Source organism: uncultured Metabacillus sp. (assembly GCF_947503125.1).
Lineage (GTDB): Bacteria > Bacillota > Bacilli > Bacillales > Bacillaceae > Metabacillus.
On record NZ_CANNCR010000031.1, the window covers coordinates 1 to 49385 of the forward strand.

General features: G+C 38.2%; 39 protein-coding genes and 2 pseudogenes. 27 read left to right on the plus strand and 14 right to left on the minus strand.

Translation table 11 applies throughout. The features are described 5' to 3' along the window. Nucleotides 1–316: 316 nt before the first annotated feature. Complete coding sequence (locus Q1B07_RS17440) at nt 317–1801, minus strand: aldehyde dehydrogenase family protein (protein ID WP_299092595.1); 1485 nt, start codon at nt 1799–1801, stop codon at nt 317–319. 400 nt (nt 1802–2201) lie between these two features. On the opposite strand from Q1B07_RS17440, the gene Q1B07_RS17445 reads away from it, so the two are divergent. Together Q1B07_RS17445 and tcuA are read left to right on the plus strand one after the other, a co-directional pair. Further along, nucleotides 2202–3089 carry an AraC family transcriptional regulator gene (locus tag Q1B07_RS17445; RefSeq protein ID WP_299092596.1) on the plus strand — a complete coding sequence of 296 codons (888 nt, stop codon included), beginning with the start codon at nt 2202–2204 and terminating at the stop codon, nt 3087–3089. Between the two features lie 131 nt (nt 3090–3220). Next, the gene (gene tcuA, locus Q1B07_RS17450; RefSeq protein ID WP_299092597.1) at nt 3221–4732 is read left to right on the plus strand and encodes an FAD-dependent tricarballylate dehydrogenase TcuA; all 1512 of its coding nucleotides are present in this window, start codon (nt 3221–3223) and stop codon (nt 4730–4732) included. Between the two features lie 61 nt (nt 4733–4793). On the opposite strand, the gene Q1B07_RS17455 is transcribed toward tcuA, so the two are convergent. Continuing rightward, the gene (locus Q1B07_RS17455; RefSeq protein WP_299092599.1) at nt 4794–5657 is read right to left on the minus strand and encodes a LysR family transcriptional regulator; all 864 of its coding nucleotides are present in this window, start codon (nt 5655–5657) and stop codon (nt 4794–4796) included. 155 nt (nt 5658–5812) lie between these two features. Between Q1B07_RS17455 and Q1B07_RS17460 the strand changes: the two genes are divergently transcribed. Both Q1B07_RS17460 and yyaC read left to right on the plus strand, forming a co-directional pair. Next, complete coding sequence (locus Q1B07_RS17460) at nt 5813–6949, plus strand: AbrB family transcriptional regulator (protein WP_299092601.1); 1137 nt, start codon at nt 5813–5815, stop codon at nt 6947–6949. Between the two features lie 92 nt (nt 6950–7041). Next, nucleotides 7042–7650, plus strand: coding sequence for a spore protease YyaC (gene yyaC, locus Q1B07_RS17465; RefSeq protein ID WP_299092602.1), 609 nt, complete (start codon nt 7042–7044; stop codon nt 7648–7650). Between the two features lie 76 nt (nt 7651–7726). Here the strand turns inward: yyaC and Q1B07_RS17470 are convergent, their stop codons facing one another. Both Q1B07_RS17470 and Q1B07_RS17475 read right to left on the minus strand, forming a co-directional pair. After that, nucleotides 7727–9037, minus strand: a complete 1311-nt coding sequence (locus Q1B07_RS17470) for a citrate:proton symporter (protein WP_299092637.1) — start codon at nt 9035–9037, stop codon at nt 7727–7729. A gap of 200 nt (nt 9038–9237) precedes the next feature. Then, nucleotides 9238–10101 (minus strand): LysR family transcriptional regulator, encoded by an 864-nt coding sequence (locus Q1B07_RS17475; protein WP_299092603.1) that lies wholly within the window; start codon nt 10099–10101, stop codon nt 9238–9240. Between the two features lie 147 nt (nt 10102–10248). On the opposite strand from Q1B07_RS17475, the gene Q1B07_RS17480 reads away from it, so the two are divergent. Then, complete coding sequence (locus tag Q1B07_RS17480; protein ID WP_299092604.1) at nt 10249–11376, plus strand: PrpF domain-containing protein; 1128 nt, start codon at nt 10249–10251, stop codon at nt 11374–11376. A gap of 73 nt (nt 11377–11449) precedes the next feature. After that, on the plus strand, nt 11450–11596 hold the full coding sequence (locus Q1B07_RS17485; protein ID WP_299092605.1) for a hypothetical protein: 147 nt from the start codon (nt 11450–11452) through the stop codon (nt 11594–11596). A gap of 120 nt (nt 11597–11716) precedes the next feature. Here Q1B07_RS17485 and Q1B07_RS17490 read toward each other — a convergent pair whose 3' ends face one another. Next, the gene (locus Q1B07_RS17490; RefSeq protein WP_299092606.1) at nt 11717–13042 is read right to left on the minus strand and encodes an alpha-glucosidase/alpha-galactosidase; all 1326 of its coding nucleotides are present in this window, start codon (nt 13040–13042) and stop codon (nt 11717–11719) included. A gap of 179 nt (nt 13043–13221) precedes the next feature. On the opposite strand from Q1B07_RS17490, the gene Q1B07_RS17495 reads away from it, so the two are divergent. Continuing rightward, nucleotides 13222–14127: an AraC family transcriptional regulator gene (locus Q1B07_RS17495; protein WP_299092607.1), complete on the plus strand. Its 906-nt coding sequence runs from the start codon at nt 13222–13224 to the stop codon at nt 14125–14127. Between the two features lie 16 nt (nt 14128–14143). On the opposite strand, the gene Q1B07_RS17500 is transcribed toward Q1B07_RS17495, so the two are convergent. Further along, a complete protein-coding gene (locus Q1B07_RS17500; protein WP_299092608.1) occupies nt 14144–15067 on the minus strand; it encodes a response regulator in 924 nt (307 codons plus the stop codon). Beyond that, the gene (locus Q1B07_RS17505; RefSeq protein WP_299092609.1) at nt 15064–16338 is read right to left on the minus strand and encodes a sensor histidine kinase; all 1275 of its coding nucleotides are present in this window, start codon (nt 16336–16338) and stop codon (nt 15064–15066) included. The genes Q1B07_RS17500 and Q1B07_RS17505 overlap by 4 nt, the downstream gene beginning before the upstream one ends. Before the next feature lie 211 nt (nt 16339–16549). On the opposite strand from Q1B07_RS17505, the gene Q1B07_RS17510 reads away from it, so the two are divergent. The 4 genes from Q1B07_RS17510 to Q1B07_RS17525 all read left to right on the plus strand — a co-directional run bounded on the left by Q1B07_RS17510 (nt 16550) and on the right by Q1B07_RS17525 (nt 23242). After that, a complete protein-coding gene (locus tag Q1B07_RS17510) occupies nt 16550–17821 on the plus strand; it encodes a cation:dicarboxylase symporter family transporter (RefSeq protein WP_299092610.1) in 1272 nt (423 codons plus the stop codon). Between the two features lie 60 nt (nt 17822–17881). After that, a complete protein-coding gene (gene aspA / locus Q1B07_RS17515) occupies nt 17882–19315 on the plus strand; it encodes an aspartate ammonia-lyase (protein ID WP_299092638.1) in 1434 nt (477 codons plus the stop codon). Between the two features lie 85 nt (nt 19316–19400). Then, a complete protein-coding gene (locus Q1B07_RS17520; RefSeq protein WP_299092612.1) occupies nt 19401–21119 on the plus strand; it encodes an NAD-dependent malic enzyme in 1719 nt (572 codons plus the stop codon). Between the two features lie 932 nt (nt 21120–22051). Next, nucleotides 22052–23242, plus strand: coding sequence for an MFS transporter (locus tag Q1B07_RS17525; RefSeq protein WP_299092639.1), 1191 nt, complete (start codon nt 22052–22054; stop codon nt 23240–23242). On the opposite strand, the gene Q1B07_RS17530 is transcribed toward Q1B07_RS17525, so the two are convergent. Then, a complete protein-coding gene (locus Q1B07_RS17530; RefSeq protein WP_299833174.1) occupies nt 23187–23480 on the minus strand; it encodes a hypothetical protein in 294 nt (97 codons plus the stop codon). The genes Q1B07_RS17525 and Q1B07_RS17530 overlap by 56 nt on opposite strands. A gap of 606 nt (nt 23481–24086) precedes the next feature. Here Q1B07_RS17530 and glpK point away from each other — a divergent pair. Then, complete coding sequence (gene glpK / locus Q1B07_RS17535; protein ID WP_299092614.1) at nt 24087–25592, plus strand: glycerol kinase GlpK; 1506 nt, start codon at nt 24087–24089, stop codon at nt 25590–25592. 135 nt (nt 25593–25727) lie between these two features. Here glpK and Q1B07_RS17540 read toward each other — a convergent pair whose 3' ends face one another. Then, nucleotides 25728–26048 (minus strand): thioredoxin family protein, encoded by a 321-nt coding sequence (locus Q1B07_RS17540; protein WP_299092616.1) that lies wholly within the window; start codon nt 26046–26048, stop codon nt 25728–25730. 291 nt (nt 26049–26339) lie between these two features. Between Q1B07_RS17540 and Q1B07_RS17545 the strand changes: the two genes are divergently transcribed. The 5 genes from Q1B07_RS17545 to Q1B07_RS17565 all read left to right on the plus strand — a co-directional run bounded on the left by Q1B07_RS17545 (nt 26340) and on the right by Q1B07_RS17565 (nt 34449). Beyond that, nucleotides 26340–27047 (plus strand): GTP cyclohydrolase II, encoded by a 708-nt coding sequence (locus tag Q1B07_RS17545; RefSeq protein WP_299092641.1) that lies wholly within the window; start codon nt 26340–26342, stop codon nt 27045–27047. Then, on the plus strand, nt 27040–28131 hold the full coding sequence (gene ribD, locus Q1B07_RS17550; protein ID WP_299092618.1) for a bifunctional diaminohydroxyphosphoribosylaminopyrimidine deaminase/5-amino-6-(5-phosphoribosylamino)uracil reductase RibD: 1092 nt from the start codon (nt 27040–27042) through the stop codon (nt 28129–28131). The genes Q1B07_RS17545 and ribD overlap by 8 nt, the downstream gene beginning before the upstream one ends. Before the next feature lie 167 nt (nt 28132–28298). Further along, nucleotides 28299–29084 carry an alpha/beta fold hydrolase gene (locus Q1B07_RS17555; RefSeq protein ID WP_299092619.1) on the plus strand — a complete coding sequence of 262 codons (786 nt, stop codon included), beginning with the start codon at nt 28299–28301 and terminating at the stop codon, nt 29082–29084. A gap of 544 nt (nt 29085–29628) precedes the next feature. Continuing rightward, on the plus strand, nt 29629–32358 hold the full coding sequence (locus Q1B07_RS17560) for a glycoside hydrolase family 3 protein (RefSeq protein ID WP_299092620.1): 2730 nt from the start codon (nt 29629–29631) through the stop codon (nt 32356–32358). 432 nt (nt 32359–32790) lie between these two features. Next, nucleotides 32791–34449, plus strand: a complete 1659-nt coding sequence (locus Q1B07_RS17565) for an ABC transporter substrate-binding protein (protein ID WP_299092621.1) — start codon at nt 32791–32793, stop codon at nt 34447–34449. Between the two features lie 229 nt (nt 34450–34678). On the opposite strand, the gene Q1B07_RS17570 is transcribed toward Q1B07_RS17565, so the two are convergent. After that, the gene (locus Q1B07_RS17570; protein ID WP_299092622.1) at nt 34679–35662 is read right to left on the minus strand and encodes a multidrug resistance efflux transporter family protein; all 984 of its coding nucleotides are present in this window, start codon (nt 35660–35662) and stop codon (nt 34679–34681) included. A 188-nt stretch (nt 35663–35850) separates the two neighbouring features. Between Q1B07_RS17570 and Q1B07_RS17575 the strand changes: the two genes are divergently transcribed. Both Q1B07_RS17575 and Q1B07_RS17580 read left to right on the plus strand, forming a co-directional pair. Then, nucleotides 35851–36372, plus strand: a complete 522-nt coding sequence (locus tag Q1B07_RS17575; protein ID WP_299092623.1) for a YfiT family bacillithiol transferase — start codon at nt 35851–35853, stop codon at nt 36370–36372. A 22-nt stretch (nt 36373–36394) separates the two neighbouring features. Next, nucleotides 36395–36870 (plus strand): annotated as a pseudogene (locus Q1B07_RS17580) (LysE family transporter); the annotation flags it as partial. 67 nt (nt 36871–36937) lie between these two features. On the opposite strand, the gene Q1B07_RS17585 reads toward Q1B07_RS17580, so the two are convergent. Together Q1B07_RS17585 and Q1B07_RS17590 are read right to left on the minus strand one after the other, a co-directional pair. Continuing rightward, nucleotides 36938–37399, minus strand: coding sequence for a divergent PAP2 family protein (locus tag Q1B07_RS17585; RefSeq protein ID WP_299092624.1), 462 nt, complete (start codon nt 37397–37399; stop codon nt 36938–36940). A gap of 144 nt (nt 37400–37543) precedes the next feature. Beyond that, nucleotides 37544–38125 (minus strand): TIGR00730 family Rossman fold protein, encoded by a 582-nt coding sequence (locus Q1B07_RS17590; RefSeq protein WP_299092625.1) that lies wholly within the window; start codon nt 38123–38125, stop codon nt 37544–37546. Nucleotides 38126–38308: 183 nt separating this feature from the next. Between Q1B07_RS17590 and Q1B07_RS17595 the strand changes: the two genes are divergently transcribed. Continuing rightward, entirely contained in the window at nt 38309–38863 is a 555-nt protein-coding gene (locus Q1B07_RS17595) for a peptidoglycan-binding domain-containing protein (protein WP_299092626.1), read from the plus strand. A 121-nt stretch (nt 38864–38984) separates the two neighbouring features. On the opposite strand, the gene Q1B07_RS17600 is transcribed toward Q1B07_RS17595, so the two are convergent. Next, on the minus strand, nt 38985–39851 hold the full coding sequence (locus tag Q1B07_RS17600) for a hypothetical protein (protein WP_299092627.1): 867 nt from the start codon (nt 39849–39851) through the stop codon (nt 38985–38987). Then, entirely contained in the window at nt 39851–40372 is a 522-nt protein-coding gene (locus Q1B07_RS17605) for a sigma-70 family RNA polymerase sigma factor (protein ID WP_299092629.1), read from the minus strand. Before Q1B07_RS17605 ends, Q1B07_RS17600 begins: the two co-directional genes overlap by 1 nt. Before the next feature lie 215 nt (nt 40373–40587). Between Q1B07_RS17605 and Q1B07_RS17610 the strand changes: the two genes are divergently transcribed. The 7 genes and pseudogenes from Q1B07_RS17610 (at nt 40588) to Q1B07_RS17640 (ending at nt 49037) form a co-directional block, all read left to right on the plus strand. Then, entirely contained in the window at nt 40588–41310 is a 723-nt protein-coding gene (locus tag Q1B07_RS17610) for a hypothetical protein (RefSeq protein WP_299092630.1), read from the plus strand. 198 nt (nt 41311–41508) lie between these two features. Further along, nucleotides 41509–42591: a D-alanine--D-alanine ligase gene (locus Q1B07_RS17615; protein ID WP_299092631.1), complete on the plus strand. Its 1083-nt coding sequence runs from the start codon at nt 41509–41511 to the stop codon at nt 42589–42591. A gap of 107 nt (nt 42592–42698) precedes the next feature. Then, nucleotides 42699–44063, plus strand: a complete 1365-nt coding sequence (murF, locus tag Q1B07_RS17620; RefSeq protein ID WP_299092632.1) for a UDP-N-acetylmuramoyl-tripeptide--D-alanyl-D-alanine ligase — start codon at nt 42699–42701, stop codon at nt 44061–44063. Between the two features lie 204 nt (nt 44064–44267). Further along, a pseudogene (locus Q1B07_RS17625) lies at nt 44268–44990 on the plus strand (alpha/beta fold hydrolase). 344 nt (nt 44991–45334) lie between these two features. Further along, nucleotides 45335–46822, plus strand: coding sequence for a DEAD/DEAH box helicase (locus Q1B07_RS17630; RefSeq protein ID WP_299092633.1), 1488 nt, complete (start codon nt 45335–45337; stop codon nt 46820–46822). A gap of 315 nt (nt 46823–47137) precedes the next feature. Beyond that, nucleotides 47138–47617, plus strand: a complete 480-nt coding sequence (locus Q1B07_RS17635; RefSeq protein WP_299092634.1) for a PH domain-containing protein — start codon at nt 47138–47140, stop codon at nt 47615–47617. Further along, entirely contained in the window at nt 47604–49037 is a 1434-nt protein-coding gene (locus Q1B07_RS17640; protein WP_299833184.1) for a PH domain-containing protein, read from the plus strand. The genes Q1B07_RS17635 and Q1B07_RS17640 overlap by 14 nt, the downstream gene beginning before the upstream one ends. Nucleotides 49038–49385: the final 348 nt, after the last annotated feature.

A 49385-nucleotide genomic window follows, 5' to 3' on the forward strand; every position in this document is an offset into this window, starting at 1 on the left:
ATATATGGACATTATAATCGTCTAATTCTGGACAGGCAATACCGTCAACTTTTGGTCATTTTGGGATGGCAATAACAATTTATCTTCCTACTTTTATATTGAAAGGAATAGTAAATAACTATTTTTTTGAAAGGCCGCATTTTTTAGTAGAAAAAATGCGGCCTTATACTATTAAAAGTAAAGAACTTTATTATTATTGAACATTATAATCGATGAAAAACAAACAAAAGCCAAACCCTTAAGAATCAAATGGGTTTGGCTTTTTTGGAAGCTTCTTAAAATTACAATCTATTTTGGATATAGGGATATTAAAATTTTAATTCATTGAGATCCAGACACTCTTCACTTCTGTGTAGTTATTAAGTGCATAGGAGCCCATTTCACGACCGATACCCGATTGTTTATATCCGCCGAACGGAGATGCAGCATCAAAAGCATTGTAGCAGTTAACCCAAACAGTTCCTGCACGAAGCTTGTTGGCGATATAGTGTGCTTTGGCCACATCCTGTGTCCACACACCAGCTGCAAGTCCATATTCACTATTGTTAGCACGATCAATTAATTCATCTAAATCCTCATATGGCATAGCTGATATTACCGGTCCAAAGATTTCTTCCTTTGCAATGGTCATTTCATCTCTCACATCTGCGAAGATCGTAGGGGAGACGAAGTAACCTTGTTCTTGCGGCTTATTTCCCCCTGCTACAAGTTGGGCACCTTCATTTAATCCTTTCTCAATATAGCCAAGTACACGATTTTGCTGTTCAGCAGAAACAAGTGGACCAATTTCTGTATCAGCATGGATTCCGGCACCTTGTTTAATTTTATTTGCATGGGAAGCCATATCAGCTACTACATTATCAAATTGCTTCTTCTGAATAAATACACGGGAACCTGCACAACAAACCTGACCTTGATTGAACATAACACCGTTAAGTGCACCTGGGATCGCTTTAGTTAAATCGGCATCAGGCAGAATGATGTTCGGTGACTTGCCGCCAAGTTCAAGTGTAACCCGCTTCAGTGTTTTGGAAGCATTAGACATGATTTGCTTCCCTACTTCAGTGGAACCAGTGAAAGCAATCTTATCAACTAATGGGTGGTCAACTAGCGGCTGACCTGCTGTTTCTCCAAACCCAGGCACAATATTTACCACACCAGGCGGGAAACCTGCTTCTTCTAGTAATTCAGCTAAATATAAAGCTGATAAAGGTGTTTGTTCAGCTGGTTTTAGTACAACTGTACAGCCAGTTGCCAGAGCAGCTCCAAGCTTCCACATTGCCATAAGTAAAGGGAAGTTCCAAGGGATAATTTGTCCAACTACTCCTACAGCCTCATGGCGTGTATAGTTAAAGAATGGTCCATTAACAGGTATAGTTTGTCCAACAATCTTGGTAGACCAGCCTGCATAATAACGCATATGTTCAATTGCCAAAGGAATGTCTGCATTGGTCGTTTCACGAATTGGCTTACCATTATCTAACGTTTCTAACTGAGCAAGTTCCTGACTGTTTTCTTCCATTAGATCAGCAAGCTTATACATAAGACGGCTTCGATCAGAAGCACTCATTTTGGACCATGGTCCTTCATCAAAGGCTTTACGGGCAGCTTTTACAGCCAGATCAATATCTTCTACACCTGATTCATACACACTGGCTAATACTTCTCCAGTAGCCGGATTGTAAGTATCAAAAGTTTTTTGCGATTTGCTTTCTACAAATTCACCATTAATATAAAGCTTTTTCTTTCCGCTCAAAAACCTATCTACCTTTTCATTTAGACCTGCTGTTATTTGACTCATAAAACCCTCCTCAAAAATAGTAATCTATGTATTTCGTGATGTTTGAAAACGATTAATGCGCTTACATAAATATATTAACATTATAAAAAATGGAAAATCAAATAGAAACCTAAATAATCTTCTGACAAAATAAGACATAAATCTTCATTATCTTTATCTAACCGTTTTAAAGCAGATAGAAAGTAATTATAAAATGATTAGGAGAAACATTGTTTATCAGTGCATTCTTTAGAGACATTTCTAGCAAATTATTAAAAGTTTCTAAATGACATCAACTGTAAACAAAATTGAGCCATCTCTCTTTTGCTGTTACTTATTTTCGCTAAAAGGTAAAAAAGCAATATATGTCAAAAAAGGCAATGTAAACTTTTGATATCTTACTTATAAGGAGGTACAAGAAATGAGCTACAGTCCCATTATTCAAAAGACGATTGAGTATATAGAGGAGAATTTACATGAAGAGCTATCTTTAGAAAGCATTGCTCAGTTTGCTGGCTTTTCAAAGTATCATTATCATCGGATTTTTCAAAAAGAGGTTGGCGTCACAGCTTCTGAATATATCCGATACAGAAGAATTGCGAATTCAGCTAACATGCTCCTTTATACAGATGAAAAGATAATTGATATTGCCATCTATTATCGCTTTGAAACACAAGAATCATTTACTCGCTCATTTAAAAAATATTATCAATTACCGCCAGGAAAATACCGCAAAATCATGGGGAGATTAACATTCCAAAGGGAGGAAATCATAATGAAAAATGAACAGTTATTAAAAGGGTGGAAACTAAGTGGAAGTCATCCATTTAACTATCAGATGGGTATTGATCGCGAAATTTTCCATAAAGGAAAAGCATCTGGATTCTTAAATTCTGTTACTGTCCAATCTCATGGCGAATTTGCAACAATGATGCAGGAGTTTAAAGCAGATAAGTACCTGGGCAAAAGATTAAAGCTTTCTGGATTTTTGAAATCGGAAAATGTGAATGGTTTTTGTGGATTTTGGATGCGGGTAGATGACGCCCTTCATGATGTGCTGCAATTTGATAATATGGGTGACCGCCCGATTGTAGGAAGTACAGAGTGGAATCATTATCACATTGTTTTAGATGTACCTGAAAATAGTGCGGTCATTGCGTTTGGCGTTTTGCTATCAGGTAATGGGCAAGTATGGATTGATGAACTAAAATTTGAGGAAGTAGATAAGCAAACACCAACAACGAATATTGATATCTCGGGAGATTTATTAGATGAGCCTACAAATTTATCTTTTGAAGAGTGGGAGTAGTACTTCCATATTGAGTACACTTTAGCCATAAAGTATGGTTATGAAATATAATAAAAGATCAATATTTTATTAATTCCTCTTGTTCCCTTACTATGAATGTAATGAAACAAAAATTTCATAGGAGGGGTAACATGTTTGGACAAAATTATGATGTTGTAGTGGTTGGGGCAGGAAATGCTGCTTTATGTGCGGCGATTGCGGCAAGGGAAAAGGGTGCTAAGGTTCTTGTTTTAGAGCGGGGGCCTATTGAAAAACGTGGGGGAAATTCATTTTTTACAGACGGAGCGATTCGGGTCGCCTACAATAATTTGGATGAAATTCGAAAGATCATCCCTGACATCACAGAAGGAGAAGCAGAGAGAATTGTGATGCCTGAATATACACAAGCTGATTTTTATGATGACCTCATGCGGGTAACGGAAGGAAAAAGTGATTCTAAATTAGCGAATCAGCTGATTACAAAATCGTATGAAACGATTATATGGATGCGTGATCAAGGTATTGAATTTGAATTGAATGTTGAAAATCAATCCTTTGAGCAAGCCGGTAAACGTCATTTTTGGGGCGGACTCCCAATTAAAACAAAAGACAAGGGTGTTGGTTTGATAAAAAGTCTTTTTAAAAGAGCGGAAGATATCGGTGTCGACATCTGGTATGATTCACGTGCCATTGAGTTAGTTATGGATCAGGATTATATTAACGGCATTAAAGTGGAAAAGGATCAAAAATTAATAACGATCCATACAACAAGTGTCATTTTAGCATGCGGAAGCTTTGAAGCGAACAAGAAAATGCGAAGTGAGCATCTTGGAGAAGAATGGGAAGCGGCGATTGTAAGGGGGACAGAATTCAATACTGGAGACGGAATTACAATGGCTTTAGCAGTCGGCACACAAAAATATGGTGAGTTTGGATGGACTGGTTGTCATTCCATCGGTACAGATTATAACGCTCCTAAGTTTGGTGACTTTAACAAGCCTGGTGATATCTTTAAAAAATCCTCATTTCCACTTGGTCTTTTGATTAACAAGGATGGAAACCGGTTTGTTGATGAAGGGGCTGACTTTCGGAATTACACTTATGCCAAATATGGCCGTGAAATTTTAAAACAGCCGGGTCAGATTGCTTTTCAGCTCTTTGACGCTCAAGTACGCCCTATGCTGCGAAAAGAATACAATCTTGAGGAAGCTACTTATTATAAAGCGAATAGCCTTGAAGAGCTAGCCGAATTGATGGCAGTAGATAAAGCTCAATTTTTAAAAACGATATCAGAATATAATGCTGCTGTTCAAGAAGGTGAGTATAACCCAACAGTGAAGGACGGAAAGGGTACAGTTGGTATTACTCCTCCTAAGACAAACTGGGCATTGCGAATCGACCAAGCTCCTTATTATGCCTACCCGGTAACCTGTGGTATTACCTTTGCTTTTGGCGGATTACAGGTTAATCCAGAAGGAGCCGTTTTAAACAAAGAAGCAAATCCGATTGCCGGGCTTTATGCTGCAGGTGAAATGGTTGGAGGGATCTTCTACAAAAATTACCCAGGCGGTTCTGGGTTAATGTCAGGAGCGGTTTTTGGAAAATTAGCAGGAACAGCTGCGGCACAATACACACTAGAGAAAATGGGGCCTTCAAAACTCTAAAACGAAAGAGGCAGTTTCAAAGCAATGGGTCAGACCCTATTGAAACTGCCTCTTAACCTTGCTATCCGTTAAATTCATGTTCAACAAAATCAACAAATGCCTTGACGATGTTTAATTTCAATGAATCCTTATGGTAATACATCCATGTTTTACGGGCGATCGGTTTTCCGTCAACCGTTTTAATATCGGTGCGGTAAACATCCTGGCGATCATTTAAAATCATGCTTGGGAGGATGCCATAGCCTAGTCCGTTGATCACCATCTTTTTGCAGGTGTCTGCTTTATCGACTTCGATGCTGATAAGGGGTGGCTGGGTAAAATGCTCAGACCACCAATGATCAATCAAATTCTTTAACAATGGGTCAGTATGGTAAACGATTCGTGGCAGATTTGGAAGGTTTTGTATATCGATCTTATGCTTCGAAGCAATGCAAATGGTCTCTTCAAATAATAAATGCCGTTGATCCTTCCAACTAAAGTCCCCTTTAATAATGCCAATATGAACATCTTGATTGTGAATTAAATGAGCAATATCACTGCTAAACCCTGTTGTAACTTTAAATTCAATATCAGGGTACTTTTCTTTAAAAAGCTTTAAAAGGTTGGGAAGCATGTAATCAGTAAAAAAGTTAGATACGCCCAATCGTAATGTGCCAGTTATATTATTTTCCATATTTAGGACGTTTTCCTTTATTTTTTGGATGTTTAATAGCATTTCATGTGCACTTTTTGCTAAATACTCCCCTTGGGGTGTAAATTGTACTCCACGTCTTCCCCTATTTACGATTTTTACACCAAATTCCTTTTCTAATTGTTGTAAACGATTTGTCAATGCCGGCTGAGAAATATACAAATGCTGAGCAGCCTTTGTAATGTTTTTTTCGTTATAGAGGGTTTGCAAAACCAGCCAGTCTCGTTCATCCAACAGAAAAACCTCCCCTTTAGCTATCAAGATTGTTTATGGATAACGATAATTATTTAATATTTTATTTATCTCTGAAATTATACTATATTTGAGATAACGAATAAAGATTCTTATTGAATGAGCTGTTGATAAGTAAATAGAAAGAAGGATCTAAGATGAAAAAAATAATGGAGTTTTTTCCATATGTATGGTTTGTAATACTGAGTGGAGCAGGGGGATTTTTGCTCTCTTTAACAGGCCTCCCGATTGGATGGATGATTGGAACACTCCTTACAGCAGCTTTTCTATCAATTCTGCATCCAAAGGTTTTGCATGTACCTGCAAATGAGAAAGGTATTCAAAAACAATGGTTATATATTGGGCAGTGTATGTTAGGAATCGAGTTAGGTCAGAAAGTAAATCGTTCGGTTGTAAGCATTTTTTATGAGAATTGGTCAATTATTACGATTATGCTTATACTATCTGTCGTTTTTTCTTTACTCTCGGGACTTATTTTATGGAAGTGGAGCAAGTTAGATATGTTAACTAGCTTTTTTGCTACTGCACCTGGAGGTCTTTCTTCCATACCTGGGATTGCGGAAGAGGTTGGAGCTAACACAGGCATTGTGAGTATCATTCAGGCTATGCGTGTATTCCTGATAATCATAACGGTCCCTGTTATGATGTCCTTTTTGTATGACCATTCTGAGATTCATGTATTTACCGATACGGCTGCTGCTGAACTAACAAAATTTGAATTAAACCAGCTTGCTATTACAAGCTTGTTTGTGTTTGCAGCTTGGATTGGTCATTATATAGGAAAGCTTCTAAAATTTCCGGCACCTTGGCTAATTGGAAGTATGATTGGTGTTGCTGCGGTCAATTTCATTAGCACTTTATTGACAAATAGTAATTTAGTAGCCTGGTGGCCACAAAGCCTCATTATCTTATCACAAATATTTATCGGAGCTAGCATCGGGTCTCGTTTTCATAAAAAAATGTTTATCGGAATAAATAGAACATTGATTATTTCAACATTAAGTACAATAAGTTTAATTATGTCTATGTTTCTATGTGCCTATTTTGTTTCGTTGGTAACCAATCTATCATTCCTTACTGCAGGATTGGCATTTGCACCTGGTGGCATTGCGGAGATGACGACTACTGCTTTTGTTTTGAAGGGTGACTTCACATTTGTCGTAACCGTACAAGTGCTTAGAATAGTCGCTGTTTGTTTAATTCTCCCTCCTTTCTTCAGATTTTTAAACTACATGGAGTTGAAAAAGAAGGCTCATTCGTATCAATCAGCATAGTTTTGTGGTTTTCAATTCTTCATAAAAAAATTATAATGATTTAAATATTGATTTTTATAGATGGCGGGAAAATAAAACTAAGGGTGATCACCGTGTGCGCTTTTTACCATGATAAAGAAAAAAAGACGCAAAAAACATATTCCTATCAGATAAAATCCAATGATAGGACAGAGGAAAAAGATATCGCAAGATTAGCACTTAAAATCAAAGAAATTATCGAAGATTCCTCATGTGATGAAAAAGATGTGGTTTTTTTATGTATAGGATCTGATCGTTATGTGGGCGACTCTTTAGGTCCCTTAGTAGGGACAATGCTTAAAGAAAACCAAGTTCCTTTTCGTGTTTACGGAACGCTAGAAGAACCCGTACATGCATTTAATTTAAAAGGGATCGTAAAAGAGATTAAGAAGCAATTTAAAAAGTCGCTTATTTTTAGCATTGATGCCGCGATTGGCAAGGAAAATCATGTAGGTTATGTCCTATTTAAAGAAGGGCCATTACTTCCAGGAAAAGCAGTCGAAAAGATGCTTCCTGAGGTAGGGGATTATCATTTCGTAGGGATTGTTAATTATATAGATCCTTTACCAACTTCTCAATTTTTAAATGATACCCGTTTGTTTACCGTCATGAATCTCGCAAAAACAATTGTGAAGGTCATTGTAGAGGTTAGTGACCATTTATCAAAGGATAAAGAGAGCTAAACTATTTATATAGGGCTGTCTTAAAACCAGAGAATCAGCGATGGTTTCTAGACAGCCCTTGAAATTTTATTTGGTATTAGCTAATAGCACTTGTTACAAAAGCTACAGCAATGATGACCAATGAACAGAGAAGAGTCCATTTAAACGCATATCGTTGGAATTCGCCGATATCTGTTTTAACCATTCCTACTAGTAAAAGAGTGGAAGCAACAAGCGGACTTAAAAAATGCACAGGCTGCCCTAATACAGATGCTCTGGCAATTTCTAAGGGGCTTACCCCATAAGCTGCTCCTGCTTCAGCTAGAATAGGCAGCACACCAAAGTAATAAGCGTCATTGGATAAAACAAACGTAAATGGCATGCTTGTTAAGGCAACAACTAAAGGGAAGAAGGAACCTACCGACTCTGGGATGATCGACACCAAGGCATTTGAAATAGCGTCGACCATTTTTGTTCCAGAAAAAATCCCTGAGAAAATACCAGCAGCAAACACTAGGATAACAACAGTTAGTGCATTCGGTGCGTGTGCTAAAATCCGTTCTTTTTGTTGTTCTAAATTTGGATAGTTAATCATGGCGGCGATTACAAATCCAATTAGAAAGAGGACCGGAGCAGATATTAATCCCATCACTAATACAACCATAACAGCTACAGTTAACAAGAGATTTACCCATCTTAGTTTTGGGCGTTTTGTATCTTCTTGAAGTGAATAGGCTGCAGCAGCTTCGCTTAGCTCTAGCGATTGTGGTGAAATATCTTCAACATTGATCACACCAATCCGTGCTCTTTCTTTTTTACCAAGAACAAAGGCGATAAACAGAATACAGCCCATCCCTGATAGCATTGTAGGTAATAGCGGGGGGAAAAACTCATTCGCATCAAGACCTAAAGAAGCAATCGCTCTTGTTGCCGGTCCTCCCCACGGTGTCATCCCGCTCATAATGCTGACAGACAGCAAAGAAATCGTTGCGAGAATAAGCGGATTCATACCAATTCGAAGATAAAGAGCAAGCATAGCAGAAATCGTGATCATATGTGTTGTCGTACCATCACCATCTAATGCAACAGTCATGGCGATGAGCGCTGTTCCAATTGCAATTTTAAGAGGATCACCTTTTACAAACTTCATCATTTGATTAATTAATGGATCGAATAAGCCTGCATCAATTAAAATGCCAAAAAACATAATTGCAAACAATAGTAAGGCGGCTGAAGGAGCAACTTCCTTTAGTCCATCTAGCATCATTTTCCCTAGCTCTAAGCCAAACCCGCCAATAATGGCAAAGACGATTGGCACAATAACAAGTGCTGTAACAGGTGATAATTTTTTAGCCATAATCAAATACGTAAAAACGACAACCATTGAAATTCCTAAAAAAGTAAGAATATAAATCCCCTCCTAACAAAGAAATCGCTTTCATAAATAGTTGTTTTACAAATCCCATCAACATGTATTTAACAATATTTCGTGTTTTTAGAATATTACAAACAAAAAGATAAGTAAAATATATATTTTTTAACGGATTTCTAAAAAAAAAATTATAATCACTATGTTAAGAAGAGGAATATTTGTCATTCCTCTATTCTTTAAATATTGGGATGTTCATTTAAAAAATCGATGAAGTTTTTAACCGTTGATAGTTTTAATGAATCTTGATTATACATTAACCATGTAGATCTAAATACTGGTTCCCCATTGTTATAAAATAATTCTTTGATTTGCAGGTTATCTGAAGGTTGTAAACAAATTTGAGGCACAATGGCGATCCCTAAATCATTTTTCACCATTTCTTTACAGGTTTCTAATCGATCTGTTTCCATCATGATGAAGGGGGGCTCAGAAAATCTGTCATGCCACCATCCGTTAATAAGCGCTTTTAACGTGTTATCTGTTTTGTAATTAATAAATGGGAGGGCAGGTAAATTTCCTATATCAATTTCTTTTTTTGAAATTAAACATAGTTTCTCCTTGTGCAATAACGTTCTTTTTCTATACCATTCGTAATTTCCGCGCAGGATGCCTAATTGTACCGTATCGGTGGTAAGAAGATTTAAAATATCCGTACTCCAGCCTGTATTTATATTAAACTGTACATTTGGAAACTTCGTTGAAAAACTTTTCAAGATCTTTGGCAGCTTATATTGTGCAAAGTTACTTGAAACGCCTAACCTTAATGTTCCTCTAACCTCATTTTGCATATTAACCATAAAATCTTTTGTTTTTTGCAATTTTTTGATCATTTCTTCTGAATACTCAACTAAATGTAAGCCTTCTGAAGTAAATTCAATGCCCCCTTTAATTTTAAAAAACAGTTTTGTGCCAAACTCCTTTTCTAAATTTTTTAGACGGTATGTTAATGCCGGCTGAGAAATATATAATCGTTCTGACGCACGGCTAATATTTTTCTCTTGATATAAAATTCGGATTGCATTCCAGTCTTTCTCATCCATCAGGCTCAGCTCCTGTCTACTAATTATAAATATTTTTTTGTGTTTTTCTAATAAAATATCTATTTTACTTATGATCATTCCTATCATACTATATTTTTAAAAGCACCGGTACTTTTAAAAAGTGAATCAGAAAAGGTGGTTAAGAAGATGAGAGTGCCTGTTGTTGTTATGCGTGGTGGAACGAGCAAGGCTGTGTTTCTTAATTTTGATGATATGCCATCAGACCGTCTACTTTGGGAAGAATTTTTGTTGGATATTATGGGAAGTCCTGATCAAAGACAAATTGACGGGCTTGGTGGAGCAAATTCATTAACAAGTAAAGCAGCCATTATCAAAAAATCTGATCTGGAAGAGATCGATGTAGAATATACATTTGCCCAAGTAAGCATCGAAAATCAATTAGTAGATTTTAAAGGAAACTGTGGAAATATTTCCTCTGCTGTTGGCCCTTATGCTATTGAACAGGGCATGGTTCCCGCGATTGAGCCTATTACAAGAGTGAGAATATTTAATACCAATACACAAAAGGTGATTATTGCTGAGGTAGAGGTAGAAAATGGCCAAGTGAAAACGGAGGGTATGTGTTCAATTCCTGGTGTTCCTGGTACTGGTTCCCCTATTTATCTTTCATTCACAAGAGCAGAAGGGGCAGTAACGGGAAAACTATTTCCTACTGGTAATCCTATTGATGTCATTCAATCTCCTAAAGGACCTATCAATATTTCGATTATTGACGTGGCTAACCCGCTCGTTTTTGTTCATGCTCATAATGTTGGTTTAACAGGTACTGAGCAGCCCCATGAACTGACAACAGAGAAGTTAAATGAACTGGAGGAAATCAGGTCTATAGCAGCCGAGATGTGTCAATTTTCTACCAAGGATGAGGCAACACAAAAATCACCCGCTGTCCCGAAGATGACCATTATCGCTCCTCCTCAAGATTTTATCGATGTGACAGGTGTTGAAAGAAAGGCTGCAGATATGGACAGTACGATCAGAATGATATCTATGCAAAAACCTCATCAAGCATTAGCGATAACCGGCGCCATTTGTACAACAGCAGGAGCATTTTTAAAAGAGACAATCGTATCTGACATAATCAGTGTAAAGAAAGAAGTGGTCCGTTTAGCACATCCTGCTGGGATCATGGAAACTAAGGTTGATTTAATCGCAGGAAATATTAGCGCAATCAAGGTCGTGCGTACAGCACGGATGATTTTAGAAGGCTATGTCTATACGAAGAAAAATTACGATTTTACTTCAAAGTTAGCTTGAGTCATATTTTTCTAGAAAGAAAGATAAACATTTAGAATAAAACTAAGGTGAGGATAAGTTGGGAGGAGCTATCATGTGGGTCATTACAACCTTTTTCAATAAAAAGATGACAATGTACGAATTTGATACGGAAAAAGAAGCCAAGGAGGCTTTTTGTAAGATAAAAGGTGATAAATTTCTTTCGGAGATTGTTTATTTTAATGATTATGGGGCTGTCTAAAAAGTCCATTTTAATGTAATATAACCCAAGATTTAAAACCCAAGAATGTTGATATAACAGCATTCTTGGGTTTTCTTTTTTCAAGATTGGGTTGAAAATTTACTTTTCGGACAGTCCCTATTACGAAAAAGAAACGGTTTTACGTTCTTCGAATTTTGGAATCCAGTCACCGTGTGCTTCAATTAATTCATCGCACAATGCAACGATGTCGTCGAGCGATAATTCAGCCGCTGTATGAGGGTCAAGCATCGCTGCTTGATAGATGTGTTCCCTCTTTTTTGTTACCGCTGCTTCAATAGTTAGAAGCTGTGTATTAATATTTGTTCTGTTAAGTGCTGCTAATTGCTCTGGTAGATCTCCTACATAGCATGGTGTGATGCCGCTGCGATCAGCAACACAGGACACTTCCACAACTGCTTTTTCCGGTAAGTTGCTAATTAATCGTCCTGTATTAAGAATATTTCCGCCGAATTTAAATGGAACATTTGTCTCAATCGCTTCAATGATTCGGGATCCATATTCATGTGAACGTTGATGAGTAAGCTGTGCATTGTTAACAATCTCGTCACGCATTTTTTCCCAGCGTTCAATTTGGTCAACGCAACGGCGCGGGTACTCATCAAGAGGGATATTGTATTTCTCTATGAGCTCCGGATAATGACGTTTAATGAAGTATGGATGATATTCCGCATTATGCTCAGATGACTCGGTTACATAATAACCGAACTTATCCATTAGTTCAAAGCGGACCATATCATCATGCTTAGTTAGTTGTTTTTCTCTTGCACGACGTTTAATTTCCGGATATAAATCTTTACCGTCACGCTTGATTTCAAGGAGCCAGGCCATATGATTAATACCAGCGATTTTTTCTTCGATACCTTCATGATCCATACCTAAAGACTTGAGCAGGTGCTCGCTGCAAACCTGTACACTGTGGCATAATCCAACTGTTTTGACATTTGTATAGCGCAGCATTGCTCCTGTTAATGTGGCCATTGGATTTGTATAGTTTAATAACAGAGCATCTGGACAAACCTCTTCGATATCTTTGGCAAAATCCCACATAACCGGAATGGTGCGAAGTGAACGGAAAATGCCGCCGATTCCAATTGTGTCGGCAATTGTTTGGCGGAGCCCGTATTTTTTAGGGATTTCAAAGTCGATTACTGTACTTGGTTTATAGCCTCCGACTTGAATGGCATTAATCACATATTTTGCTTCTCTTAAGGCTTCCTTACGATCTGTATAGGCTTTAACAACTACATTTGCCTTTAAGCTTTGCTTTAAGTTATTTAGCATGCTTTCGGAATCCTTTAAGCGTTGCTCATCAATATCAAATAAAGCGAATTCGAACCCGGCTAAAGCTGGGACAAACATACAATCACCTAGAACATTTTTGGCAAAAACTGTGCTTCCAGCTCCGATAAACGTAATTTTTGACATAAAAGTACCTCCCAATAAAGTGAAACAGAGACTGTCTATTTTAAACAAAGGATAAAAAATTGCTTTGGAAAATAGAGTGGCATCTCTTATTCAACTTTGTATTTTTTATTGTTATAATTATGGTAAAACGTTTACAATCTAACTTCAATGGTAAGTTAGTGTGATTTGGGGGTAGAATATTGTCTTTTTCTAATCGTAAAACAAAAGGGAATGATTATGGAACATACGGTTTTCGCTTTCATGAAGCACTTCCTAATGATGTGGCAAATATTTCGGTAATCGGCCGGGAAAAGAGAATGTTTGGTGAGGTTTATGATTGGCACGGATTAAAGCGCAAAGATATTGGTACATATGTGTTTCAATATACGCTGTCAGGAGTGGGCAGGCTCGATAAAAATGGGAAAAGCTATTCGTTAGAAGCTGGGGAAGCATTCATCGTCGAGATTCCTAGTGATCATCGCTATTATTTGCCAACGGATAGTGAAGAGTGGGAATTTGTCTTTATCACACTTGTGGGAAACGAAGCTGCCGCTTGTTGGCGGTTTATAAACGAACAGAGCGGCCCGGTTTTGAAAATTCCTCCAGATTCCAAGCTGATTCAGCTGTTGCTGAGAAACTATCATGACACATATGAGCAAAAGATTACAGACGCATACGTTGCTTCAGCAAAAGCATATGAGTTTATTATGGAGTGTTACCGTTTTACAAGGAATATTGAAAAAACAGCACAAGAGTTTTCGCTTCAAATTACGAAAGCTTTATCCTTTATCCAAACACATTATCATGAACCGATTACGCTTGATGAAATCGCTGCTATATCCGGCTATTCAAGGTATTACTTTATCAAACAGTTTCAACAGCAGCTGAATATGACACCTGTTCAATACCTGACAAAAGTCAGAATTCAAAAGGCTGCGGAGCTGCTTCGCTCAACAAGCCTCACGGTTACAGACATTGCTGCCCAAGTTGGCTATGCAAATGCCAACTATTTCAACAAAGTGTTCCGCAAAGTAGTCGGTGTCTCTGCCGGCACATTTCGAGACAGCAAGGACTTTGTCGAGATCGATCATTTGATTATTGATTAAGTTTGTGAAGATGGCATCATGAATCGGTCAGCTTTGTTGCTTCCATGAACAATGCTTGGATAAACTTTTTCATATTAATGCGGCTCTGGCTGTTTGCTGTTTTACTTTTGTCTTCTAGTTCGAGCATTTTTTTTCGCACTTCTGAGAAATCAAAAAAGGTAGAAGCATAGGCTTCAAATTTAGGATTCGTATAGTCTGTTAATCCCAATGAAGCAATATGGATAAGCGCCTGGTAAAGAGCACGGCGGACACGCTGCTCAGAGGCTTTCATTTCTTTCAGGATTTCAGCTTCTTTCGCTTGAGCTCCCAGCTTTTTCGCAGCAATACTAGCAAAAATGTCCTTTAAAGATGGAAAGGCATAGGCAGAACCGAGTCTTTCTTTTTCCTTTTGGAGAAATGTAATGATTTTAAGCAAATCCTCGCTGCCGCCTTCACCAATCATCCCTAGATCGGTAATTAAGGAACGTCCCGCTTCCATGATACTTTTTGAATGAGGGAAGGGGATGAACGCGGACTGAGGGTGGCCTGTAAATAAGCTTAACGACTCTTGTATACCTCGTATCGATTGTTCTAACAGCACCCGCTCGTTTACTTTTTTTAATATGCTTGTAATTTCACGATGGTTTAGAGGTTTTGTAATGTAATATTCCGCCCCCAAACTATAAGCTTCGCCAATCAATTCCTTTGCTTCGATTTGCGAAATCATCACAAATTTCCCTTGAAACCCATCAGCAAGAGCTTGGATTGTTTCAATTCCATCTCGTATTGGCATAAGCAAATCAATTAAAACTACATTCACTTTTTTTAATGTTAGCAAGCCATTGTCTACTAATGATCCGTCCTCAGCTTCACCTACCACAGTCCCTAAATCTTCGTCTTCAATGATTTCTGTCAGCATCGCTCGAATGGCGGGGTCGTCATCGATAATAAAGTAATTCATCTTATACATCCTTTCTCTATCAACGCACATATTGGAAGCTCAATGATAAAGGTGGTTTCTTTTTCGCTTAGCATAAGCCTAATTTGGCCACCCCATTTTTCGACTGTTTGTTTCACATAGGATAAACCAATCCCTGTTGAAGAGTTTCCAATTGAATCAAACTTTGTTGTAAATCCTTCTGTAAAAATGACTTCCTTAAGCTTAGGTGCAATGCCAGGTCCATTGTCACTGACAGAAAATTCCACATATTGATCCTTTCTTTTCACAACCAATGATACGTAACCCTCTTCTTTAATGGCTTCCACAGAATTGGCCAATAAATTATTGATTAATGATAAAACCATAAATACATGATAAGGAGAGTGATCGCCATCTATATGCAAGGAAAAAGAAACATCTTTGCCAAGGGACTCTGCATAGCGTCTATTGGACACAATCATGATGTTACTTAGTTGTTCGATTTCCATATAATCCTGGAGGCTTTCAGATGACATCAGTTCTGATAATCCTGCATAAATCCGCTGATTATCTTTTTTAATCTCATGCACAAGACCGGCAATCTGCAGCGCTGTTTGCGCCTCTTTTCCGTTTGCTTCCTGTGATTTTAACCGCCGATAAAAATCATAACACATGCCAGTGATTTCTTCCGCGTTTTGCATCGTTTTTTTCAATTGGACCGATTCTTCATACAAGTTTGAAATAAAAAGCAGCATTTTTTCCGTTTGACGGCGCTGCTCTTCCTCTGCTAATTTTGCTTCCCTCAGCTTGAAAATATTAAAAAAACCAAGAACAAAAAAGCTTCGGATAAAGGCAATGATCACAAGCTGCCGGGTCTCAAGCAAAGATATGTCCTCATTATAGACCAGGGAGGAACGTAGCAACATCTCCGATAAGCTTGCCATTATCTCAATAGCTACCCCTAAGATTCCAATCATAAATGGTTGATCATGCCGTTCGTTCATCTTCCACCAATGAAAAAGGACCGCGTAAATGACGTAATAGGAAAAGGCGGGGAGATGAAGATACAACGCTTCTTCAAGTGATATGTCTCTTAAACCAACGGCTAGAAAAAATCGAAGAGCAAACACGCTCGTTCCTGTTAAAATGCCTGCAAGAATCGCGTGCACTCTCTTTCCCCATAATAAAAACAAGAAAAAGACTGGTGTCCCCAAACTAACTCTGAATGTATCATCAAATGGATAAAACTTAAATTCACCGGCTAAAGGCACCGTGATCATCATTAATAATAAAAACCATGTACGTTCTTTCAAGACGGTCCCTCCCGAATGACTAAATAAAAACATTACACATTGTACTGAAATAGCTAAAAAGTGAAAAGGGTTTTCATAGAGATATTTTATTTTCCTATTTGTTCTTGTAGGTTTTCGTAGGTTTCAGTAGGTTTCCGTAGGGCGGAATATAAACTAATAATAATCACGAGTTTGAAAGCGTTAACAAATAAAGATACGAGGAGGAATTTTATTGAAAAAGTTTGGGTTAGCCACACAAATATTTGTTGCACTTATATTAGGTATTGCAGTCGGGGCTGTCTTTCATGGTAATGAAACAGCTATGGCCATTATGGTACCGATTGGCGACATTTTTATTCATTTAATTAAGATGATTGTAGTACCAATCGTCATTGCTGCATTAGTCGTTTCAATAGCAGGAGTTGGCGATATTAAAAAGCTAGGAAAACTGGGAGGGAAGACGCTTCTCTATTTTGAGATTGTCACCACGATCGCCATTGCGATTGGCTTGCTGGCAGCAAACTTGTTTCACCCTGGGACTGGATTGGATACAAGTAATCTTGAAAAAAGTGATATCTCCCAATATGAAGAAACCACAAAAGAGGCTGAAAGCAAGGGATTTGCAGAAACGATTGTCCATATTGTTCCGAAAAACGTTTTTGAATCTATGGCCCAAGGTGACCTATTGCCAATTATCTTTTTCTCAGTCCTTTTTGGCTTGGGAATTGCGGCAATAGGAGACAAAGGAAAGCCTGTTCTAAGCTTTTTTGAAGGTGTATTAGAAGCGATGTTTTGGGTGACGAACCAAGTGATGAAATTTGCGCCGTTTGGTGTGTTTGCGCTAATTGGGGTTACCGTAGCTAAATTTGGTCTCGCCACATTAATTCCTTTAGGGAAACTAGTGTTAGCTGTTTATGTGACGATGTTCTTTTTTGTGTTCGTTGTTCTTGGCATTATCGCAAAAATGTCTGGAACAAGCATTTTCGTGCTTATCAAAGTGTTAAAAGACGAACTGATTTTAGCATTTTCAACGGCAAGTTCAGAATCTGTTTTACCAAGAATTATGGAAAAGATGGAGAAATTCGGGTGTCCTAAATCGATTACTTCTTTTGTTATTCCAACAGGGTATACGTTTAATTTAGATGGTTCATCGATCTATCAGGCACTTGCTGCCCTTTTCGTGGCACAAATATATGGTATCGATTTGTCTATAGCACAGCAAGTAACTTTATTACTTGTCTTAATGTTAACGTCCAAAGGAATGGCAGGCGTTCCAGGTGCGTCATTTGTTGTTATCTTAACCACTCTTGGTTCAATGGGACTGCCATTAGAAGGGTTGGCGTTTATTGCCGGTATCGACCGTATTTTAGATATGGTGAGAACAGCGGTTAATGTAATGGGGAACTCATTAGCGGCGATTGTTATGTCCAAGTGGGAAGGTGAATTTGACCAAGAACAAGCGAATAAATACGTTCTTTCAATAAAACAGTCAAATGCAGCCTAAACCTAAGAAAACGTGGCTGATCGCGAGTCAAAGAATCTTGATGGAGGGAACACCATGTCAATAATCAATAGTAAGCAACATGTTCGGATTGAAAAGGACTTCTTAGGATCAAAAGAAGTACCTGCGGATGCATATTATGGGATCCAAACATTGCGTGCAGTCGAGAACTTTCCGATAACAGGTTATCGTATTCATGAAGAATTAATAAAAGCGTTGGCCATCGTAAAAAAAGCAGCTGCTTTAGCCAATATGGATACGAAACGATTGTACGAGGGACTTGGTCTCGTGATTGTTCAAGCGGCTGATGAAGTGATCAAAGGAAAATGGCATGATCAATTTATCGTTGATCCCATCCAGGGCGGTGCAGGTACATCGATGAATATGAATGCGAATGAAGTCATTGCTAACCGTGCACTTGAATTGCTTGGAAAAGAGAAGGGGGACTATGTTCTTCAATTAAGTCCTAACACTCATGTAAACATGTCACAATCAACAAACGATGTATTTCCGACGGCAATTCATATCGCTACCCTTAACTTACTTGAAAAATTGTTAAAGACGATGGAGGATATGCTTGTTGTCTTTAAGAAAAAGGCGAAACAATTTGATCATGTCATTAAAATGGGCCGGACGCATCTACAAGATGCGGTGCCGATTCGTCTTGGTCAGGAGTTTGAAGCATATAGCCGGGTGTTAGAACGTGATATTAAACGAATCAAACAATCACGTCAGCATTTATATGAAGTAAATATGGGAGCAACAGCGGTGGGTACAGGATTAAATGCTGATCCACGCTATATTGAACGTGTTGTTAAGCATTTGGCTGATATTAGCGGGCTTCCGCTTGTTGGAGCAGAGCATCTTGTTGATGCAACACAAAACACAGATGCCTATACAGAAGTCTCTGCCGCGTTGAAGGTATGTATGATGAATATGTCTAAAATTGCAAATGACTTACGATTAATGGCATCCGGTCCACGTGCTGGTTTAAGTGAAATCACATTACCAGCACGCCAGCCTGGCTCATCGATTATGCCAGGAAAAGTAAATCCGGTGATGGCTGAAATGATTAACCAGGTAGCCTTTCAAGTCATCGGCAATGACCATACCATCTGCCTGGCATCTGAGGCTGGCCAGCTTGAGCTAAATGTTATGGAGCCTGTGCTTGTTTTTAACCTGCTTCAATCGATCAGCATTATGAACAATGCGTTCCGCTCCTTTACAGACTATTGTCTAATAAATATTGAAGCAAACGAAGAGCTTCTAAAACAATATGTGGATAAGAGCGTCGGGATTATTACAGCTGTTAATCCGCATATTGGCTATGAAGTGGCAGCCCGTATTGCAAGGGAAGCGATTGTAGAAGGGAAATCTGTACGCGAGCTATGCCTGCTGTACGATGTATTAACGGAAGAAGAACTTGATCTAATTTTAAATCCTTATGAGATGACAAAACCGGGAATTTCCGGAGCTGCATTGTTTGATCGAGAGTAAATTTTCATGGGGGAGGCATTTTGCTATCCCCTTAATTTGATAACAACAATAAAAACAGAAGTATGATGTAAAAGGAAGGTATTTTATGTGTAAATTTATCTCTACTCCTAACGGGGAATTCGAAACAGTTATGCGGGGTGCAGAGATATTGTCAACACCTGTGTTGAACAAAGGAGTTGCATTCACGCTGGAGGAGCGAAAACAATTAGGATTAATTGGTCTCTTGCCGCCAGCTGTATTAACTTTGGAGGAACAGGCTAAACGTGCATATGAGCAATACCGTTCACAGCCAACCGACTTGAGTAAGAATATTTATTTGACTGCTTTGCATGACCGTAATGCTGTTTTGTTTTATCGACTTTTCACCGATCATTTAAGTGAAATGATGCCTGTCGTCTATACGCCGACAGTTGGAGAGGCCATTCAGCGTTACAGCCATGAATATCGCCGTCCTCACGGGGTTTATTTATCTATTCATGACCCATATAGTATTGAAGAAGCACTTGTAAACTTTGGGGCTTATGCAAGTGATATTAAGTTAGTCGTTATCACTGATGGAGAGGGCATATTAGGAATTGGTGACTGGGGTGTGGGAGGCATCAACATTGCGATCGGCAAGCTTGCGGTCTATACGGCTGCAGCAGGCATTGATCCTAGCTGTGTCATGCCGGTTATCTTGGATGTTGGAACAAATAATGAAGCTCTGCTTAATAATCCATTCTATATTGGGAATCGACATCCGCGCATTGAAGGGGAGCAGTATGATGATTTTATTGATAAAGTGGTTTCAACAGCAGTCAAGTTATTTCCAAACGCCTTATTGCACTGGGAAGACTTCAGCACTAGTAACGCAAGAAGCATTTTAGCCAAATATCGTGATAAAGTCTGTACTTTTAATGATGATATCCAAGGAACAGGGGCTGTTACACTGGCTGCCGTATTAGCGGCTGTACGTGCCTCACATATTCCTTTACATGAACACCGAATTGTTGTTTTTGGAGCTGGCACTGCTGGAATTGGAATCGCTGACCAAATCCGTGACGCGATGGTGCGTGAAGGCTTATCTCCTGAAGAGGCAAACAGCAGGTTTTGGTGTATCGATCGATTTGGCTTGCTTACGGACGATATGATCACATTGCATCATTCTCAAAAGCCATATGCACGACCAATCCAAGAGGTGAAGAATTGGAAGCGTGACAGCACGAATGGTGAAATTGGACTTATGGAGGTCGTGAGACAAGTTCGTCCAACCATCTTGATTGGTACTTCAACAGTCGCTGGAGCATTTACCGAAGAGATTGTTAAAGAGATGGCATCTCACGTCAGAAGACCTGTCATTTTGCCGATGTCAAATCCAACCTCATTGTCTGAGGCAAAACCGATTGATTTAATTCGTTGGACAGAGGGGCGAGCACTTGTAGCAACGGGAAGTCCATTTGCACCTGTTACGTACAACAACACGATCTATACAATTGGACAATCCAACAACGCGTTTATATTCCCAGGCCTTGGTCTTGGAACGATGGTAACCCAAGCACAACTGATCACAGACAGCATGTTCATCGCAGCTGCTGAGGCCATCGCAAACAGTATGGATGTAAGCCAACCAGGTGCATCTCTATTACCAAAGGTTGAAGAGCTTCGAACGATCTCGGAAAAAGTGGCAATAGAAGTCGCAAAAGCCGCTATACGTGAAGGTGTCGCTCGTGTAAAACCAGTAAATATTGAACAAGCTGTCCGCGATGCAATGTGGGAACCAAGCTATCGTCCGGTGAAGGCAATGAGGGAAGGCTGCTTTATTTAAGTTGTATTAATGTTCATGGTCTTGATTATGTGAAGATGGAGTTATGGGTCAGGTATCGGGATGGCTAGAATTGGGTGTAGTGCTCAAATAACTTGTGAGAGCGGTGAAAACTTGTGTGAGTCGCTGAAAAATTGGCGTAGTCGTTGAAAACGTGTGAGAGTCGCTGAAAAATTGGCTGTAGTCGCTGAAAAAATGATGAGAACCGCTGATAAACAGGGTAAGGCGCTGAAAAACTGCTGATAAATATGGAAGTTGCTTATAAATAACTAGTCAAATTGCAATCATTTACTTATTAACATCAAATGGATCGGGGAACGTACTTATGAGTTCGTTTTCCGATTCTTTTTTTGTTAAAACTCAAAAAAATTTTTTAAACAAACGTTTGAATAAAATAGAGTAAGAAATGAAACTCTCATTATGTTAAAAGTCTATCATCGATGAAAAGGGCTTTTTATTTAGTAACTCACTTTTTATAGGTAGGGTCAAGCTATAATTCAGCGATAGATCATTAGCTTTATGAAAAACATTGTGTTGTCATGATCGCAATATGGAAACAGAGAGAAGTAACAAATATAATGTCGGCAAAACCTTAAAATCAACGAATAAAGAAAGGTTTAAAAAATTTTTGTCGTCAAGAACAAATGTTCTTGCATATGGATGTTTTTTACAGTATACTGTTGCTGGTGTTTATGTAGATAAGGGAAAAATTTTAAACAATTTATTCATATACATGATCCCAATCAGATCATTTGCACTAATTTCTATTGACTCTTACGTAACGTCATGCTTTAACGTATCATTTGGAGTTAATACTAAATGACGGAAATTAAATTTGAAGGGTAGGTTTAATGGACATGCAAAGAAATGAAGGTGCTGCTTTACCTAAACAGCCTGTTGGAAACATATTTGCTAATCGAATTGTACTGGCAATTATGACCTCAAACTTCTTGCTGCAGTTAGGGATTTGGATTAGGAATTTTGCCATTCTTTTATATGTAACAGATATTACGAACAATGATCCGTTATATGTGTCATTGATTTCTGTTGCAGAGTTTGCGCCGATCTTTATTTTCTCCTTTATTGGAGGTACGTTCGCCGATCGCTGGAAGCCAAAGCTGACCATGGTGTGGTGTGATTTACTTTCTGCGGTATCGATTTTAATTGTGTTATTGACGCTTATTTACGGCTCATGGCAGGCGATCTTTTTTGCTACATTAGTGTCAGCTATCTTATCTCAGTTTTCAATGCCTTCAGCTATGAGACTATTCAAGCAGCATGTGCCCGGCGAGCAGTTGCAAACTGTAATGGCGATGTTCCAGTCATTGATGGCGATTTTTATGGTAGTCGGTCCGATGATTGGAACATTTGTTTATCAGAAGTATGGAATCATGACCTCTATCGGTGTGATGGGGGCGATGTTTTTCCTTTCGGCAATTGTGCTTATGTTTCTTCCTAAAGATATCGAGAAGGAAAAAGCTGACGAAGACAGTAATTTCAAGAAGGAGCTTGCTGATGGGTTTCGTTATGTTCTTTCAAAAAAGGTTCTTAAATCAATGGGGTCGATTTTTGCTGTATGTGGATTGGCAGTAGGTCTTATTCAGCCTTTAATGATCTTTGTCACAATTGAAAACCTTGGAATGACGAAGGACTTTCTTCAATGGCTTCTTATGGCAAATGGTGCTGGGATGTTAATTGGAGGAGGAGTGGTGATGGCTATTTCTAAAAAGATTTCCCCGCAGAAGCTTCTCGCCATTGGTATTCTAGCAAGCATGATTAGCACTATTGGAATTGGCTGGTCGACTAGTATTGTCATCACGATCATATTACAAGTATTTAACGGTTTATTTTTCCCATGCATTCATATTGGGATCAATACCTTAATCTTGAAAAATACAGAAGAATCCTTTGTTGGGCGTGTAAACGGAGTTCTGAATCCGTTATTTATGGGAATGATGGTGATTGGGATGTCTGCTTCGGGGGTATTAAAAGTCCCAATGTCTTTATTAGGTGTTTATATCCTGTCAGGGATCTTATTTTTCATTGGGGTTTTATTAATCGTTCCACTCTTTAAGCTAAAGGATGAAGATACGATCGTTCAGAATTTGGTGCATGCAAGAGAGTAAGATATAGAGACATAAAATTACTTAACAACTGAAAAGAACCGTTCTCGTCATAATTTATGTGAGAATGGTTCTTTTTTCGATGTTTTGTTTCCATGTGATGTAATGCCTCTTTTTTTGTTTTCGTTTGTCTGTTATACGGCTTGAATTCCCCCCAGCTGCCACGTTTTATTGTTACATCCAGTTTTCCTTCGCGAATCTGCTTTTCCCGGTTTTTTCTTGCTTTTGATTTAGCCATCATTTTCACTCTCCTAATAACATTTTGGTAATCCCTCATCATAAATAGTATAACACGTATGAAAAAGGATTTTGTATAATTATGGTATTCCCAATAGTGATGAGGGTGATAACTTGATTATATGGATAAACGGAACCTTTGGGTCAGGTAAGACGACAACAGCTTATGAGTTACAAAAAAGATTGCCCGATTCGCGGTAACAGTGAAAGAAATACAGCGATTCAAATAATCTTGCGTCAAGAATTTTTAAGAGAAGCGTTTACAAACATAATCTTGTACATTATAATGACACTAACAAGTTAAGAATCGTGCTGAAGAGTTATGAAGAGACAGCTTATTGTGTTAAAAAGGACTTTTTTCTTTTTAATCGCGATAGGCTGTCTTTTTTTCAGCTAATAAAGATAAGAAAACTTGTTTATTAACATGATGAAGAGATCCTAATGTCAGCATGTTGTTCCGAGCTGATTAAAACGAGAATGGAATATGAATAAGTAAAATCCATGTTAGCTTGAAAAAGAGCTTAATGATTTCATTCAAAATATAATGAAGGAAAAAGGATAAGAAAAGGGAAGTAATATAAAAAAGAATGAGAGGCAGGAGGAAGAACAGATGGAAAAAAAATATATCTTGTCATTAGATCAAGGCACAACGAGTTCAAGAGCGATTCTTTTTAATAAAAATGGAGAAATTGTTGATATAGCACAAAGGGAATTTAAACAATATTTCCCTAAGCCAGGCTGGGTTGAACATAATCCGCAAGAAATTTGGAGTTCTATTTTAGCGGTAATTGCAGAAGTACTTACAAATTCAAATGTTTCAGCAAAGGAGATTGCCAGTATCGGGATTACTAATCAACGTGAAACAGCTGTTGTATGGGACAAGGAAACAGGGCGTCCTGTTTACAATGCGATTGTTTGGCAATCAAGACAAACGGCTGATATTTGCGAGGAGTTAAAAGAAAAGGGATATAATGATTTATTTCGTAAAAAAACAGGTTTGTTAATCGATGCCTATTTTTCAGGCACTAAGGTGAAATGGATCCTTGATCATGTTGAAGGTGCCAGAGAAAAAGCAGAACAAGGTAAACTAATATTTGGAACGATTGATACATGGTTAATATGGAAGCTTTCCGGCGGCAAAGAGCATGTCACAGATTATACAAACGCTTCAAGAACACTTATGTACAATATTTATGATTTAGCGTGGGATGATGAGTTGCTTGAGATTTTAGATATCCCAAAGTCCATGTTGCCTGAAGTTCGCTCATCTTCAGAAGTTTATGCCAAAACAGTTGATTATCATTTTTTTGGTGAAGTTGTTCCGATTGCGGGTGTGGCAGGTGATCAGCATGCAGCCTTATTTGGACAAGCATGCTTTGAAAAAGGGATGGCTAAAAATACGTATGGTACAGGCTGTTTTATGTTAATGAATACAGGAGAAAAAGCGGTTCCTTCAGAAAACGGACTGTTAACGACGATTGCATGGGGAATTAATGGAAAGGTAGAGTATGCCCTAGAAGGCAGTATCTTTGTCGCAGGATCAGCGATTCAATGGCTTCGTGACGGCCTGCGAATGATTGACAATGCACCTGCAAGCGAAGGGTATGCTTCAAGGGTCGATTCAGCAGATGGTGTGTATGTCGTTCCGGCTTTTGTTGGCTTAGGCACACCATATTGGGATAGCGATGCACGTGGTGCCATTTTTGGGCTAACCCGAGGAACCACTAAGGAACACTTTATCCGTGCTACTCTTGAATCGCTTGCTTATCAAACAAAGGATGTGCTTAAGGCGATGGAGGCGGATTCCGGTATTGAATTAAAGAAATTACGTGTAGACGGCGGGGCTGTTAAAAATAATTTCTTAATGAATTTCCAAAGCGACCTTTTAAATGTCGCAGTTGAACGTCCAGTGGTTAATGAAACAACAGCATTAGGAGCAGCCTATTTGGCTGGGCTTGCTGTGGGTTTCTGGAAGGACAGAGATGAAATCGCAAAACAGTGGCAAATGGAAAAATCGTTTGAACCAACGATGAGTGATGAGCATAGAAACTCATTGTATGACGGCTGGAAACAGGCTGTTGAAGCTACGATGGGGTTTAAGCCAAACAGAAAATAATGTGATGTCTGTCACGTTCAAAACAAATAACTAGAAAAGGGAAGGATAACTTTTCACATTGGTAAAATATTTTTACTCCCTTTTAAAAAAGAGCCTGACTTATCTACAGCAGTGGATAAGTCAGGCTCTTTAAATTTATTTTAAGTTATCTGATAGGAATTCAATGACTTGATCAGGTGTTTTGGCGTTTGCACTATGTAGATGTGCTTGCTTTTCTCCATCTTTAAACACCAATAGGCTTGGAATGCCCATAACAGTATATTTTTCAGCAAGCTCTGGGAATTCATCCTTGTCAATTTGATACATTGTCACATTTCCGATTTCCTCAAATACTGTCGGTAAGAACATGTCCATTCGTTTACAGTCAGGACACCAGTCTGTAACAAATTTTAAGACAATAGGCTCCTTGCTGGAAATTAATTCTTGAAATTGATCTTCACTTTTTACTAGTTCCACTGTTTTCACCTCCTAACCTATTGTAACCAATAAGGAAAGAAAAAACAGTAATCCTGCTTGTAAGTTTTGCTATAATGTCTTAGCAAGATTATTGGTTTTGTGAAGCAGAAGCAAGTGCGAAATGCTTGACGCTTTAAACTTGTAATTATACACTTGCTTACAATAAGTAAGTTTTTAAAATACTTCATATCGTTTATATAAAGTTGAATTTTACAATGAGGAGGATGCTTCATGATCATCGAAGCAATAACTAATAATCCGTTAACAAAAATAAAGGAAAAAATCCAAATCATGCCTCATGGTAACGGATCGATGTTTCTAGTAGGACCCATTCATTTACCTGTTCAGCTAGACGGAGAAACGGTGTTTTTTAAATGGTATAGCTGGTTAACGGTAGAAGAAGATGATGATATAAGACAATCAGACAGCAAGATCGATGAATTGCTAAAAAATCTTCCAAAAGCTCAATTGGCAGACAGTCAGCAATCAAGTGTGTTAGTATACGGAGATTTTGAGAAAAAAGAAGAGGCATTGATTCGTATGCATAGTATTTGTCATACCGGAGATATTTTTGGAAGTAAACGGTGTGATTGCGGCTTTCAATTAAAACAGTCGATGAAGATGATTGTTGAGCACGGAACAGGAGCGCTCTTCTATCTGGCCAATCATGAAGGCAGAGGAATTGGATTATTTAGCAAAGCACTTGCATATCTCCTTCAGGAAGAGGGCCTTGACACGGTGGAAGCAAATGAGCAATTAGGCTTTGCGGATGATTCAAGAAGCTATGATGAAGCCATTAGTGTATTAAAAGCATTGCGTCAACTGCCTGTAACGTTGATAACAAATAATCCTAAGAAGCTTGAAGCCCTTCAACATTCTGGAGCAAATGTTACTAACAGAATCTCTTTATGGGGAGATATTTCAGGATATAATAAACATTATCTAGAAACAAAAATGAAAAAGGCGGGTCATTTTAGAGGAGGCTATCCAATTGAGTGAACACGAGTTTTATATGAATTTAGCCATCAATAATGCAAAGGCAATGAAAGGACAGACAGACCCAAACCCGCTGGTCGGGGCTGTGATCGTAAATCATAACCGAATCGTTGGTGTCGGTGCCCACTTAAAAGCCGGTGAGCCTCATGCTGAAATACATGCCTTACGAATGGCTGGAGACCAAGCAAGCGGCGGAACGATTTATGTTACGCTTGAGCCATGCTCTCATCATGGACGCACCGGTCCATGCGCAGAGGCGATTGTAAAAGCAGGGATAAAAAAGGTCGTTGTAGCAACACTTGATCCGAATCCAATCGTTGCTGGAAATGGGATTGCCATTTTAAAAAATGCAGGTATCGAGGTTATTGTTGGCATTTGTGAAGAAGAATCAATCAAGATGAATGAGGTCTTTAATAAGTTCATTGTGAAAAAGCAGCCGTTTATTACTTTAAAATCGGCTACTACGCTTGATGGGAAAATCTCGAGCTCATCCTGGGATAGTAAATGGATCACCTCTGAGGAAGCACGGAAGGATGTTCATCAGCTGCGTCATGAACATGTTGGCATATTAGTAGGTGTGCACACAGTAATAAAAGACGATCCTGAATTAACAACAAGAATCCCAAATGGCCGCAACCCAATTCGAATAATTTTAGATAGTACGCTGCGCATACCATTAGATGCAAAAGTGGTTCAGGATCAAAAGGCACCTACATGGATATTTACATCTATGAACCATAATAAAGAGGTAAAGAAAAAGCTAGAACAGCTAGGTCATCAAGTCTTTGTCACTAGCGGAGAAAAACGTGTTAATATCCATGAAACGCTTACCATTTTAGGAGAGCATTCCGTTTCATCTGTGCTAATTGAAGGCGGCGGTGAAGTGAATGCTTCTTTCCTGAAGGAGCAATTGGTTGATAAACTTGTTCTCTATATGGCGCCGAAATTAATTGGGGGAAAGCAAGCTCCCGGATTTTTTGCCGGTACAGGGATAGAAAAAATGGCCGAAGCGATTGACCTTTCTGACTTGGACGTACAAAAGATTGGGAAGGACTTTAAATTTACAGGGTACCCAGTCTATAAATGAACACTATCCAAAAGAGCCTTTGGTTCTTAGATAGTGTTTTTTCTTATTGTAGAAGACTTGATATATCCCAAAAGATAGAGTAAAATAAAAACCAAGTAAACACATAAGAATTATAAAATTAATGGTTTATAAAATATAAATAAACGTTTGTTTAAGGAGGAAAAGAAATGAGCATTGAATTACACCCAGTTATAAATGGTGCAGAAAGTTTATTTATTCCAGGAAATAAAATAGGTGTAGTACTTTGTCACGGGTTTAATGGCACACCACAAAGCATGCAATATATCGGAGAGCAGCTTTCCAAGTGTGGCTATACAGTTTCAATTCCTCGCTTAAGCGGACATGGTACTCATTATTTAGATATGGAAAAAAGCTCATATGAAACGTGGATAACGGATTTACAAAGAGCTTACCGCGGCCTAAAAAAGGAATGTGACAAAGTATTTATTGTGGGTCAATCGATGGGAGGCGCTTTAACCTTACAGGTGGCAGCAAATAATCCAGATGTAGATGGAATCTTCCTCATCAATGCAGCTGTAACAGATGTTAGCTATAAGGAATTTCGCAACAAATTTGAGCCGCGATTTATTGAAGAGGGTTCTCCAGATATAAAAAAACCTAGCGTTTTTGAGATTACCTATGACAAAGTGCCAGTAAAAGCGATTCATCAGCTTTTAGATTTAATGGACGATACAAAATTGAATGTTTCAAAAGTAACTTGCCCAACAATCATATTTAAGTCAGCTGCCGACCATGTTGTTCCTCCTGCAAACTCTGAGTTTATTTTTCAGCATGTCAGTACATCTGAGAAAAAAATGATTGTACTTGAAAATTCATATCATGTTGCATCAATGGATTATGATGCGCAGTTAATTGCGGATAACATTGATCACCAGATCAAGAATCTAACTGCTGGTCAAACAGTTAATTCAGCAGTGGCGAGACTTGCATAAAGATGAAAAGTGGATAACTGTATAGGTTATCCACAGCATATTCACATATTAACTGTTTTATCCACAGATATGTAAACACTTAACATGGGAATAGGATTAAATATCCCTTTCCTTCATACAGAGTGACTTTGAGGAGATATCCTACTCTCATTTCTTTTCCACGACATTCACAAGAATCCAAAATGCAGTTGACCAATCAGAGGCTACCTTTACCTTTGAATTTTGGCCGAGAGAAAAGAACGTGAATGTACAAGTGAAGGTAAATATCAAACAGTAAATGATCTTTAAGGACTATGTGTAAATGCACATAGTCCTTTTAATCTTTGAATCCAGCTAAACGTCAATGCCTGATAGTTAAGCTTTGTAATCCCCAATCTTAAGAATTGACCTGATTTTATGGCTAATTTATGTGGTTTGAAAACGTTTTTATCTATCTTACAATGAAGTTATTCTTCAAGATGAAAAGAGGTAGAAACATGAATTCAACAACAGAGGCCTACTTATTTCAAAATCCGAATGCAAGCTAAATGAGAGAGTAAATGATTTGCTATCCCATTTAACTTTAGAAGAAAAAATCAACTTAATGTGCCAGTATCAAGAAGAAATTCCTAGACTGGGAATCAAAAAATATAAGCATGGAACTGAGGGAGCACATGGTGTTGCTTGGCTAGGAAAGGCAACAGTGTTTCCGCAAAATATTGGACTTGGTTGTACGTGGAATGAGGAGTTAATGAAAGAAATTGGTCGTGTGATAGCAGATGAAGCACGGATTTATTACCAAAAAGACCCTGAAAAGAACGGACTAACCATTTGGGCACCAACTGTAGACATGGAAAGAGACCCGCGATGGGGAAGGACAGAAGAAGCCTATGGTGAGGATCCATATCTAACCGGGAAATTGACAACAGAGCTTATTAAAGGCATGCAGGGAGATCATCCTTTTTATTTAAAAACAGCTGCTACGCTAAAACACTTTCTTGGAAATAATAATGAAATAGATCGAGGGGAATGTTCAGTGAGCATAGATCCCAGGAACATGCGTGAGTACTATTTAAAAGCATTTGAAATGCAGATTAAAGAGGGAAAAGCCCAGTCGATTATGACTGCTTACAATGCCGTTAATGGAAAACCATGTAATATGAATCCAGATGTGATGAATATTCTTAAAAAAGAATGGGGAATGGACGGTTTTGTCGTAAGTGATGCAGGAGATGTTTTAGGAACGGTAAACGATCATATGTATGTAGATTCATATGCGGAGGCTGTAGCTTTATCGATTAAAAATGGCATTGATAGTATCACAGACGATCAGGAAATCTCCTTACGTGCGATTAGGGATGCCTTAGAACAAGGGCTGATATCAGAAGAAGACTTGGATAGAGCTTTAAAAAATACCTTTCGTGTCCGTTTTCGTCTCGGGGAATTTGACCCTGCTGATCAAAATCCATATTCTTTCGTTTCGGAAGAAAAGCTTTGTTCAGCTGAGCATAGCGAGCTATCGTTACAAGCTGCAAAAGAATCGATTGTTTTATTAAAAAATAAAAACATTCTGCCATTGAAAAAGAAAAAGGTTGCAGTTATTGGGCCGCTTGCAAATGAAGTGTATACGGATTGGTACAGTGGAACACCGCCATATACAGTATCACCTTTACAAGGATTATCAGAAAAACTGAACGGAAATCTTGTTTATGCAGACGGCTGTGATCGAATCAGACTGAGGTCTGCCGAAACAAATGAGTATATTCAAGTTGACAGTGAAGATATTTTAACAGTGGGTAAAGGAAAAGAACATTCGGCTGAAAAATTCATTCATACAAACTGGGGCTGGGGAAGTGAAACCTTAAAATCAATAACGAACGGAATATATGTTACCGTTGATGATCATAGTCGATTATCGGCCAGCTCCTTGGAGGCAAAGGGCTGGTTCGTAAAAGAAGTCTTAAGCATGACGGAAGAGGAAAACAGTCAATTATATCTATCTTCTTGGAACAATCAATCAATTGGTGTCGATCAGAACGGTGTCCTTTCTGTTGCGAAGGAAGAAAAAGACTACTTCGTGAAAGAAATAGTAGAAAATGGTATAGAAAAGGCAGTAGAAGCAGCCAAACAAGCTGAAACAGCTGTTATATTTGTTGGGAATCAGCCGTTTATTAATGGGAAGGAATGTATAGACCGACCAGATATAACCTTGCCGCTAGAACAAGAGAAATTAATTCAAGAGGTTTTAAACGTTAATCCAAATACTGTCGTTGTGATAGTCGGAAGCTATCCCTTTGCAATAAATTGGGTAGACGAGCATGTTCCGGCTGTTCTTTACTCTTCACATGGAGGACAGGAGTTTGGCAGAGCTATTTCTGATGTATTGTTTGGAGACTATAATCCGGCAGGCAGACTGAATATGACTTGGTATCGGTCTGTGGATCAACTTCCTGATTTAATGGATTATGATATCATTAAGGGAAAACGAACCTATCAATATTTTGATAGGGATCCTCTATATCCTTTTGGTCATGGATTATCGTATACGACCTTTGCTTATCGAGATCTTGTTATTAAGGAATCTGAACAAAAAGGTGATCAAATAAACATTTCAATAACAGTTACCAATATTGGTGATTTTGATGGCGATGAGGTTGTTCAATTGTATGTAAGTTGTGAGAACTCAAGAGTTAAACGCCCCTTAAAAACATTAAAAGGATTTAAAAGGCACTTTATTGAAAAGGGACAAAGTAAAGTTATTACATTTACCTTAAATAAGGATGACCTAGCCTTTTGGGATGTTACAAGGGGAAGGTATTGTATAGAAGCAGGTTACTACAACATCATGGTTGGAAGCTCATCTGATCATATTCATTTGTCAGGTCAGCTATATATAGATGGTGAAGTGATACCCCCTCGTAGTGTAACAGATAGAGTGATGGCAATTGATTATGATAACTATCAATCTATCTATATAGATGAGTGTACAGAAGGTGGATACAGCATTCGGAACAAGTCGGCTGCGGGCTGGGTTTCTTTCCATCAGATAAAGTGGGAGAAAGAGATAAAGATGTTAACAGCAAGGGTGGCAAATGGCGGGAAAAAAGCTTTAATTGAGATTCGAGCCAACTCTTATGAAGGTCCTATTTTATGTGAGTGTGAAGTGCCGCAAACGGGAGGCTTTCAAGCATGGACAACTGTTCAAGCTCCTTTAAACGCTCATTCAACAGACGTAAAGGATCTCTATATAATCTTTAAGGGAGATGTGCAACTAAGCTGGTTTTATGTCTCGTAAGCTCAAACTTTTAAAGAACCTGATTTGTTTCTATTAATCAGGTTCTTTTTTCTATTATATATTGTGGCAGATTTACTGATATTGAGGAAGAATAAAGATATCCTTTGGAGAGAGCTAGTTATTTAATAAAAATGAAGTAAAAGAGTGAAAGCAACTTTTCATAAACAGTAAAATCTAGCTAAAGAGCCTAAAATTTTATTTTCTACCTATAATTTTGACCTGATTTCTATATAAATCTATCGGGTATTGATGATCCGAAAACTCCGATAAGATTAATAGTATGAAAATGAAGGGGAGATCGTGGAGGCTTCAAAAGAGAAAGCGCAATTCTTGGAGAGGTTTTAAATAACAAGAATACTTTTACCTTATGTCTCTGCCTTTGCAGCGTGGGAGTTTTGAATAAACAAATATAGAAATAGGGAGGAATCAATCATGAGGGGAAAAGCCAAAAACATTTTATTAAGCATTCTTCTTGCGTTTGTAGTGGTTATTGCAGGCTGCAGTAATGATAAAGTCAATAAAAATGATAACGGTGATGGACCAGTAACGTTCACTTTATACAGTGCTGATCCTCACTCACAATGGGATAATATGGAGAGTCCTGTCAGTAAAAAAGTTACAGAAGAAACAGGGGTAACACTAAATGCTGAATTTGATGTTGGCGGTGGCGAACAAAAAATTCCGTTAATGGCTGCGAGCGGAGAATATCCGGACTTAATCCTGCCGAAAGGTTCTGCAGGGACATTAGTTGACGCAGGAGCTTTAATTGATTTAACAGATCTGATTGAAAAGCATGCGCCAAACTTGAAAAAGATATATGGTGATTATTTTAATCGTTTAAAGTGGAGTAATGAGGATCCTTCTATCTATATCTTGCCGACATCAGCAGTGGATCATAACTATTGGACTCCTGGAAACGGATTTATGCTCCAGCATGATGTTGTAAAGGAATTAGGATATCCCAAAATCAGAACGGTGAAGGATTTTGAAAATGCGATAAGAGAATACAAAGAAAAGTACCCAACAATCGATGGGCAGCCAACACTTGGGTTATCTTTATTGGCCGATGACTGGAGAATTATGATTTCAACAACCAATCCGGCATTTTTCGCTACTGGTGCTTCAGATGATGGTGAATTTTATATTGACCCGGAAACATATGAGGCAACGATGCACTATCGTCGTGCAGAAGAAAAGGAGTACTTCCGTTGGTTGAATCATATGAATGCGGAAGGATTATTAGACCCGGAAAGCTTTGTGCAAAAATATGATCAATATTTAGCTAAAATCTCATCGGGACGTGTTTTAGGTTTAATTGATGCGGATTGGGAAGTGGCTGATGCGCAACGTGCTTTAAAGGAAGCAGGAAAGCATGAAAGAATGCATGGTATGTATCCCGTTACATTAACTGAAGAATATAAACATCATAACTTTCAGGATACCGGTTATCTTGGCGGGTGGGGAATAGGAATTTCTGTTGATTGCGAAGATCCTGTCCGGGCGATTAAATTCCTTGATTATTTAGCATCAGAAGAAGGGCAAATTCTTCAGCAATGGGGAATTGAAGGCGAGCATTACGATATTGTTGACGGTAAGCGCGTGATTCCTGAGGAAGAGATGAATGAACGCAACAATAACGCAAACTATGCAAAGGAAACTGGAATTGGTGTCTTAAAAGGTTTTGCCCCTTATTATGGTGATGGTGTTACAGATTCAACAGGACAAACATATACAATCGCAAGTCCTGATCAAATAAAAGATTCCTATACAGATGTTGAAAAAGAAGTATTAAGTAATTATGGGGTAGAAATGTGGAAGGACCTTTATCCGCAAAAAGAAGAATTCCCAGTGAAGCCATGGGGAGCAGCCTACAATATTCCTGTTGAAGCAGGCTCGGATTTAGAGGTTATTATGCAAAAAAGCTTAGATATTGTGAAAAAACGGATCCCAGAAGCCATTCTTGCCAAACCGGAAGATTTTGATAAAGTGTGGAAGACATTTATGGAGGATTTAGAAAAAGCAGGTGTAGGAGAAGCGGAAAAGGAATACACCAAACTTGTCAAGAAACGAGTAGAGCTTTGGGAAGAGTAAGCAAATGAGAATTTAAGTTCCGCTAAGTTAAAAAGCTCGCATCATGCGAGCTTTTTAATGGTTTAAGAAAGTATAAAATTTTGTACTTAGTTTTAGTGTCTAGCTCCAGCGCCTAGCCCCTCTAGGGTCTAGCCACTCATGAATTGAAGGCAATGAACGCCTTCTATTCATGAGAGTCTTATTTGCCCTAGGCTGATCAAGGCGCTTGCGCTTTTCTTATGGTGTCTTCTTATGAAAATTGCTTTGAAGCATTTTTACTTGGTGACACCTTTAATTGATCTGTCCGAGACACAAAGCTGTGCAGCACCATCCCGCCAATGACTAAAAGGATTCCCGCTAAAGAAATCGGAGCTGGAAGCGGTGCCTTTAGGAAGAGAATCTCTCCAATCAGGACAAAGAGTACTTGAACTGATTGTGTAGCTTCTACAGCTGCAAGCTTTGCCATATTATGTTGCACTAAATTTGTTGCTTGGAAAAATAACAATGTTGCAATAAGCCCTGAGCAGATTGCCACTAAAAAGGATTGAAAGGTTTGTGTTTTCGTTGGTGGGCCGTCTGTGATGATTCCCATCATAGCCAAAACAATCCAAAAAGGCAGGCTTCCTAAAGTCATTCCAAGAACACGCTGAAAAACATCTAATCTACCTTCACAAATCACCATCATTTTTCGGTTTCCAAGAGGGTATGCGAAAGAAGCAATCAACACTGGGATTATGGTTAAAAGCATTGGCTTTAATGATAAATGTGATGCATGTTCATACTGCATGACGGCAACGCCGGCAATAATAATGAACGACATACAAAGGCCTTTCAATGGAATTTGTCCTTTTACTTTAATCGGTCCATTGGCTGTCTGCCTTTCTTCATAGAACAAAGGAACAAGGAGCGAGCCTGAGAGAATTGTGATTTGCCATGTTGCAGCGACAAGCCATCCCGGGCCATATGCACCCGCAAAGCAAATCGGCGCGTAAAATAGGCCAAATCCTACTGTTCCCCATAAGAACCATTGACTTGGATTTTTTTTCATTTCTTCCCAAAGGGCTATCCAATTTTTTCGCCAAAACACGAGCAGAAACAAAAAGGGAACCATGAAAAAATAACGCAGTGAAGCACTCCATAACCAGCTGCCTCCTGAGAGTTCCATTGAACGATTTAAGACAAATGTAAAGGCAAAAAAGAAAGAGGAACAAACCCCGAGTAAAATAGCTCTCAAAAGATCACCTCAGTTTACTTGTTAATTCCATACAGATTTTGGTTATTACGGTTATCATACTATAAACCTACCTATCTGAACACGTAAATGTTTCAGGTGCTTCATAAAATTTGAACTTTCCTTGTTTAAAATAGGAATTGGAAATATAATCAAAATGTAAGAAGTAATTAGATAGGGAGAGTGTGCAGATGAGAAAAAGCCTTCAATATCCAATCGGAGAGTTCAAAGCCCCAGAACGCGTAACAAATGATGACATTGCACGATGGATTTTAGACATTGAAGAAACTCCAGAACGATTAAAAATGGCATTAACAGGCCTTTCACCGCAATTAATGGATACGCCGTACCGCCATGGCGGCTGGACTGTAAAGCAAGTCGTGCATCATCTTGCCGATAGCCATATGAACAGTTATATTCGCTTTAAGCTGACCCTTACTGAAGATAAACCTGCAATCAAAGCGTATGATGAAAATTCATGGGCTCTCTTACCTGATGCTACGGAGCTGCCTGTAGATGTCTCCGTTCAATTACTAGAATCCCTCCATATTCGGTGGTCACATTTGCTAAGGTCGATGACCAAAGCTGACTATGATAAACGCTTTTATCATCCGGGAATGGGTAGTTTTATCTCATTAGCTACAACTCTAGCATTATACTCCTGGCATGGAAGACATCATATTGAGCATATTAAGTTAGTAAATGTACATTAAGCAAATATAAAAAATAAGCTTTTATATGTTAGTCGTGTATTTAGGGTTAGTGCATTTTTTAGATATTCCAATCATGAAGGCCTTTTTATGGCTTTTTGGCTTTTTTTCTTAGTTTATACAGGGATAGAAAGCCTGTTTGGGGCCAGTAAAATAACGATACATAACCAAAGAACAAATGTTACGTATTCAAAATCATTTTTCTCTGGTTTTTTCATGTCTTTGGTAAATCCGCTTACCATTATGTTTTGGCTTGGAATATATGGCTCAGTTTTAGCAAATGCGGCTGCATCCTACAGCACAAATCAACTGATTATTTATAGTTCAGCCATTATATCAGGTCTGTTGCTCTGGGATTTTACGATGGCATGTGTAGCGAGCACTTTCCGTAGGTTTTTAACAAATCAACTGCTTATTGTTATCTCGATCATATCGGGTATATCGTTAATAGGCTTTGGCTTATATTTTGGTTACCAGGCATTCATATTGCTGACACACTAACTTATAGAATAAGGATGACTCAGAAGGAACGGACAAAGAGCGCCCGATCCTTCTGAGTCATTCTCTCTTACTTTCTTATTTCTAACATGGAACTAACGAGTCCAATTAAAACACCTAATATGGCTCCACCGGCAACCTCAGCGGGCTGATGACCTAAAAGCTCATTCAATTCCTTCTCTTGCTTTACATGAAATAAACCTGGCATATGACCTGAAAGCACTTCAATATCAGCATCAAGGTCATTAACTATTTTTGCAATTTCACCAGTATGTCTTCTAATTCCTTGTGCATCATACATGACAATAATTCCAAATATGACAGCTAAAGCAGTATCAGTAGAATCCCAGCCTTTTTTAGTTGCTACATAGGTTGCTAACGCAGATACTCCTGCAGAATGGGAGCTGGGCATTCCACCTGTTGAGAAGATCGGCCGCCAATCCCACACACCATTTACTCTTTTATTGGTAAAAATTTTTAATCCTTGAGCAATTCCAATCCCTGAAAGGGCTGTCCATATCCCTCGATTCATTAAACCTCACCTCTATGTATGTAGTGTTTAACAAATCATTGATGATATTCCAGATGAATAAAAATAAATTATGAGGTTCAATCTTATCAGAATAAGTCTTCTTTTCCGTCAAGTTTAGACAAATTATTTCCCGAAAAATAATTCTTATGTTTGTTCACGATTTATCCATTTTGTAAGTATTGGCGGCTCATATTGCCTGAATTTTTCAATGAGCTGATGAGGATCTGTTTCGACAATTATCATAGAGTGATATTCAGATCTTAAAAATTGCTGTTCGATCATATGGTCAAAAAAGGAGAGAAGCTTATCATAATAATGATGGCTATTTAGCATACCGATTGGCTTTTTGTGTTCACCTAATTGAGCCCAAGTGTAAACCTCGAAAAACTCTTCCATCGTTCCAGGACCGCCAGGCAAAGCGATAAAGCCATCAGATAATTCCTCCATTTTCGCTTTTCGCTCATGCATCGTATTTACAATGATTAGATCTGTTAAACCAGTATGTGCGATTTCCCGTTCCATTAACATTCTTGGGATAACGCCTATTACCTCGCCGCCTGCTTGTAATGCAGCATTTGCAACAGTACCCATTAGACCAACCTTTGAACCGCCATATACCAAGGTATTTCCTTCTTTTGCTAACTGGGTGCCAAGTCGTTTTGCATCATCTGTATACATTTGCGATGCCCCAGAACTTGAACCACAAAAAACACTGATTCGTTTCAAGATTTTCACTTCCTTTAATAGTTTAAGCAGCTAAGAGATAAAATAAAGTGAATTATATACAACTCCAGTGTACAAGGTGTCTCCCAATTAATAAAGAGACTGTTTTAGTATTTCATCCAGAATGTAAAAAACTTGAAACATTATTCCATTCGGCTCCGTATTAAGTAAAAAGGAGGAGATGGAATGGGGAAAATAATCACATGTATGGTTAGCTTGGTATTGGCATGGAGCTGCTACATTGGACAAGCATTTGCAAAGGAGTCTTTGGACCTCCCCTTTAGAGACTATTCCGATAAAGAGCAAGCAACGATCTCCCAATTAAGTAGTACAGCAACTTATTATGTAAGAGCATTTAGCTGTAATGGAAGGAGTTCCTGGACAAAAGAACTACATTCAGAATCCACAGGTTTTACTTGGATTGTTGGACAGGGATGGAAGGGGTATATCCAGGCGGGATCCTCTGGTGGACGAACAATAGGTGTTGTGTTAAATAATACGAAAATAGATTTTGATTATCCCTATCTAGCAAAAAAGGGTTTTGCAGGGAATAATCGTACATATGTAAAGGGGATACAGTCTGCATTGAGATGTTTAGGGTATGAGCCAGGAGCAATAGATGGAATTTTTGGAACAAAGACAGAAGCTGCGGTAAAAGCGTTTCAGCATCGAAAGGGGCTGACTGTTGATGGAGTAGTGGGGAAACAAACCTATCATTATTTATCTTTTGCAACCGGATAATGATGCTTTAAACTTAAAAACAATGGGTAGTCCCCCTCTAACATCCTATATAGGATCTAACAGATTAATTTCTATATACTGATGTTGTAGGAGGGGGCAAACCCTTGCCATCGCTGCTGTCCTACCTAATTGACTCATCAATAATTCTTGCTCCTTCAGGCGCGATAAAATCGAATAAGCGATGATTTTTTTTAACTGTCAAAATTTCAAACTTCTTTAAGCTTTCCCATTCCTGACGCTGACCATTGGTAATTTCCACTTCTTTAATAAATAAGCTAGTATCTTTATCAAACCAATATTCTCTTTTCACATGCTGCCCTTCTTTTACTAAGTAAACATTAGCCTTTCGATCTAGATACAGCATTTCTCCTAGAAAGGAAATATTGTTTGGATTGATGTTTCGGAAGAATTCGACTTCATAAGGAATGCCTTCATAATCAAGCTCTTGTAGTACAAACAAGTTATCCTTTTTTGAATAGGAAGCTAAATACTTTCCATCTGATATCGAGTAGTTGCCATTTTTATACTCTTTTCTCACTTTTTGACCTGAGATATACACATAGACCGTTTCTCCATCTTGAAGGACCTGTTCAATATAAATAATGTTCTCATTTAATACGCTATTCTCAACATTGTTTAATGGCTGTTGGCCCTTTAGGAAATGGTCCATAATTACTTCGTTTAATGCTTTCTTAATTGCAGCCTTTACTGGCGGAGTGTTCCATGCACCGATAATCAAAAGAAAAAGAGAAGCACAGGTGAGTAATGCCGTTTTCAAGATCCGCTGGTACGCTTTTTTCTTGATGGAAGCGACATGAACTTCTTCTGTTTCAAGAATGTAGTCAAGTCCTTCTTCTAATGTTAAGTAGCGATTAAAGTAGATTTGACAATCTGAGCAGTGTTCAATATGCTCCAACAACTGATTCTGGTCTTGCTCAGACAGCTGGTCGAAATTTAGGATATTTAGCTGGAACTTTTTGAAGGTCATTACAGCACCCCCTTTTCGATAAGGTGATCCATCATTTTTTTTCGGCCGCGAAAAATCTTCGTTTTTACTTTTCCTAATGAAAGCTTCTTTATTTTTGAAATTTCCTGATAGGAATAGCCATTATTTCGAAGAATGAATATTTCTTTCGTTTCCTCATCGAGCAGGTGAAAGACTTCATTTATATGCTGAATCTTTTCCTTAGATAACAGTGTATTTTCAGGAATCTCTAATCCTAAAGGACGCTGAGATTGAAATGTTTCATTCATATTTTGCTGAAGATCTTGCTGCCGCTTCAGTTTCCTTAGATGGTCATAAGCAGTATTTTTAGTAATAATGGTAACCCATGCTTCCAGATTTTTAGGTAACACATAATCCTTTTTTTGAAAGTATGTATAGATTTTTAGACTGGCATCTTGAACAATGTCGTCCTCCAAAGAGGGGTTTTTAATAATATTTTTCGTTGTCTTAATAATTTTTGCTCTGTTGCCTTCAAGAATTTGTGAAATGCTTTGTTTGTCCACGATTTGCTCCCCCTTGCCTCATAATGAAAGACGACTAGAAAGAAAAGATGTTTCGTTTATCCAATAAAAAGTTCCTTTCTTCCATTATAAAGAAAAAATGGGAAAACATTGTCTTTAGAGGTTGTTATTTTACATAATTGTTAGTAACAAAAGGGAATGATAAAGGGTAATGTAAGAAGCTCCCCTATAAAGTTATGTTTAGGAGTGATGTGAAAATGGACGCTGCTTTACGTTGGTTTGTCATGGACAAGATAGATGGACGGAATGAAATGAAAACCGTGTTTTCAAAGGCTTTTAGCTTCTATAGTGAACAGCTTTCGGAGCATAAGGGTAAAATTCTTGAGATAGGTTTACGAAAGGCGCTTTTGCAGTCGTCATTAAATAGCAATGGTTTGCAAGTAGAAGGGGTCGTTTTTTCCAAACAGGAATTTGCGGAAAGCAAAACTATTGAGCCCCTTTCTATTAAGCCGTCATATTTGTATGATGCTATTTTTATACCGTTTGGGCAATTTTTAACGATACCGGAAAGAGTCATGGCGATTAAGGCATTAAAATCCTGTTATGATCATGTAAAGCCGAATGGCAGGGTCATCATCGACTTGATTTTGCAGGAAGAACAATCTCGCTCAAATCCAAAGAAATCGGAAATAATATACGATAAAGACAACCTATTAGTATTCGAATCACAAATTGTGGATGTGGATTACTATGAACAAAAAGCCACTTATTTTTTGACCTATGAACAATGGGCAGGAGGGGAGTGCCTTCAAAGTGAACGACGGCTGCAAACTTTTCTGTGGTTTGGTGTAAAGGAATTTAAGTTAGTCCTTGAAAAAATCGGCTTTACCAATGTGACAATATCAGGGGATTATCAGCAAGTGAATGGAGGAAGGTCAAACCATAAAATTTATACATTTGAAGCAACAAAGGGAAAGTAAAAAAGAATGCATCCAATATACATACTATATCCTCAAGGAAAATTCATCTGTTTATAAATAAAAACGGAAAATCTAACAGTATCATTACAAAAAGACAAGCTGTTACGAAAACTTATAAAAGAAATAAAGGAATCTCTAATAACAATTTTTGCTTAAAGTGATAAAATAGGAATGATGATACTTGAGGAGGAAATTTACATGAAAATTAAATTAGGCCTTGTATATGGAGGGAAGTCTGCAGAGCATAATGTTTCCTTGCAAACAGCCCTTGCAGTTATAAATGCATTAGATATGAATAAATTTGAAATACATCCAATTTATATTAATCAAAACGGTGAATGGGTAAGAGGAAATGCGTTAGATGCACCTGTAGAGCAAGTAAGCTCCCTCAAACTTGAGGATGGAGGCAACACGGTTTCTCCTGTTACCTTAAATACTGAATTATTCCCTGCAAAGGCAGCTGATCAAGAAAAAATTGATGTTATATTCCCGCTGTTGCATGGGCCTAATGGGGAAGATGGCACAATACAAGGATTGCTTGAACTTTTAAATCTCCCATATGTAGGAAATGGTGTTTTAGCTTCGGCAGCCGGCATGGATAAAGTAGTTATGAAGAATTTATTCGCTCAAGCTGGTTTAGCGCAAGCAAAATACGTATCCTTTATTAAAAGTGATTTTGAAACGGCTCCAGAAGCAGCTTACGACAATGTGGAAGAAACATTAGGCTACCCTTGCTTTGTAAAGCCTGCTAACTTAGGTTCAAGTGTAGGTATTAATAAATGTAAGGATCGCGAGTCACTAGAAAAAGCTTTTAAAGAAGCTTTTGAATATGACCGCAAGATTATTATCGAAGAGGGGATTGTAGGCCGCGAAATTGAAATTGCCGTCATCGGAAACGATCATCCTGTATGCTCTGTTGTTGGTGAAATTGCGCCTAAAAAAGAATTCTATGATTATAAAGCGAAGTATGAAGATGGAGATACAGATCTCATTATTCCAGCAAACATTACCGATGAAGAATATGAAACAATTAAAGAAATGGCGATCAAGTCATTTAAGGCAATTGACGGTTCTGGATTAGTGCGTGCTGATTTCTTCCTAACTGAGGATGGAAAGGCGTTAATTAATGAAGTTAATACAATGCCTGGTTTTACTCCATATAGCATGTTCCCATTGCTTTGGAAGCATACGGGTGTTGAATATCCACAATTAATTGAAAAGCTCGTTTCACTGGCGCTAGAACGATTTGAACAAAAACAGCAAATCAAGCATACTTTTTAATAGAACTAAGAACTTGAATATAGCGTTTATAATAGAGGGGCTGAATAGTTGATGATCAGTTCCTCTTTGTTTGGGTAGACTATATTCATAGAAAAGGAGCTTAAAATATGATTCAGCGTACACTAACCGAAATTGAAGGAATGGTAAAGGGTTCGGGATTAGATCAAGCATTTAAGCATGAAAAGATAAACGGAGTCACAACTGATTCCCGCCAGGTAGAGAAGGGGAATTTATTTTTTCCTTTAATAGGAGAAACGTTCAACGGACATAAATTTGTCGACAAGGCCATTGAGAATGGCGCAGCAGCCGTCATTTGGGATGAAAAGGAGTCGAATCCGCCGGAAACGATACCGGTTATTTTTGTTACTGATACATTAAAGGCGTTGCAAGATCTTGCTGAAGCCTACTTGCAGCAGGTGAAACCAAAGGTTGTCGGGATTACAGGCAGCAATGGGAAAACAACGACAAAGGATATGGTATCAAGCGTTCTCGAAACAACCTATAAGGTACATAAAACAAAAGGAAACTTTAATAATCATATCGGTTTGCCTTTAACCGTTTTAAGCATGGCTGAAGATACAGAAATTGCTGTTTTAGAAATGGGAATGAGCGGGAAAGGTGAAATTGAACTTTTATCAAAGATTGCGAAGCCTGATGCAGCGATTATTACCAATATTGGTGAAGCTCATTTACTGGATTTAGGATCAAGAGAGGGAATTGCCGAAGCTAAGCTTGAAATTGTTAATGGTTTAAAACAGGATGGTTTATTGATTTATCACGGAGATGAACCGTTGCTGCAAGAGCGGGTCCCATCTTTATCAATATCCTCTGTAACTTTCGGAGAGACTTCGAAAAACGATTATTTCCCGACATCGATTCATCAGCAGGTAAATGGAACGTCTTTTAACATCAATGATACTGAATTCTTCATTCCAGTGCTTGGAAAGCATAATGTCAGCAATGCGCTGGCAGCCTATGCAGCCGCCCGTTTCTTTGAAGTAAAAGAAGAAGACATTATTGAAGGATTCAAAGCAATAAAAATTACAGGGATGCGCTTAGAGTTAATTGAGTCAAAAAACGGGGTATCCATTATTAATGATGCTTATAATGCAAGTCCTACCTCAATGCTTGCAGCCATTCGTTTACTTGAAGATTTAACCGGCTTTAAACAAAAATACGTTGTCCTTGGAGATATGCTTGAACTAGGGGAAAATGAAGTAGAATTTCACCGTCAGGTAGGGGCAGCGATAAAAAAAGCTGAAATTTCTCATCTATTCACCTACGGAAAACTAGGGGCTGAAATTGCAAATGGGGCTAAACAAAACCTGCCGGAGGAATGTATCTATCATTTTGAGGATAAACAGGCATTAATCACCAAACTAAAATCAATGGTAAACAAAAACGATGTTGTGCTTGTAAAGGCTTCTCGAGGAATGAGACTTGAAGAGGTCGTAAATGAATTAATAATGTGAAAATTCCATTAGAGGAGGTTCTCGAAGTAGAGGAAGCACAAGTGCCGACTTGGCCATAAGACTAGTCGGCTATCTCACAACTGATAAAGTTTTTAAAAACAGGAATGAATAAATCATAAAACGTTAAAAATAAGTTCATGTGGTGCAGAAAAGGTTTTGCTTACGTAAAAACCGTTTCTGCTCTTTAAGGAGGGGTACCTACGCATGATCGGATGTCTCTTTATTCATGGTTTTACAGGTGCGCCATATGAGGTAGAGCCTTTGGCGACCTATATGAAGGAAAAGACAGATTGGATTGTTAAAGTGCCAACTCTTCCGGGTCATGGAGAAACACTTTCGCTAAAAGGGTATACCTATCATGATTGGATTGCACATGCAGAAAAAGAGCTAAAAGCCCTGATGAAAGAAGCTGACGAGGTATATGTAGTCGGTTTTTCAATGGGAGGTGTCATTGCTTCCTATTTAGCAGCAAAATATGAAGTAAAGAAGTTGGTGCTCTTAAGTGCAGCGGTTTATTATGTAAATCCAAAACAATTGTTGATTGATTGCAAAGATATGTTGAAAGATATGATGACCGGAAAAATTAAAGAAAACGAGTTATTTAAACGTTATAAGAAAAAAATATTTAAAACTCCGCTGCTTGCAACGATTGAATTTCAGAAATTAGTGAAGAGGGTAAAGCCTTATTTAACAAAATTAACCTTGCCAGTTCTTATAATACAAGGTGAATGTGACGGGATTGTGCCTGTATAAAGCGCACATTATTTATACAAAACCATCCCTTCAAAAGAGAAGGAACTCCGTTTGCTCCCATGCTCTAAGCACCATGTATGCCATGGTGAAGATTATGAGGACTTAAAGGAATATGTTGAGAATTTTCTTTTTGCAGGTAATAGGGAATTTTCACATCAAAACTCAGTCAGCTAAACAATTTACAAAAAAAATTCCGATATTTATCCAAGAAAAGAATGGGAAATCATGCATGTTTTGGTTCAGTTCGTTTTAGTTCAAGTTGAAATAAAAAACTGGTAGTGGTATGATTACTTTTAAAGTGTTTGCGGGCTTTAAATAAGGTAAACTGCTGCCCTTGGTGAAAAAGGGCATTTTTTGTTGGCAATTTATTCGAACGTTTTATTGATGATACATCATTTGATAGGCTGACCAAATTGTTTTCAGCTTATTGAATTAGATAGATAAATTTGATTAAAAACCTGTTACCTATAAGGTCTGTAAATATTTACAGCAAACAATATAGAAGGAGTATGAATACATTGACATTAACGTTTCAAGATTTAGGTTTAAGTTCGTCACTGATGCAATCAATAAGTAAAATGGGTTTTGAAGAGCCGTCTCCGATTCAGGCACAAACGATCCCGTTAGGTCTGCAAAATAAGGACGTGATCGGTCAGGCGCAAACTGGGACAGGAAAAACAGCTGCATTTGGAATTCCGCTTATTGAAAAAATTGACGTGAAAAATAATAATATTCAAGCTGTTGTTGTCGCTCCTACACGTGAACTTGCTATTCAGGTTTCCGAAGAACTTTATAAAATTGGTTATCATAAGCGTTCACGTGTTCTCCCGATCTATGGTGGTCAAGATATTAATAGACAGATCCGTTCCTTGAAAAAGAATCCTCATATTATTGTTGGAACACCTGGTCGTCTTATTGATCATATCAACCGTAAAACAATCCGTTTAAATACTGTTCACACAATCGTCCTAGATGAAGCAGATGAAATGCTGAACATGGGCTTTATCGAGGATATTGAGGCTATTCTTTCAAATGTTCCGGAAGATCGCCAAACTTTACTGTTCTCTGCCACTATGCCAGATCCAATTCGCCGTATTGCAGAAAACTTCATGAAGAATCCTGAACTGGTTAAAGTAAAGGCGAAAGAAATGACTGTTCCTAACATTACCCAGTACTACCTTGAAACTCAAGAAAGAAAGAAATTTGACATTCTCACAAGATTGCTTGATATTCAATCTCCAGAGCTTGCGATCGTCTTTGGTCGTACAAAACGACGTGTAGATGAATTATCAGAAGCTTTAACATTAAGAGGATATACAGCAGAAGGTATTCATGGAGATCTTACTCAAGCGAAGCGTATGTCAACGTTACGCAAGTTTAAAGAGGGTGCGATTGAAGTATTAGTTGCAACAGATGTTGCAGCGCGCGGATTAGACATCTCAGGTGTCACACATGTATATAATTTTGACGTTCCTCAAGATCCGGAAAGCTATGTTCACAGAATTGGCCGTACTGGACGTGCAGGGAAAACAGGGATGGCGATGACATTTGTAACGCCAAGAGAATTGGACATCGTTAAAAACATTGAGCGTACAACAAAACGCAAGATGGATCGCATGAAGCCGCCAACTGTTGATGAAGCTATCGAGAGTCAACAACAAATGACAGTAGAAAAAATTCGTTCCATCGTTGAAAATGACAACCTTTCTTTCTACAAGCGTACTGCTGAAGAGCTTTTAGAAGAATTTGATGCACAGTTAGTAGTAGCTGCTGCTATTAAGTTCATGACGAAAGAGCCAAATGATGTAGAAGTAAAATTAACAGAGGAAGCGCCGTTATTTATTAAGTCCTCTAAAAACAAAGGTCGTTCTAACAACAAAAGAAGGGGCGACTATAACCGAAGCGGCGGACAAAAGAAAAACAACAACCGCTCTTACGGTGATCGTGACAGAGGCAAAGGCAGCTATAGTAACTCAGCGAAGCGCCGCTACTCTAATTCAAAATAAAATGAAAAAGGTCGGATCTATGTTTTATAGATTCGACCTTTTTTGTACATGGAAAAAGGGAAGAGTGGTTCGAAAAGGCGGATAGCGCCGCAATTGAGGCGATCAGTAAGGCAGTTTAGATAGGCTGGACTGTATGATTTTAGGCAATACAAAAGGACAATGCTCTTTTTCAGTTAGATATAAAGAGATTGAATAGTTGGATCAAGCATCCTTTACAATAAATTAATTTTCAAATAGAGATAAAACAAGCTCTGCAATCTTTCAATTGATGCTATAATCAAATGGGATTATTTTCTAACTGAAGGAGAGAGAAGGTTGAGGGATTTACCGAAAAATAAAATAAGCTTGAAGGCGTTAACTGTTTGGCGACTGAGTGCTCTTATTAGCTCAATCATTTTTTTATTAGTGGTAGTTGGCGTGGGAGTAGGGGTATATTTTCTAAATTTCACTTACTGGATCACAGTAGGTGCTGCTATCATTTGGCTTATTTCTTCACTATTATCCATTTTCATTATTCCGAAAATCAGGCACCGTGTATGGCGTTATGAGGTACATGAGCATGAGATCGACCTCCAGTTTGGCCTTTTTGTGATTAAACGAGTACTTATACCAATGGTAAGAGTGCAGCATGTTGATACACATCAAGGACCATTGCTGCGAAAATATAAACTGGCTTCAATTGAAATTTCAACTGCAGCAACAAAACATGAAATTCCAGCCTTAGATCTGCAAGAGGCTGATTTACTTAGGGATCATATTTCCAAGCTGGCAAGGGTGACGGATGATGATGTTTGAGCCAAAGCGTATTCATCCGGTAGGAATGCTTTTAAGCTTCATTAAGATTATTAGGTCATATATTATTCCTGTCATTGTTTTCTTCTTTTTCGGCAATAATGAAGGCTTTAATGTTTATATAAGCATTGGCGGTGCTTGCTTATTTATCATTATCATTGTTACAAGCATTTTGGATTGGTGGAAGTTTACCTATTGGCTTGAAGATGGCGAACTTAGAATTGAGCATGGAATTTTCATTAAGAAAAAACGCTATATTCCGATTGAAAGGATTCAATCAATCAATATTAGTGCTGGCATTGTTCAACAGCTCTTTCGACTCGTAAAGGTGCAAATTGAAACAGCTGGCAGCGGATTGGAAGCAGAAGCGGTTTTAACTGCCATAAAAAAACATGAAGCAGATCATATACAACAGGTGATCTCAAATTATAAACAGGATGGTTTAAAGAATGTTGAGGTTCAAGATGAGGACCAGTCTGAGCTGCCTGTGTTTAAAATGCAGTCTAAGGACCTATTTATTGCAGCCTCAACCTCAAGTGGAATCGGCGTCATTATCTCCGCTATTGTAGCGTTTGTTTCACAATTTGAAGAATTTATTCCTTACGAGGAGCTTATCGATCGTTTTGAATTTCTGACAAAGGCAAGCTTTGCGTTCTATGCAGGATTGGTTTTTATTGTCTTATTTATTGCGTGGTTGTTAAGTATTATTGGTGTCTTGCTAAAGTATGCTTATTTTACTGTGTTAAAGGCTGATGATGACATAAAAATCTCTAGAGGAATTTTCGAGAAACAGCAAGTTTCCATCCCTATTTCACGGATCCAGGCGATTAGAATTGTCCAAAATCCGGTTAGACAGTTATTAGGGTATGCAACTGTCTATATTGAAAGTGCAGGTGGGAATGGCGTTGACGAGGGAGCATCTACCATGTTATTTCCTGTCGTTCCTAAAAAAGAAGTATTTCCGCTTTTGCAGCAATTTGTTCCATCATTTGAAAAGAGTAATCACATACATCGATTGCCTAAAAGATCAAAAAAACGGTATATGATAAGAAAGGGCATACCTGCTGCCATCATCTGTATTCCGCTCTCTTATTTTCTGGCACCTTGGGGGATTTTTTCAGTGATTTTAATTCCTTTATTCATCTTTTGGGGCTATTGCGCATATAAAGATGCCGGCTGGAGTTTAGATGGGAACCAAATGCAATTAAGCTTTCGCTTTATCTCAAAAACGACCGTTCTTATCAAGCGCAATCGACTGCAGTCGATAAAGAGCAAAACGTCTTATTTTCAAAAAAAACAATCCTTACAAACGTTTGAGGCTTCAATCAAATCAGGGATTATTGGAAAAAACTTTTCGATTAAGGATTTAGAACAAAGTGATGTTGAAAAAATGGTTGACTGGTATTCTCATTCTAAGAAATAAAACAAAAAAGCTGTCTAAGAGAATAAAACCTCTTATTAGACAGCTTTTTTTAAAGATATGAAAGTATAAATTTTTAACATAGTTTTTGTATCTAGCTCCGAAGCGCATGACGTGCAAGTGCAGTCAGTGCGACAGGAAGTCACGTTTTTTGACTGCCAGCACATAGCCCATCGAGGTCATTAGCCACTCATGAATTGAAGGCAAAGAACACCTTCTATTCCTGTTCGCCTTATGCTTGTCGCCGAATGCTAAGCGCCTTGCGCTTTTTTTATAATATCAGAATTTATATGTTGCCCCTTTTTTGCGATTGCGAGAAAATTGAGGTATGGAGTCGAATATTTTGAAACG

Bases quoted from the DNA above. Each gene is read 5' to 3' on its own strand.
- Q1B07_RS17440 (WP_299092595.1), bottom strand. From the start codon at position 1,801: ATGAGTCAAATAACAGCAGGTCTAAATGAAAAGGTAGATAGGTTTTTG.
- Q1B07_RS17445 (WP_299092596.1), top strand. From the start codon at position 2,202: ATGAGCTACAGTCCCATTATTCAAAAGACGATTGAGTATATAGAGGAG.
- tcuA (WP_299092597.1), top strand. From the start codon at position 3,221: ATGTTTGGACAAAATTATGATGTTGTAGTGGTTGGGGCAGGAAATGCT.
- Q1B07_RS17460 (WP_299092601.1), top strand. From the start codon at position 5,813: ATGAAAAAAATAATGGAGTTTTTTCCATATGTATGGTTTGTAATACTG.
- Q1B07_RS17475 (WP_299092603.1), bottom strand. From the start codon at position 10,101: ATGGATGAGAAAGACTGGAATGCAATCCGAATTTTATATCAAGAGAAA.
- Q1B07_RS17480 (WP_299092604.1), top strand. From the start codon at position 10,249: ATGAGAGTGCCTGTTGTTGTTATGCGTGGTGGAACGAGCAAGGCTGTG.
- Q1B07_RS17485 (WP_299092605.1), top strand. From the start codon at position 11,450: ATGTGGGTCATTACAACCTTTTTCAATAAAAAGATGACAATGTACGAA.
- Q1B07_RS17490 (WP_299092606.1), bottom strand. From the start codon at position 13,042: ATGTCAAAAATTACGTTTATCGGAGCTGGAAGCACAGTTTTTGCCAAA.
- Q1B07_RS17500 (WP_299092608.1), bottom strand. From the start codon at position 15,067: ATGAATTACTTTATTATCGATGACGACCCCGCCATTCGAGCGATGCTG.
- Q1B07_RS17520 (WP_299092612.1), top strand. From the start codon at position 19,401: ATGTGTAAATTTATCTCTACTCCTAACGGGGAATTCGAAACAGTTATG.
- Q1B07_RS17525 (WP_299092639.1), top strand. From the start codon at position 22,052: ATGACCTCAAACTTCTTGCTGCAGTTAGGGATTTGGATTAGGAATTTT.
- Q1B07_RS17530 (WP_299833174.1), bottom strand. From the start codon at position 23,480: ATGATGGCTAAATCAAAAGCAAGAAAAAACCGGGAAAAGCAGATTCGC.
- glpK (WP_299092614.1), top strand. From the start codon at position 24,087: ATGGAAAAAAAATATATCTTGTCATTAGATCAAGGCACAACGAGTTCA.
- Q1B07_RS17545 (WP_299092641.1), top strand. From the start codon at position 26,340: ATGCCTCATGGTAACGGATCGATGTTTCTAGTAGGACCCATTCATTTA.
- Q1B07_RS17555 (WP_299092619.1), top strand. From the start codon at position 28,299: ATGAGCATTGAATTACACCCAGTTATAAATGGTGCAGAAAGTTTATTT.
- Q1B07_RS17565 (WP_299092621.1), top strand. From the start codon at position 32,791: ATGAGGGGAAAAGCCAAAAACATTTTATTAAGCATTCTTCTTGCGTTT.
- Q1B07_RS17575 (WP_299092623.1), top strand. From the start codon at position 35,851: ATGAGAAAAAGCCTTCAATATCCAATCGGAGAGTTCAAAGCCCCAGAA.
- Q1B07_RS17585 (WP_299092624.1), bottom strand. From the start codon at position 37,399: ATGAATCGAGGGATATGGACAGCCCTTTCAGGGATTGGAATTGCTCAA.
- Q1B07_RS17595 (WP_299092626.1), top strand. From the start codon at position 38,309: ATGGGGAAAATAATCACATGTATGGTTAGCTTGGTATTGGCATGGAGC.
- Q1B07_RS17600 (WP_299092627.1), bottom strand. From the start codon at position 39,851: ATGACCTTCAAAAAGTTCCAGCTAAATATCCTAAATTTCGACCAGCTG.
- Q1B07_RS17610 (WP_299092630.1), top strand. From the start codon at position 40,588: ATGGACGCTGCTTTACGTTGGTTTGTCATGGACAAGATAGATGGACGG.
- Q1B07_RS17615 (WP_299092631.1), top strand. From the start codon at position 41,509: ATGAAAATTAAATTAGGCCTTGTATATGGAGGGAAGTCTGCAGAGCAT.
- murF (WP_299092632.1), top strand. From the start codon at position 42,699: ATGATTCAGCGTACACTAACCGAAATTGAAGGAATGGTAAAGGGTTCG.
- Q1B07_RS17640 (WP_299833184.1), top strand. From the start codon at position 47,604: ATGATGATGTTTGAGCCAAAGCGTATTCATCCGGTAGGAATGCTTTTA.